Source organism: Rhizobium aethiopicum, assembly GCF_014197535.1.
In the GTDB taxonomy this organism is placed as follows: Bacteria; Pseudomonadota; Alphaproteobacteria; order Rhizobiales; family Rhizobiaceae; genus Rhizobium; species Rhizobium aethiopicum_A.
Genome location: NZ_JACIFV010000021.1, coordinates 57334 through 109391, shown reverse-complemented (window position 1 = coordinate 109391; position 52058 = coordinate 57334). Strand labels below are relative to the sequence as shown.

The 52058-nt window shown below is 60.2% G+C and carries 42 protein-coding genes and 2 pseudogenes (1 of these 44 running past the window's edge); 21 read left to right on the top strand and 23 right to left on the bottom strand.

The window, feature by feature from the left end:
- The 3 genes from GGD53_RS23730 to GGD53_RS23720 all read right to left on the bottom strand — a co-directional run.
- A partial coding sequence (locus tag GGD53_RS23730) for an aldehyde dehydrogenase family protein (RefSeq protein WP_184459219.1) occupies nucleotides 1–314 on the bottom strand: 314 nt, incomplete at its 3' end.
- A 156-nt stretch (nucleotides 315–470) separates the two neighbouring features.
- Complete coding sequence (locus tag GGD53_RS23725; RefSeq protein ID WP_184459218.1) at nucleotides 471–1448, bottom strand: threonine/serine dehydratase; 978 nt, start codon at nucleotides 1446–1448, stop codon at nucleotides 471–473.
- Nucleotides 1445–2440 (bottom strand): ornithine cyclodeaminase family protein, encoded by a 996-nt coding sequence (locus GGD53_RS23720; protein ID WP_184459217.1) that lies wholly within the window; start codon nucleotides 2438–2440, stop codon nucleotides 1445–1447. Before GGD53_RS23720 ends, GGD53_RS23725 begins: the two co-directional genes overlap by 4 nt.
- Before the next feature lie 545 nt (nucleotides 2441–2985).
- On the opposite strand from GGD53_RS23720, the gene GGD53_RS23715 reads away from it, so the two are divergent.
- Both GGD53_RS23715 and GGD53_RS23710 read left to right on the top strand, forming a co-directional pair.
- Nucleotides 2986–3654, top strand: a complete 669-nt coding sequence (locus GGD53_RS23715) for a haloacid dehalogenase type II (RefSeq protein WP_184459216.1) — start codon at nucleotides 2986–2988, stop codon at nucleotides 3652–3654.
- Nucleotides 3655–3940: 286 nt separating this feature from the next.
- A pseudogene (locus GGD53_RS23710) lies at nucleotides 3941–4238 on the top strand (FAD-dependent oxidoreductase); the annotation flags it as partial.
- A 25-nt stretch (nucleotides 4239–4263) separates the two neighbouring features.
- Here the strand turns inward: GGD53_RS23710 and GGD53_RS23705 are convergent.
- The 6 genes from GGD53_RS23705 to GGD53_RS23680 form a co-directional block, all read right to left on the bottom strand.
- Nucleotides 4264–5586 (bottom strand): NAD(P)/FAD-dependent oxidoreductase, encoded by a 1323-nt coding sequence (locus tag GGD53_RS23705; protein ID WP_184459215.1) that lies wholly within the window; start codon nucleotides 5584–5586, stop codon nucleotides 4264–4266.
- A 19-nt stretch (nucleotides 5587–5605) separates the two neighbouring features.
- Nucleotides 5606–6031: a RidA family protein gene (locus GGD53_RS23700; RefSeq protein ID WP_184459214.1), complete on the bottom strand. Its 426-nt coding sequence runs from the start codon at nucleotides 6029–6031 to the stop codon at nucleotides 5606–5608.
- Nucleotides 6031–7209 (bottom strand): DSD1 family PLP-dependent enzyme, encoded by a 1179-nt coding sequence (locus GGD53_RS23695; RefSeq protein ID WP_184459213.1) that lies wholly within the window; start codon nucleotides 7207–7209, stop codon nucleotides 6031–6033. Before GGD53_RS23695 ends, GGD53_RS23700 begins: the two co-directional genes overlap by 1 nt.
- 78 nt (nucleotides 7210–7287) lie before the next feature.
- Entirely contained in the window at nucleotides 7288–8013 is a 726-nt protein-coding gene (locus GGD53_RS23690) for a 4-hydroxythreonine-4-phosphate dehydrogenase (protein WP_184459212.1), read from the bottom strand.
- 11 nt (nucleotides 8014–8024) lie between these two features.
- Nucleotides 8025–8999, bottom strand: coding sequence for a 4-hydroxythreonine-4-phosphate dehydrogenase PdxA (gene pdxA / locus GGD53_RS23685; RefSeq protein ID WP_184459211.1), 975 nt, complete (start codon nucleotides 8997–8999; stop codon nucleotides 8025–8027).
- Complete coding sequence (locus GGD53_RS23680) at nucleotides 8996–10201, bottom strand: four-carbon acid sugar kinase family protein (RefSeq protein WP_348647448.1); 1206 nt, start codon at nucleotides 10199–10201, stop codon at nucleotides 8996–8998. The genes pdxA and GGD53_RS23680 overlap by 4 nt, the downstream gene beginning before the upstream one ends.
- 113 nt (nucleotides 10202–10314) lie before the next feature.
- Here GGD53_RS23680 and GGD53_RS23675 point away from each other — a divergent pair, with 113 nt between their 5' ends.
- Complete coding sequence (locus tag GGD53_RS23675; protein ID WP_184459209.1) at nucleotides 10315–11181, top strand: LysR substrate-binding domain-containing protein; 867 nt, start codon at nucleotides 10315–10317, stop codon at nucleotides 11179–11181.
- Between the two features lie 89 nt (nucleotides 11182–11270).
- Here GGD53_RS23675 and GGD53_RS23670 read toward each other — a convergent pair whose 3' ends face one another.
- Complete coding sequence (locus GGD53_RS23670) at nucleotides 11271–11939, bottom strand: FadR/GntR family transcriptional regulator (RefSeq protein WP_184459208.1); 669 nt, start codon at nucleotides 11937–11939, stop codon at nucleotides 11271–11273.
- Between the two features lie 216 nt (nucleotides 11940–12155).
- On the opposite strand from GGD53_RS23670, the gene GGD53_RS23665 reads away from it, so the two are divergent.
- From GGD53_RS23665 to acs, 6 genes are all read left to right on the top strand, one after another.
- Complete coding sequence (locus GGD53_RS23665; protein ID WP_184459223.1) at nucleotides 12156–13826, top strand: ABC transporter ATP-binding protein; 1671 nt, start codon at nucleotides 12156–12158, stop codon at nucleotides 13824–13826.
- 31 nt (nucleotides 13827–13857) lie between these two features.
- Nucleotides 13858–15528, top strand: coding sequence for a peptide ABC transporter substrate-binding protein (locus GGD53_RS23660; RefSeq protein ID WP_184459222.1), 1671 nt, complete (start codon nucleotides 13858–13860; stop codon nucleotides 15526–15528).
- Nucleotides 15529–15600: 72 nt separating this feature from the next.
- Nucleotides 15601–16551 carry an ABC transporter permease gene (locus tag GGD53_RS23655; protein ID WP_184459207.1) on the top strand — a complete coding sequence of 317 codons (951 nt, stop codon included), beginning with the start codon at nucleotides 15601–15603 and terminating at the stop codon, nucleotides 16549–16551.
- 32 nt (nucleotides 16552–16583) lie between these two features.
- Nucleotides 16584–17462 carry an ABC transporter permease gene (locus GGD53_RS23650; RefSeq protein WP_184459206.1) on the top strand — a complete coding sequence of 293 codons (879 nt, stop codon included), beginning with the start codon at nucleotides 16584–16586 and terminating at the stop codon, nucleotides 17460–17462.
- Nucleotides 17463–17651: 189 nt separating this feature from the next.
- Complete coding sequence (locus GGD53_RS23645; RefSeq protein WP_184459205.1) at nucleotides 17652–18986, top strand: NAD(P)/FAD-dependent oxidoreductase; 1335 nt, start codon at nucleotides 17652–17654, stop codon at nucleotides 18984–18986.
- Between the two features lie 118 nt (nucleotides 18987–19104).
- The gene (gene acs, locus GGD53_RS23640) at nucleotides 19105–21060 is read left to right on the top strand and encodes an acetate--CoA ligase (protein WP_184459204.1); all 1956 of its coding nucleotides are present in this window, start codon (nucleotides 19105–19107) and stop codon (nucleotides 21058–21060) included.
- 350 nt (nucleotides 21061–21410) lie between these two features.
- Here acs and GGD53_RS23635 read toward each other — a convergent pair whose 3' ends face one another.
- Nucleotides 21411–22286, bottom strand: a complete 876-nt coding sequence (locus GGD53_RS23635; protein WP_184459203.1) for a GNAT family N-acetyltransferase — start codon at nucleotides 22284–22286, stop codon at nucleotides 21411–21413.
- Between the two features lie 755 nt (nucleotides 22287–23041).
- On the opposite strand from GGD53_RS23635, the gene GGD53_RS23630 reads away from it, so the two are divergent.
- Complete coding sequence (locus GGD53_RS23630) at nucleotides 23042–24319, top strand: NAD(P)/FAD-dependent oxidoreductase (protein ID WP_184459202.1); 1278 nt, start codon at nucleotides 23042–23044, stop codon at nucleotides 24317–24319.
- Nucleotides 24320–24952: 633 nt separating this feature from the next.
- Complete coding sequence (locus tag GGD53_RS23625; RefSeq protein ID WP_184459201.1) at nucleotides 24953–27979, top strand: alpha-mannosidase; 3027 nt, start codon at nucleotides 24953–24955, stop codon at nucleotides 27977–27979.
- A gap of 238 nt (nucleotides 27980–28217) precedes the next feature.
- On the opposite strand, the gene GGD53_RS23620 is transcribed toward GGD53_RS23625, so the two are convergent.
- From GGD53_RS23620 to GGD53_RS23600, 5 genes are all read right to left on the bottom strand, one after another.
- Nucleotides 28218–29132 (bottom strand): SMP-30/gluconolactonase/LRE family protein, encoded by a 915-nt coding sequence (locus GGD53_RS23620; protein WP_184459200.1) that lies wholly within the window; start codon nucleotides 29130–29132, stop codon nucleotides 28218–28220.
- A gap of 14 nt (nucleotides 29133–29146) precedes the next feature.
- Nucleotides 29147–30097, bottom strand: coding sequence for an ABC transporter permease (locus tag GGD53_RS23615; RefSeq protein ID WP_184459199.1), 951 nt, complete (start codon nucleotides 30095–30097; stop codon nucleotides 29147–29149).
- Nucleotides 30094–31044 (bottom strand): ABC transporter permease, encoded by a 951-nt coding sequence (locus tag GGD53_RS23610; protein WP_184459198.1) that lies wholly within the window; start codon nucleotides 31042–31044, stop codon nucleotides 30094–30096. Before GGD53_RS23610 ends, GGD53_RS23615 begins: the two co-directional genes overlap by 4 nt.
- Nucleotides 31041–32492 carry a sugar ABC transporter ATP-binding protein gene (locus GGD53_RS23605; protein WP_184459197.1) on the bottom strand — a complete coding sequence of 484 codons (1452 nt, stop codon included), beginning with the start codon at nucleotides 32490–32492 and terminating at the stop codon, nucleotides 31041–31043. The genes GGD53_RS23610 and GGD53_RS23605 overlap by 4 nt, the downstream gene beginning before the upstream one ends.
- A gap of 73 nt (nucleotides 32493–32565) precedes the next feature.
- A complete protein-coding gene (locus tag GGD53_RS23600; RefSeq protein WP_184459196.1) occupies nucleotides 32566–33582 on the bottom strand; it encodes an ABC transporter substrate-binding protein in 1017 nt (338 codons plus the stop codon).
- 279 nt (nucleotides 33583–33861) lie between these two features.
- Between GGD53_RS23600 and GGD53_RS23595 the strand changes: the two genes are divergently transcribed.
- The 3 genes from GGD53_RS23595 (at nucleotide 33862) to GGD53_RS23585 (ending at nucleotide 36957) form a co-directional block, all read left to right on the top strand.
- Nucleotides 33862–35100 carry a GAF domain-containing sensor histidine kinase gene (locus tag GGD53_RS23595; protein WP_184459195.1) on the top strand — a complete coding sequence of 413 codons (1239 nt, stop codon included), beginning with the start codon at nucleotides 33862–33864 and terminating at the stop codon, nucleotides 35098–35100.
- Nucleotides 35101–35113: 13 nt separating this feature from the next.
- Entirely contained in the window at nucleotides 35114–35836 is a 723-nt protein-coding gene (locus GGD53_RS23590; RefSeq protein WP_184459194.1) for a response regulator transcription factor, read from the top strand.
- A 287-nt stretch (nucleotides 35837–36123) separates the two neighbouring features.
- Nucleotides 36124–36957: a DUF6030 family protein gene (locus tag GGD53_RS23585; RefSeq protein WP_246717868.1), complete on the top strand. Its 834-nt coding sequence runs from the start codon at nucleotides 36124–36126 to the stop codon at nucleotides 36955–36957.
- A 30-nt stretch (nucleotides 36958–36987) separates the two neighbouring features.
- On the opposite strand, the gene GGD53_RS23580 is transcribed toward GGD53_RS23585, so the two are convergent.
- Nucleotides 36988–37911 carry a LysR family transcriptional regulator gene (locus GGD53_RS23580; RefSeq protein WP_184459193.1) on the bottom strand — a complete coding sequence of 308 codons (924 nt, stop codon included), beginning with the start codon at nucleotides 37909–37911 and terminating at the stop codon, nucleotides 36988–36990.
- Nucleotides 37912–38040: 129 nt separating this feature from the next.
- Between GGD53_RS23580 and GGD53_RS23575 the strand changes: the two genes are divergently transcribed.
- The gene (locus tag GGD53_RS23575) at nucleotides 38041–38874 is read left to right on the top strand and encodes an alpha/beta hydrolase (RefSeq protein ID WP_184459192.1); all 834 of its coding nucleotides are present in this window, start codon (nucleotides 38041–38043) and stop codon (nucleotides 38872–38874) included.
- An 8-nt stretch (nucleotides 38875–38882) separates the two neighbouring features.
- Here GGD53_RS23575 and GGD53_RS23570 read toward each other — a convergent pair whose 3' ends face one another.
- Nucleotides 38883–39512 (bottom strand): TetR/AcrR family transcriptional regulator, encoded by a 630-nt coding sequence (locus GGD53_RS23570; protein WP_246717865.1) that lies wholly within the window; start codon nucleotides 39510–39512, stop codon nucleotides 38883–38885.
- Nucleotides 39513–39682: 170 nt separating this feature from the next.
- Between GGD53_RS23570 and GGD53_RS23565 the strand changes: the two genes are divergently transcribed.
- Together GGD53_RS23565 and GGD53_RS23560 are read left to right on the top strand one after the other, a co-directional pair.
- Nucleotides 39683–42148 carry a beta-glucosidase gene (locus tag GGD53_RS23565; RefSeq protein ID WP_184459190.1) on the top strand — a complete coding sequence of 822 codons (2466 nt, stop codon included), beginning with the start codon at nucleotides 39683–39685 and terminating at the stop codon, nucleotides 42146–42148.
- A gap of 236 nt (nucleotides 42149–42384) precedes the next feature.
- On the top strand, nucleotides 42385–42855 hold the full coding sequence (locus GGD53_RS23560; protein WP_184459189.1) for an Hsp20 family protein: 471 nt from the start codon (nucleotides 42385–42387) through the stop codon (nucleotides 42853–42855).
- Nucleotides 42856–43357: 502 nt separating this feature from the next.
- Here the strand turns inward: GGD53_RS23560 and GGD53_RS23555 are convergent.
- Complete coding sequence (locus tag GGD53_RS23555; protein ID WP_184459188.1) at nucleotides 43358–44608, bottom strand: ATP-binding protein; 1251 nt, start codon at nucleotides 44606–44608, stop codon at nucleotides 43358–43360.
- A gap of 204 nt (nucleotides 44609–44812) precedes the next feature.
- Here GGD53_RS23555 and GGD53_RS32425 point away from each other — a divergent pair.
- Nucleotides 44813–44933, top strand: a pseudogene (locus GGD53_RS32425) (IS3 family transposase); the annotation flags it as partial.
- A gap of 46 nt (nucleotides 44934–44979) precedes the next feature.
- Here GGD53_RS32425 and GGD53_RS23545 read toward each other — a convergent pair.
- On the bottom strand, nucleotides 44980–45516 hold the full coding sequence (locus tag GGD53_RS23545) for an OmpA family protein (RefSeq protein ID WP_184459187.1): 537 nt from the start codon (nucleotides 45514–45516) through the stop codon (nucleotides 44980–44982).
- A gap of 14 nt (nucleotides 45517–45530) precedes the next feature.
- Nucleotides 45531–46205 (bottom strand): L,D-transpeptidase, encoded by a 675-nt coding sequence (locus GGD53_RS23540; RefSeq protein WP_184459186.1) that lies wholly within the window; start codon nucleotides 46203–46205, stop codon nucleotides 45531–45533.
- A gap of 384 nt (nucleotides 46206–46589) precedes the next feature.
- Between GGD53_RS23540 and GGD53_RS23535 the strand changes: the two genes are divergently transcribed.
- Both GGD53_RS23535 and fhuF read left to right on the top strand, forming a co-directional pair.
- Nucleotides 46590–48761 carry a TonB-dependent siderophore receptor gene (locus GGD53_RS23535; RefSeq protein ID WP_184459185.1) on the top strand — a complete coding sequence of 724 codons (2172 nt, stop codon included), beginning with the start codon at nucleotides 46590–46592 and terminating at the stop codon, nucleotides 48759–48761.
- 2 nt (nucleotides 48762–48763) lie between these two features.
- Nucleotides 48764–49549, top strand: a complete 786-nt coding sequence (fhuF, locus tag GGD53_RS23530; protein WP_184459184.1) for a siderophore-iron reductase FhuF — start codon at nucleotides 48764–48766, stop codon at nucleotides 49547–49549.
- 1 nt (nucleotide 49550) lies between these two features.
- Here the strand turns inward: fhuF and GGD53_RS23525 are convergent, their stop codons facing one another.
- Nucleotides 49551–50453: an AraC family transcriptional regulator gene (locus GGD53_RS23525; RefSeq protein ID WP_184459183.1), complete on the bottom strand. Its 903-nt coding sequence runs from the start codon at nucleotides 50451–50453 to the stop codon at nucleotides 49551–49553.
- 95 nt (nucleotides 50454–50548) lie between these two features.
- Between GGD53_RS23525 and GGD53_RS23520 the strand changes: the two genes are divergently transcribed.
- Nucleotides 50549–51298, top strand: a complete 750-nt coding sequence (locus GGD53_RS23520; protein WP_184459182.1) for an SDR family oxidoreductase — start codon at nucleotides 50549–50551, stop codon at nucleotides 51296–51298.
- A 14-nt stretch (nucleotides 51299–51312) separates the two neighbouring features.
- On the opposite strand, the gene fhuB is transcribed toward GGD53_RS23520, so the two are convergent.
- Nucleotides 51313–52058, bottom strand: the 3' end of a protein-coding gene (gene fhuB, locus GGD53_RS23515; RefSeq protein ID WP_184459181.1) for a Fe(3+)-hydroxamate ABC transporter permease FhuB. The gene runs 1219 nt beyond the window's last position; 746 of the gene's 1965 nt are visible here — the last part of the coding sequence; its start codon lies beyond the right edge, outside the window; the stop codon is at nucleotides 51313–51315.

Below are 52058 nucleotides of genomic sequence, written 5' to 3'. Positions count from 1 at the left end.
CCGGCCTGCTCGGCCCGGGCCATGGCGAGCGGCGCGCCCATTTCCCGCGAGATGACGTCGCCGAGCTCGTCATTGCGGCGCTTCAGGATCGTTACAATTCGCCTGAGCAGTTCGACGCGCTCTTCCTTGGATGTGTGCGAGAAGGAGGCAAAGGCTCGCCGTGCGGCCGCGACTGCCTTTTCAGCGTCGGCGGCACTGCCGAGGGCGATCGTGCCCATCAGCTCTTCGGTCGAGGGATCGATGACCTCAAGTGTTTTCGAAACCGAGGGCTCGATCCAATCACCGTCGATATAGAAGCTGTGGGCGTGTTTCATTGGTGGCTCCCTTGAATGGCTCTTGATCTATCCTCTTTGCCGCTTGAAATTCCGATCCGTCCCGCGGTCGGACTATTTGCATCTGTGGGAGAGGATATGAGAATCGCAGACGTCGAACGGCGATCGGGATGGTGTACTGACCGAAGCTGAGGCCGATCACGGCGCCAGATTGTAAATCTCGGCAAGGTCGCTTAGATCCCAATTACCGCCGGACAGGACCGCACACACCTTCTCATCTGGCTTGACGTCTATGCCGCCGGCCAGCAGTGCTCCTATTCCGATGGAGGCGGCTGGTTCCGCGATCAATTTCGCATCCTTGGCAAGGGCGCGCATTCCGGCAATGATGTGTTCGTCTTCAACAAGAACAATCTCGTCGACATATTTTTCAATAATCGGGTACGGATTTTGACCCGGAACGCTTAACCTCAGACCATCCGCGATCGTGTTCTTTAACGGAAGCGATGTGCGCTCCTTGTTTTTCCGGCTGTAGAAATATTTCGGCGTCAAGGCAGGCTCTGCCGCGATAACACGTACCGATGGCTTGGTTTCCTTAATCGCAGTGGCGATGCCCGAGATCAGCCCTCCACCGCCCAGGGGTACGATGACCGTGTCCACATCTTCTAAGTCCTCGAGGATCTCACACCCGATCGTTCCCTGACCAGCCATCACGACGGGGTCCTCGAAGCCGTGAATGACCGCATAATTGTGTCCTTCCGCGATCTCGTAGACTTTTCTCCATCTAGCAGCATTATCACCATCAAAAAGAATGACTTCGGCGCCAAGGGCTTCTGTATTGGCGATCTTGATTTTTGGCGTGGTGACCGGCAGCACCAATATCACTTTAACGCCGAGCATCTTGGCTGCGTAAGCAAGCGCCTGCGCGTGGTTCCCCGACGAGGTTGCAATAATGCCGTTAGCGATCTCTTCTCTCGATAGCGAAAGAGCCTTGTTCAGGGCGCCGCGGATTTTGAATGCGCCGGTAATCTGGAGTGTTTCCGGTTTGAGGTAGAGCTGACAACCGGCCGCCTTCTCGATTTTGTCGGCACGCAATAGCGGCGTGCGCCTGACGTGCGGCTTTAGCCGCTGCTGAGCTTCGCGGATGTCCTGAATGGTGGGATAGTTGCGCATGGTCATTCCTCAAAAAACGGGAAGAAAGTGCCGACATAGTTGGCAATGGCGTTGCGATAAATTTTGCTGGCGGTCGTATTGTCTTGTATGGCCATGCCAGTGGAGTCGAAAATGGTGATTTCGTCATCACTTTCGCGTCCCGGCTTCCTCCCCAACAATACCTCGCCGATTTCGCCGTGGATGTCGTCCTTGGCAATGATGTTTTTATTCAGCGGGTGCCAGGTCTCGCCCTTTTCAGTGCATTGTGAAAGCGAGTCGACGATTATTTTGGCGTTTCGGAAAAGCTCCGGATCCAGTTCCTGTTTACCGCGCTGATCCGTGCCAATCGCAACGACGTGCGTACCGGGTTTTACCCATTCCGCTTCCACAAGCGACCCTTTCCCTCGGGTCGTTGTGATCAGGATGTCGGCCCGCTCGACCGCCTCCTTCTTCGAGCTTGCGACGATAACGGGAATGCCGAATTCGCGCTCGATATCCGCTTTGTATTTGGAACTTGTCTCGTAGGTGCTGTCCCAGGCGTGGATCTCTTCGATCTTCATGATCTCGTTGATCGCCCGAATTTGCATTCTTGCCTGATTGCCTGTGCCAATCGACGTGATCGTGCGCGCGTTCTTTCTTGCCAGTGCCTTGACGGAGACGGCTCCCGCCGCCCCGGTTCTGAGGCCGGTGATCAAGCTTCCATCCATGATACAAATCAACGCACAGCTCCTGGCATCAAACAGCAGGATGGTTCCCATGCTATTCGGCACGCCATGTTCTGCCGGATTGTTGGTGAACCCTCCGGAATGCGCTTTCATGGAGATGATTTCAGCGGCTTTATGATAGCCAAGCTTGAAGTCGATCTCGCCACGCAACGAGGGCAGATGAATCCCGATATAGTCGGGCTGTTCCACCTGATCGCTGCTGAAGGCCCTGTAAGCCTCTTCGACCGCGCCGATGACCTCGGTAATGCTGATGAGCCGTCCTACTTCACGCTTCTTGAGCAACAACGTTTTCATGCGTGACTCTCTCAATCAATTCATCGGATGCGTCGGGGCATTGCGACCCGACCTGCGCTGATCATATCAGGCCCAATGTGAGCCTATTGACCGTATTCGCAGGACCTCAGGCAGATTGTTTTATATCGCACGGCGATTTTGGCAGAGAGTACCGGCAGGCGTCTCTTGGAGCTCGAGGCGAGTGCTGGAAGTATCCCGTCACAATGTAATATCGGCGAGTGATTGGGAGCTGACCCCGTCGATCGCTGCCGGCTACGTTGCCGAATGACAAGGTTCCCCGGGATTAAACCCGTTCCGCTATGCGAAATCTTTGCGACTCAAGCCCCATACTTCACAGGGGCGCTTCCGTTTCCGCATGAGGAGTTGACCAGTATCTGTCTGCCTCGTCCGCGGATCACCGTGACCCAGCGCTCACAAGGGCAAATGATGGTTCCCTCCAGCATTTTGTGCTGATGTTCTGCGGTTTCCGGGCCAATTCAGATGCGAGCGCCGGGCTATGATTGATCATAACTTGAACAACTCCCCGCAAAGCAAGGACGACGCGCATGACCACTTTCCGCCCGAAATACATCACCTTCGACTGCCATGGTACGCTCATCAACTTCCAGATGGCGGAGGCCGCACGTGATCTCTACGGCGACAGAATGAGCGAGCAGAAAATGCTGCAATTCATCGCCGACTTTTCTGCGTACCGCCTCGATGAAGTCATGGCCGACTGGAAGCCTTATGCGGACGTGGTCCATAACGCCCTGGCAAGGACCTGCAAACGCAACGGCATCGAGTTCAAGGACGAAGACGCGCAGATGGTTTACGAACGCGTTCCCACTTGGGGGCCGCATCCAGACGTTCCGGCGGGGCTTGCCAAAGTGGCCAAGGAAATTCCACTGGTCATTCTGTCAAATGCGATGAACTCGCAGATCATGTCCAATGTCGAGAAGCTCGGCGCGCCTTTCCACGCCTTCTACACGGCCGAACAGGCCGGCGCCTACAAGCCGCACTTCCGGGCGTTCGAATATATGCTCGATATGCTTGGTTGCGGTCCCGAGGACATACTGCATTGCTCCTCCTCGTTCCGTTACGATCTGATGTCCGCTCATGACCTCGGGATCAAGAACAAGGTTTGGGTCAATCGCGGTCACGAGCCGGCCAATCCCTATTACGGCTATACAGAGATTGCCGGGATTTCGGGTCTGCCCGGCGTCGTCGGGCTCTGAAGAATCCTGAATACGTCTGAATATCTCTCTTCCATCTCGGTTTACCGGAGAGAGGCCGAGAAACGTTACGGTTCAGCCGGGTCGGCGGAGCGATAACGGATCACATCGCGGGGCGAGGTGATTTTAAAAGTCCGACCCTAAATAACCATCCTGAGGCGGAAAGGGCCAGCGCCAGCGGCAAACGCCCGACCTTTATGGGGGCGGGCACAGTGGTCCTGGATTCCATCCCGACAATTGCTTTTCGGAAGCATGCTGCCCGACTTCAAACATTGCGGGGCTCTTAGACGCAGACATCACAGAGATCTTTCCGCGACTCGCCAGTGTCGATCGAGTTTTGCGGCCTCGTCGACATAACAAAGGACCGGTTCCGCGCAGGCTTTCATCATGGCGTCTGGTACGCCATGGGTTACTGCGGCCATGGGGCCAAGCTTTCGACCCATCTCGGAATGCTGGCCGCCGATGCGATCCTCGGCCGCAATCCGATGAAGGGGCTCGACTGGCCGTCCGTCCCGGAGGCACTTCGGAACCCCTGGTTCCTGCCGCTGGTCGGCATGTATTACAAGGTGCTGGACAGCGTCGGCTAGGAACTACACTGGCCTTCTGCCATGATCACAGCCCGCCGACCTCGACTCTGGAGCCGTCAAAGAAGCGCGACAGCCGGAACGGCGTGGGATCGACGCAAGGCCTATCGTTCGCAACCAGGTCGGCTGCCAGACGGCCGATGCCCGGGCCAATGCCGAAGCCATGGCCGGAACCGCCAGCGGCCAAATAAAGGCCTTTCACATGATCAGACGCCGAGATGACCGGTACCGCGTCCGGTGTGCAATCCACGTAGGCGCCCCAACTGTCGGCTATTTCGGTACCTGCAAGCGCCGGGAACTGCTGGGTGACCCCCTTCAGGATGGCTGCGATCGTTCGACGGCTTGGTCTTGGATCGAGAACACGGATCCGCTCGAAAGGCGAAAGCGTCTCCCCGTTCCAGCTTGCCAAGGCTTCGGGCCCATGAAACATGGATCTGCCGACGCCGATCTGAACCGCCTTCAGTCGCTTCAGAAACATCGGCATGAACCAGCGCGCATAGCGCAGGCCTTGCGGCGTGATATCCAAGGTCGCCCTGCCGCTGACAGCAAGTGTGTAACTGCCATCCAACCTGCGGGTCAGCGAGCACTCCGGTGTATAGATCGCCTCGCCGAGATTGGTTGTGGGGTGTGTACGAACTGCGGTCTGGCGCACGCTTGCCTGAGGGAACTGCACGCCGTACTGGCGACAGAACAGGGAGGCCCACGCCCCGCCGGCGTTGAGAACGGCCTGCGATCTGATGATCCCCTTTTCGGTAATGACGCCCGCAACTGCGCCATTGACGATATCAAGACCTCGCGCAGCGCATTCCTGGTGGATCGTCGCTCCGAACTTGCGGGCACCATTCGCGATCGTCGGCGCCGCAATGGCCGGCTCGCCCTTGCCATCATCGACCGAATGAACGCCGCCGAGCCAACGGCGACCTTGCGCGGGAACTCTGTCATGCGCCTCCCGAGCAGTCAGCATCTTCGTATTGACGTTGAATTGCCGGGCAAGTGCAAGCCATTGTTCCCATTCCGCCAGCTGCTGCGGGTTGTCTGTCGCATAGAACAGGCCGCATTGGCGGAAGCCGACGTCTTCGTCGATTTTCGCAGCAAATTGGTCCCACGCCTGCATGGAAACCCCCGAGAGCGGCAGTTCACGCTCATCGCGGTTCTGCCGCCGGCACCAGCCCCAGTTTCGGCTTGACTGCTCACCCCCGACATATCCCTTTTCAATCAAAGCAACGGAGAGCCCCCGCTCTGCGAGAAAAAATGCCGCCGATGCGCCGATAATGCCGCCGCCGATGACGACGACGTCGGCCTTCGCGGGAAGCTCTTGATCGCTCTGTATGCGTTTGAGGACTGGTGACATCGTGGCTGACCTGAATTGATTAGTCGGAGCTGTTTTCTGCCTGCCGCGCCGGAGCGTCTCGCGCGATAATGGCGATCGCGTCGATCTCGACGAGATAGCCGTAGTGCAGTTCGGGCACCGGAACCACAGTGCGCGCCGGGCGCGCCTCTCCCAGCCGCGCTGCATAAACCTGGTTGAAGCGCGGCCAGTTGCTGACGCCAACGATGTAGGCCGTCACCCTGACGAGATTGTCCGGGCTGCCGCCTGCGGCTTCGAGAACCGCCAGCATATTCTCGATGGCCTGCCCCGCCTGCGTCTCGAACCCATCGTCGGGAAGCGGCGCCCCATCCGGCCGAATCGGGAGCTGCCCTGATATATATAGATGCTCGCCCGCCAGTTTGGCCTGGACATAATGACCCGCAGGGCGGGGCGCGAGGTCGGTATAGATGGTCACGACGTCCGACATCACCAGCCTCCGAAGCGCGGCCAGCAGGTCTCAACTGCATGCGAGCCACCGCGGACAACATGATAGACTGAGTGCTGTGCTGCGGTTGCGCAAGCATGGTTCGGCAGGATTCGCACCCTGTCTCCGACCGCCAGGTCAGGCAGGCGAGCGTCCGACCCGGGTCGCACGGCTATAATTCCATGCTCCTGATTTGCATCGGCAACAATGATGTCGAGATAGGCGTTGCCCTCGAGGTCGCAGACGAGGCCATATCCCTGATCGACGGCCTGCTTGCCGGTGCCACGGTCCCGCGACAGCGACATCCATCCGCCATCGGTGATGATCCAACCCTTCTCGCGCTGATGGCCGATAACCGTCGCCAGAACGCTGAGCGCGATGTCGTCGACTTGGCAAATGCCGATGCCTGCCATTACCAGATCGAAGAACACGAACACGCCGGCGCGGACTTCGGTCACTCCAGTAAGGTCCTTCGCGTGGTGGGCCGTTGGCGTCGAACCGACACTGACGACGGGGCACGGCAGACCCGCATCGCGCAGAAGACGCCCGGCATCAACAACGGCCAAGCGCTCCGCTTCCGCATAACGCTTCTGCTCCGCGACGCCCCCACCCTTATAGCTATCCCCCGCATGGGTCAGAACGCCACGCAGCTCAGCCCCTGCCGCCAGGATCTTCCCAATCTCCAGCAACTGAGCGTGATCGGCGGGCACCACACCCGAGCGATGGCCATCGCAGTCGATCTCGATCATGGCTGGGATCCGCATTCCGGCGTCTCGGGACGCCGCGGCAACCGCCTGCGCCTGCTCGAGGGTATCCAGTACGACCACCAGATCGACGCCCTCGGAGCGCAGTTCAACGACACGTGCAAGCTTTGCCGGCGCGATGCCGACCGCATAGATCATGTCGCGAACACCATCGGCCGCGAATTTCTCGGCTTCCTTCAGCGTGGAAACCGTCGCCGGTCCCTCGGGCGCACTCATGACCCGCCGGGCCACGTCGATAGACTTCGCGGTTTTCAGATGCGGTCGAAGCGACACGCCCATGCCATCGAGCCGGTTCCTGAGCCGTGTGATATTACGGTCCATCCGGTCCGCGTCCAGAATCAGACAGGGCGTTTCCAGCGTGTCAAGAGTGGTTGTGGCCGCCAAGCGCGTGGAGGGGTCGAACATCGTTAGATACATCAATCTGATCTCCAAATTCGAGATTCACCTTGTCGCTAAACCATAAAGATAGCAATTAATGGTCGGTGAAGGTTCGATTTAGCTGGCGGTTAACGGTGACAGCGTAATATCACCGGCGTCAGCCTGAATTCGCGTGAGCACGTCGATCTCCTTCTCGACCTCCAACCGCAGATCGGAACTGCCTGAGAACGCCCCATTGAAAGCCGCAGTGCCGATGGTAAACCCTGCGGCGCCAGATCGTACGACGGCCGCCATCCTATCAGGGCTGTCGATCGATCCGGCAACGACTACAGGCTTCTCAACGGCCTCGCACACCCGCGTCATCAACGCTTCGACATCGCCATTGAAGCGATAGGCGAGCAGATCGAGACCGCTCACACCGTCGATCGCAGCCATTTGCCGGGCACTTTCCAAAATTGTTTCGATCGTCCCATCGAGCTTGCTCGGATGACCAACGATCTTGCCGGGGAAGGGATAGTACTGGATGTTCCTCCCAGCGATAATTGGCAGAACGACATCCGGTCGGGTTCCGCCCATCAAGATATCGACGCCGAGATCGACCGCAGCCTGCGCGGACTGGCGCTCGCTCTCCTCGTCGAGGCTAACAACTTCAAGATAGAGCGTCGCACCCGCCTTCTTGATCGCCGAAGCAAGGCCCACGAGTTCATCGAACGGGAGGCCAATGTCCTTGAACCCCACATGCGTGATGCCTGCGGCAAGCACATCCTCGAGGCGCTCGGCGGCGTCGGCAACGGTCCGATCCTGGTTGGTCAGCATGAAAATGAAGTTGGGAGTCTGGGACATCGAAAGCGCTCCTAAATTGCGTTGAGAAGCAGGGCCTGATCGAAGGCATAGCGAAGAGAGGAATGGTCGGCCGTGCCGTGGCCCGCGATGTCGAATGCGGTGCCGTGATCGACACTGGTACGAATGAAGGGCAAGCCGATGGTGACGTTGACGCCGTTGTCGATGCCGAAATACTTGACCGGAATGAGCCCCTGATCGTGGTATTGTGCAACAACGATGTCGAACTCGCCCTTGCGGGCCCGCATGAAAATCGTGTCTCCGGGCCACGGGCCGGAAGCGTTTATTCCACATTCCTGAGCGCGCCTGATCGCCGGCGCGATGATGTCGAGATCTTCGCGTCCGAACATGCCGTTTTCACCGGCATGGGGATTGAGGCCGGCGACCGCAACGCGAGGCGAGGCGATGCCATAAGCCAGGCCAGCCTTGTGCGCCAATTCGATCGTTCTGAGCACAGAGTCACGCGTCACCAGCTCGATTGCGTCGCGCAATGACACGTGGATCGTCACGAGAACGACGCGCAACTCGGCGTTTGCCAGCATCATCGCGAACTTGTCGGTCCCGGACCGTTCAGCAAGGATTTCGGTGTGGCCGGGATAATTGAGCCCGCCCTTCTTCATTGCTTCCTTGTTGATCGGCGCGGTCACGATCGCCCCGATGTTTCCTGCCAGCGCTTCGTCGATCGCTCTCACGACATAGTCGTAGCTCGCGCGCCCGGCGCGAGCGTCCACCTGACCGATCGGCATATCGTCCGGCAGGTCCGAGACGTTGAGTACGGGTATGAGCGTCGTGTCTCGGATCGCCTCGTCGACCGACGCGATGGGCTGCACTTGGAGAGGAAGGGCCAAGGCCCGCACCGCGCGTTCCATCACCTTTGCGTCGCCGATCACCACTGCTTGCTCCGGCAGTCCGTCGGCGAAAACGCGCGCAATGATTTCCGGGCCGATTCCACAGGGATCGCCCATCGTTATGCCAACAGGTTTCTTCATTTCTTAACTCCAAGCCAGAGGCCCCGAAGCAACTCGGCTGATTTCAGCAGGATATTGGACGAGCCGAAGCCGCCCGCCTTTGTGATGATGTGAATAGGGTGGGGGCCGGTTGCGCGGCCCACCGGGATGCCGGGCTCGACCTCGCCGAGAAGATTGAGAGAACTGATCTCAAGTTCGTTCAGCACGGATTCGGCAGTGTCACCGCCAGTCAGGAAGAGTCCGGTCACCGGATGATGCTCCATAATCGCGCGGACAGCCTTGCCAAGAGCGATGGCGATGGATCGAGGATCGGCGGAAGTGCCACGGTCCGACGTGGTTAAAATGACGTCACCGCTCGTTCCGGATTGTCTGTATAGGGCAACGGCGTTTTCGGCCGCGAGGTCGGCAGAGGCAGACGCCACCTCGGCGTCGATGATGATCTGCCGGACGTTGCCAGTGCTCACCAGCCGTGAGCATTGCTCGCGGCTCAGGGGGTTGACGCTGCCAATGACGAAGAGATTGAGCGCCGCCGCGGGGGGCAACAGTGTGGTGTCATCGGCGCGACCCACAAAGTCTGCGAGTGCGATTGCGAGTCCTGGAGAACCGCACCAAAGGATGGATCTCGGATCCGCCGCCGATTTCACCAGCCGGGCCAGATCTTCCTGCGTTGTTGCATCGGCGATCAACAATTTCCGGTGATCTGCGTTCAGTTCGCCGGACTTCATTGCACGAATTTCCGCAAGCGGAAGGTGACGGATTTCGGCCTCGGGGATATCGTGAAACAGAGCCCGAAGATGGGAGTCCGCTATCGGGTGGTGCGGGTCTTTTGCAAACTCGGTTTCCTCCAACGGCACGCCATGGAGAAGCTGGCGTCCTCCTTCAGTAGTTCTTCCACCGGCGGGGAAAGCCGGAGCGACGATTGCGGTGGTCCGACCAGACGCCGCGAGCGCGGCCGTTATCTCAGCTCCAACGTGGCCGCGAATGGTGGAATCAACGGTGTTGTAAAGGAGTTCCGCGGATGCCAGGCTTTTTGCCGCCTGTGTCGCCCGATTGACAGCGTCCTTCACGGATGCGGCCCGACTTGCCTTATTAATCGAGATGATCGCTACATCTTCCGGCGACGATCGCCGGTAGTTGCTGAAGACAAGGCATCTGTGCCCCATGCTCACAAATGGTGCGGCGCCATCCGTTGCGCTCGTCAAGTCATCGGCCAGGATTCCCACCTTCAAAATCGCTATCCTATCGGTTTTTGTGTGGCGACGAGGATATTAGGGCTATTGCGTTTGCCGAAAAAACGATCAATTCTGACGGAAACCAGTCACTTTATCTCACAGATATGGCCGCACGATTCCCATCCTTATCCGCGCTTAGAGTGTTTGAAGCAGCTGCACGGCATTTGAATTTCGGGCGCGCCGGCGATGAATTGTTCGTCACGCACAGCGCCGTCAGCAAGCAGATCCGCTTGCTTGAGGAAGACTTGGGGGTGGCCCTCTTTGAACGAAGAAACAGGGCCGTTTTTCTAACCGCCCCAGGACGGCGTCTGCTTGGCACCATGAGCGAGGTGTTGCGCCAGATCGGTGAGTGTTGCGATGAAATCAAAGGCGGGGGCTCGGCGCCGCTGGTGCTCTCATGTGAGCCGACTTTCACGCAGCGCTGGCTGATCCGGCGCCTTCCGCAATTTAATGCACTTCATCCGGAGATTGAGGTTCATGTATTGGCAGCCGGCGGCCCTGTAAGCTTCGACAGGAGCCATATCGATCTGGCGCTCCGGAGAAGCGATTTCAGCTGGCCGCCGGAACTTTTCATGGAAACCGTGGTCGAAGAACGTGTCGGCCCCGTTTGCGCGCCAGGTCTTTTGGCGTCCGGCGGCAATGATATCCTCTCCTTGCCTCGCATTCATTCGGCTACCCGTCGAGATGCGTGGACGCGGTACATCTCCGACAATCAGATCGCAGATCCAAATCCACCCGGTAGCCAGGTCTTCGAACATTTCTATTTGAGTATCGAGGCGGCAATCGCGGGGCTGGGTGCTGCGATCGGCCCGGAGCCGCTGGTCGCCGACGCTGTGGAAAACGGGCAACTGGTGGCTCCCCAAGGATTCTCCAGCAACGGCTACAGCTACATCCTGTTGAGCCGCCTTCCTTTCGAAGGCGATGCCAGGAAACGGAGCTTCCTGTCCTGGCTTCGTCGACAGTTTGCTTAGACCGCCGGCTGAATCGGCGACATCAGGATCGCGGCGGAGACAATAAACACGCGGCAACGCGCGTCAAAATCAGTTTTCACACCAAATTCTCAGATACTCGGACCGAGTATGTTCGTTCTGGCTTCAATGATGTGATCATACATGTTTCGCTCCGCCTCTCTGCTATCACGATCCTTTATTGCATCGAGAATCGCCTGATGGCTGACGATATAGGCCGTCATGCGCTCAGAGGTCAGCGACTGTTCCTTCATTTTTCCCCAGAGGTTCCCGGCGCGCACCGCGTGAATACCTTCATAGAGCGATGCCAGAAGGCCGTTACGCGCGGCCTGGACGATAATGCGATGAAAGACGGCGTCCCATTTCTCAAATTCGCTCAAAGATTCCGATGCGTTGCCTCGCGCGATTGATTTCTGCATTTCTTCGACTTCCTGTCTGGTCGCGCGTAACGCTGCCAACGCTGCTATCTTGGGCTCTATGATCAGCCTCGCCTCGAAGACTTCCGCCGGATAGGTCCGCAATGTGTCTACGTCACTGCTTGCCGGCCGACGGAGAGCGCTGGAACTTACGCCGCTGCCGGCGATAAAGGTGCCTCTACCGACATGCCTGATGAGGCGACCTTCCTTCTCCAGCGAACTGAGCATCCTTCTGAGGGCGGTACGCGGCAGCCCCAGTTTCAGAGCCAGGTCCCGCTCGGGAGGCAGTCGATCTCCAGGCTCCAGGCCTTCCGCCTCAATGAAATCCTTCAACACCACGCTCATGTGCCCTCCGATAAAAATTTCTCGAAACCAATTTGATCTATATTGACACCAATGGCAAGACCAATCTTATATTAATCGCAGAACCAACGCCGATTGGTAGCGAATGGCGCTGAGGCCTAGAAACGGGCTGCGCACCGCTCGAGAGGTTACGAGCAATACGCTTAAAACAGCGGCCAAACCTCAATGAAGAAGCTGCGCAACAAGGGAGTTATGTCGATGGCCAATATGACCGAGGCTGTTAGAGCAGACGACGCAGCGCTTTCGGTGCGCGCCCTGACAGTCGACCTGCCGAAAGGCATGGAAAGGACTCATGCCGTCGAAAATGTATCCTTCGACCTCAAGCGTGGCCAGATCCTTTGCATCATCGGTGAGTCTGGATCGGGCAAATCGGTAACCGCAAACACAATCATGGGTCTCTTGCCCAAGATTATTCCGGTCTCTTCGGGTGCGATCAATCTCGACGGAACGACCATAGTCGGGGCGCCGGCAAAAAAGCTGCGCCAGCTGCGCGGCCGCGTCGTGTCCATGATCTTTCAGGATCCGCTTTCGGCGCTCAACCCGCTGATGACGGTCGGCGAGCAAGTTACTGAAGTGATGGCCGCGCATGGAGTGGGTACCAAGGTCTCGCGCCGTGATCGCGCCCTCGAATTGCTGACGGAAGTCGGCCTTCCCGATCCGGCACTGATGTACCATCAGTATCCGTTCAGGCTTTCCGGTGGTCAGCGCCAGCGCGTCATGATCGCCATGGCGCTGGCCCTTGAGCCGACCGTGCTGATCGCAGACGAACCCACGACAGCCCTTGACGTAACCACGCAGGCGCAGATCCTGAAGCTCATCCGCGACATTCAGCGCCGCAAGGGTATGAGCGTCATGTTCATCACCCACGACTTCGGCGTCGTCGCAGAAATTGCCGACAGCGTCGTGGTTATGGAGAAAGGGCGGATTGTTGAGCAGGGCACCGCCGACCAGGTTCTCAAATCACCCAGCCACCCCTACACCCAGCGCTTGATCGCAGCCGTTCCGCGCCTCACGGGCGAGGACAGGAAGCTCAAGGTGCAAACGAGCGACGAGACAATCCTGACCGTCAATGGCTTGTGCAAGACTTATCGCAGCGGCAGTGCGCTGTTCGGAAGCCAGCGTGTCGTGCCTGCAGTGCAGGACGCCTCATTCACCTTGGCTGCTGGCCGCACCCTTGGCATTGTCGGCGAAAGCGGCTCCGGAAAGTCGTCGTTGGGCCGACTCCTGATCAAGCTTCAGGACAGCGACAGCGGTCAGATCCTGTTTGAGGGCAAGGACATCGTCAAGCTCTCTGAATCCGAGTTCCGGCCGCTGCGGCCCCGGATTCAGATGATCTTTCAGGATCCCTTTGCCTCGCTCAATCCACGCTCCACCATCGGTCAGATATTGACCGTCGGGCCCGTCGCACATGGTATGCCCTACGCGCACGCGCGCGAAGAGGCGCGGGCGTTGCTATCCCACGTCGGTCTCGATGCAGGCGCCTTCGGCCGCTACCCGCACGAATTCTCGGGTGGTCAGCGCCAGCGCATCGGCATCGCACGGGCCTTGATGTTCAAGCCCAAGCTGCTGATTGCCGACGAAGCAGTCTCCGCGCTCGACGTGTCGATCCAGGCCCAGATCCTCAAACTGCTTGACCAAATCCAGCGCGAAACCGGCGTATCGATGGTCTTCATCACCCATGATCTTCGTGTCGCCAGCCAGATCTGCGACGAAATTGCCGTGATGCAGAAGGGCCGGGTCGTCGAGCGTGGCCCCCCGTCTCAGATTTTCCTGAAACCGCAATCCGACTACACGCGTGAACTTGTGGCCGCAATCCCGGGAGAACGAGGCAGAGATAATTGCGAAAGTGCAATCGGCTCACCGCAGTAGGTTCCTAATGAGCAAAAAGAGAGGGAATGAAATGACAAAAGAGTCTACGACCAAAACAAATATTTCTCGGCGCGACGCACTGCGCCTGATGGCAGCCGGCGGCATTGCATGCTTTGCTGCCCCCAACCTGATCGGCAAGCCTGACATTGCCTGGGCAGCGGACAAGAAACCTGCGGGTCGCGTCGTGGTCGGGCTTTCGCAGGAACCGACCGTGTTCAATCCGCTCATGGCACATATCGAAACGGACGATGCGGTCCACTTCTCGCTCTTCGACGCGCTCTTTCGCATGGATCCGCAAGGCGTGCTTCAGCCCAATCTTGCGCTAGAAGTGCCCACGCAGAAGAACGGCGGCATCTCGGCGGATGGCCTGAACTGGCGCGTTCGCCTGCGTGATGATGTCCGCTGGCATGACGGCAAGCCCTTTACGGCTGAGGATGTGAAGTTCACCCTTGAACTGATCACCAATCCGAAATTCCGCGCCTGGCGCACAGGCGGCCATTCGCTGGTACGTGATCTCACGGTGGTTTCGCCAACTGAAATCACCTGGCGGATGGAGCAGGTCTTCGCTCCTTACCTGTCGTTTCTCACCGAGACCTTCATCGTGCCAAAGCACCTTCTCGAGAATGAGGCCGATCCGAACGCAGCAGCCTTCAACCAGGCACCCGTTGGCACCGGTGCCTTCAAATGGAGCCAGCGTGTGGCCGGCGACCATCTCGAACTGGCAGCAAACCCCGATTATTTTGGGGACGGCCCCTATGTCGAGCAGGTTGTATTCAAATACATTCCTGACCAGACGGTGCTCTATACCCAATTCAAGAGCGGCGACATCGACCTTACAGACCAGGCGTACATCACGCCCGACCACTACGACGAAGCCAGCAAATTGCCGGGCCGCGTGGTGAGCCTGGTGCCAGGTGCCTCCGTCGAGTCGTTCTATCTCAATCTCGAGCGGCCGCAGTTCAAGGAACTTGCGGTGCGTCAGGCACTCTATGCTGCGATGGACAGAGCGGCGATCATTGACGCGCTCTATTTCGGCGTGGTCACAACGACCGAAACCTTCATGCCAAAGGAATCGTTCTACTTCAATCCGAAGCTTCCGGCACAGAAATTCAATCTCGATGCCGCACGCAAGCTCCTCGACGACGCCGGTTGGGTACCGGGGTCGGACGGGATCCGTGAAAAGAACGGCGTGAAGCTCGCGTTCAACAATTCGACGACATCGGGCAACAATCTCCGTGAGCAGGTGCAGCAGTTCCTGCAGCAGACGTTCGCGGAAATTGGCGTGCAGATGACGATCTCGAATTTGCCGGCTGCCGTCATGTTCGGCGAATTCTGGCTGAAGTCACAGTTCGACACGGCCATCTCGGGCGTTACGCATCTGATCGCCGCGGACCCCGATGCAACCAATCGTCTTGCGAGCAGCGCGATTGCCGCGAAGGGTGGAAAGGGATCGAACGTCGGCCAGTATTCCAATCCGGAAGTGGATGCGCTGCTGAAGAAGGGCGCCCAGACCTTCGATCCGGAAGCGCGTCGTGAAATCTACTACCGTATCCAGGAAATCGTGCGTCAGGACCTTCCCTTCCTTCCTCTGTTTGCCGCCACCTATGTGGTTGGCAAAAAGGAAGGCCTTGAAGGCTGGGAACCGAATACGAACACGCGCACGGCATCCTGGCATGCTGCCGGCTGGCGCTGGAAGAGCTGAGTTAACCTCCCGCCGTCGCCGCCGCACGTTGCGGCGGCGACCTCTATTGGCGCTATCACAGGGAGAGCCTGAATGCGTAGCTTCCTACTTAACCGGTTCGCTCAGAGCCTCGTACTGCTCCTGATCGTTTCCGTCATCGGCTTCGTGGTCCTCAACCTGATTCCGGGCGGCCCCCTGGCACAATTCGGGCTTGATGCAAGCATGACGCAGGACGACCTGAACCGATTGGCGGAGCAGTTAGGCCTGAACCGTCCTCTGTGGATGCAGTATCTGGATTGGGGCTGGCGCCTGTTGAGAGGAGACTGGGGCCACTCATTCCGCGACGGAGCGCCGGTTCTCGAGGTGATTGGAAGACACCTCGTGGCAACGTTGCTGCTGATGGGGTCGTCCACGGTGATCGCGATCGCTATTGGTACCTGGATCGGTGTTCGCGGCGCCATAAAGCGATATTCGGTTTTCGACTACATGGCGACGGTCGGTGCGATGGTGGCCCTTTCGATCCCGACTTTCTGGTTCGGACTGATCGGGATCTACGTCTTCTCGCTCAGACTCGGCTGGCTTCCAGCCGGCAACATGTACACGATCGGGGACGAATCCGTTCTGAACTATCTCCACCATCTTATTCTGCCGAGCGTCGTGCTCGCGCTCGTGCATGTGGCCATCTGGAGCCGCTACATGCGAACGGCTACTCTCGATGTTATCAATCAGGAATTCATCAAGACGGCCCGCGCCAAAGGATTAAGTGAGCGTCGCATCCTGGTGAAACACGTCATCGGCAATGCCCTCCTACCGATGATCACACTCCTTGGGATGCAGCTTCCCAGCGTCCTGACGGGTGCTCTGGTCACCGAGACGGTATTTACCTGGCCGGGCATGGGGCGCCTGTTCCTCGACAGCCTCGGCTACAGTGACTACCCGGTGGTAATGGGATTGCTCATGTTCTCAGCGATCCTTGTCGTGGTGTGCAACCTCGCCGCCGACATCGTTGTCGCCATCATCGATCCCCGTATCCGTCTGAGTTAAGCGCCATGAACGCTCATCAGGAGTCAGCCATCATGACTGCCATTGCCGCAAATTCACCCCGGGAGCGCTGGTGGAACAGCCGAACTGCGCACCGTTTCATGAAGCACCATCTGGCCCTCATCGGGATGGTGATGATCGCCCTCCTGACGTTGGCATGCGTGTTGGGTCCCCATTTGTTGCCGTACGATTCCCTCTATATCGATTTGCGCGCCCGTTTCGCTCCGCCCCTGACAGGGCAGCATTATCTCGGCACGGACCCGCTGGGACGAGATCTGGCCGCCCGGTTGTTCATGGCGGGGCGGATTTCGCTCTTGGTGGGCTTCTCAGCGATGCTGTTGTCGACGCTGATCGGAACCCTTGTCGGCGTGGTGGCGGGATACAGGGGAGGCTTGGTGGGCACCGTGCTGATGCGCGCCGTCGATGGCTTCCTTTCCTTCCCATCCATCTTCCTCGTGCTCGCTCTGGCCGCTGCGCTGAAGCCAAACCCGATCATGATTACCGTCGTCATCGCTGCCACAAGCTGGATGGAAGTTGCCCGCATCGTCGAGGCTGAGGTCCGCTCCCTGCGCGAGCGTGAATTCGTGCTGGCCGGCCGCATGTTGGGACTGAGCGCAACCCACATCATGTTCCGCGAAATCCTTCCCAATGCCATGGGTCCAATTATAGTCGCCGCTACCCTGACCGTCGCCCGGGCGATCCTGATGGAGGCTTACATCAGCTTCCTCGGCTATGGAATTCAGCCGCCGCTGCCCAGTTGGGGTAATATGCTGAACGGCGCACAGCAATATTTGGGGACGGCACCTTGGCTGGCGATCATTCCCGGTGCGGCCATAACGATCGCTGTCACAAGCTTCAATTTCATCGGCGACGGGCTGCGCGATGCGTTCGATGTTCGCGGTGATCACAGCTGAGACACAGCATCTCGCCCGCGCCCAAAAGAGACATCCCCGCCACACGCGCATGTGATGTCGGCGGAGCACATCAGACGTCATCGCCGCGCCGAGCGTCGGGATGTTCCGTGGCCATGACGACAGATTGTTGAGCTTTTTATCATTCCGGTCCGGAGATGACTGGAGCACGATGTCAGAGGAATAGTGACTATGCCGGTCCAGGTTCAGAAAGTAAGCGACAGCGCCAATTTTCCAACTGAGGTCGATGTTGTCGTCATCGGCGCGGGGATCGTGGGTACCTGCACGGCTTATGAGCTCGCCCGCAAAGGGGTATCCGTTGCCCTGCTTGAAAAAGGCATTGTCGGAGGCGAGCAGTCGAGCCGCAACTGGGGATGGGTTCGCCAGCAAAACCGCGATCTCTATGAGCTTGCGCTAGCCATGTACAGTCTGCAGCGCTGGGAGGAACTGAGCACTGAGACGGGTCGCGATCTCGGCTTCCGCCGAACGGGGATTCTTTACTGCACCAAAAACGAAGCCGATGTCGCCCGCTGGGAGAAGTGGGGCCAGGCTGCGCGACTTCAAGGATTTCACAGCCAGATCCTCAGTGCTTCCGAGGCCAATGAGCGGGCGTCGGGCGGTACGTCCTCATGGATTGGCGGCGTTTGGTCTCCGACGGATGGGCGAGCGGAGCCCAGCCTTGCCGTACCGGCCATCGCTGAGGCCGCGAAGGAAAACGGCGTATTGCTCCATCAAAACTGCGCCGTTCGAGGCCTCGACATTAGCAACGGCCGGGTAACAGGCGTGTGGACAGAGCGGGGACTTGTGAAAGCCGGTACCGTTGTTTGCGCCGGCGGAGCATGGGCTTCTCGGTTTTCTCATCGATATGGCATTGAGCTTCCCGTCGCAAACATCTCCGGGACTGCAATTAAGACGACTCCCGCGCCCGAGATTATTCAAGCAGGATGTCTCTCGGCGTCAAACTTCGTGTTGCGGCGCCGGACAGACGGCGCCTACACGATCGCCGTGCCGGGACGAGGCACGCTCGATATCACGCCGCGGGGGATGCGATACGCGTACAAATTCTACCAGATGTACCGCAGCAAGATCGGCAAGAAGTTGAAGTACCGTCTGAACAGCAGCTTCTGGAATGGGCCCGATGCTATCAGCAGCTGGGAGAACGATGAAGTCTCGCCATTCGAAAAGAACCGCATTCTTGATCCTGCGCCCGACCGGAACCTCGTGAAGCTCGCATTGAAGAACCTTGAACGCGAATACCCGGCGCTCAAGGGAATCGGGGTCGAGCGCGCGTGGGGAGGACTCATCGATACTTCGCCAGATCTCGTCCCTGTCATTTCGAGAGTGGAGCAACTGCCTGGTTACGTGATTGCCGCGGGGTTCAGCGGACACGGATTTGCCATCGGACCGGGGGCAGGCCGGCTGGTCAGCGAGATCGTCATGAACGAGACCCCGATCACTGACATCTCACCCTACAGGCTGAGCCGCTTCAGCGACGGCTCGGCAATCAGACGGCCGGAAATGATGTAACGGTCGACGTACGGCCGCGGACCGACAAATGGGGTTGGATATCAACCAGACAGAACCGGCTTCAAGATTCTCGTCGAGCGGGATCAATTTCCAGGAGCCAATCACAGGGAGCTAATCAGTGGTCCTCGATCGCTACACCGTGCCGCGTCTCATTCGCGAACAAGCATTCATAGACCGGGAAAAATATCTGAAATGGTACGAGGAAAGCATTGAAAATCCAGACAAGTTCTGGGGCAAGCACGGCAAGCGGATCGACTGGTTCAAACCTTATACCAAGGTCAAGAACACCTCCTTCACCGGCAAGGTCTCGATCAAATGGTTCGAAGACGGCCAGACGAACGTCTCCTACAATTGTATCGACCGCCATCTGAAGACGAATGGCGACCAGGTGGCGATCATCTGGGAAGGCGACAACCCTTACGTCGACAAGAAGGTCACCTATAACGAGCTCTACGAGCATGTCTGCCGGACAGCGAACGTGTTGAAGAAGCATGGTGTCAAGAAGGGCGATCGCGTCACCATCTACATGCCGATGATCCCCGAAGCGGCCTATGCGATGCTCGCCTGCGCCCGCATCGGCGCGGTGCATTCGGTCGTCTTCGGCGGTTTTTCGCCGGAGGCTCTGGCCGGGCGTATCGTCGACTGTGAATCGACCTTCGTCATCACCTGCGACGAGGGCGTGCGCGGCGGCAAGCCGGTACCGCTGAAGGACAATACCGATACGGCGATCCATATCGCCGCTCGCCAGCACGTCACTGTCAGCAAGGTGCTGGTCGTGCGCCGCACCGGCGGCAAAACCGGCTGGGCGCCGGGCCGCGACCTCTGGTATCACCAGGAGATCGCTACGGTGAAGCCGGAATGCCCGCCGGTGAAGATGAAGGCGGAAGATCCGCTGTTCATCCTCTACACCTCAGGTTCGACCGGCAAGCCGAAGGGCGTGCTGCACACGACCGGCGGTTATCTGGTCTATGCATCGATGACGCATGAATATGTCTTCGACTATCATCACGGCGACGTCTACTGGTGCACGGCCGATGTCGGCTGGGTCACCGGCCATTCCTATATCGTCTATGGGCCGCTGGCGAACTGTGCGACGACGCTGATGTTCGAGGGCGTGCCGAATTTCCCGGATCAGGGCCGTTTCTGGGAAGTGATCGACAAGCACAAGGTCAACATCTTCTATACGGCGCCGACGGCAATCCGCTCGCTGATGGGGGCCGGCGACGAATTCGTCACGCGCTCTTCGCGCTCTTCGCTGCGGCTGCTCGGCACGGTCGGCGAGCCGATCAATCCGGAAGCCTGGGAATGGTATTACAATGTCGTCGGCGACAAGCGCTGCCCGGTCATCGATACCTGGTGGCAGACGGAAACCGGCGGCCACATGATCACGCCGCTGCCGGGCGCCACTGACCTGAAGCCCGGTTCGGCGACCACGCCGTTCTTCGGCGTCAAGCCTGAGCTGGTCGACAATGAGGGCAAGGTGCTGGAAGGCCCGGCCGACGGCAATCTCTGCATCGCCGACAGCTGGCCGGGCCAGATGCGCACCGTCTATGGCGATCACGACCGTTTCATCCAGACCTATTTCTCCACCTACAAGGGCAAGTATTTCACCGGCGACGGCTGCCGACGCGACGAAGACGGCTATTACTGGATCACCGGCCGTGTCGACGACGTGCTCAACGTCTCCGGCCACCGGCTGGGAACGGCGGAGGTTGAGTCCGCCCTCGTCTCGCACAATCTGGTCTCGGAAGCCACGGTCGTCGGCTATCCGCACTCAATCAAGGGCCAGGGCATCTATTGCTATGTCACGCTGATGGCCGGTCACGATGGTTCGGACACGCTTCGCCAGGAACTGGTGAAACATGTGCGCGCCGAAATCGGCCCGATCGCCGCGCCCGACAAGATCCAGTTCGCGCCCGGCCTGCCGAAGACCCGCTCCGGCAAGATCATGCGCCGCATCCTGCGCAAGATCGCCGAGGACGATTTCGGTGCCCTCGGCGACACTTCGACGCTTGCCGATCCAGCCGTCGTCGATGATCTGATCGCCAACCGGCAGAACAGGGCGACCGCTTGACAAGAGCGGCTACCTTCCCGACGCGACGTTCATTCCCCTTACGGGTTAGTGAGAGACTGTCGACCGACGCGTCTGGGAGGTTTGGTCTCAGCCCGTTTATTGTAAATTGGAAGCGCCCCGAAAATGCAGCTGGACACCAGCTCTCACGTTGGCTGATTCTGCAGGGGAGGGGAAATTGCCGAAATTCTGAACTCAATCGCGATTGATCAACCAAAGCGATGAGTGTTGACTGTCCACTGCAGCAGCCGGTGGGCCGCATTGCGATCTGCATATTGGTGCTGCTAAACCGCGAGGCGCCCGTTGTGCTCGAACTAGAATAGAGCTTTGGTATTTCGACGCGATCCTCTGGTCTAGCTCAAGGCATGGCCCGCAAGGCCATATACCGCCGGTTCGTTCGCCTTTCGGTTTAGGAACGGGCCGCCTTTGGACATTGTCGTAACGGTCTCGGAGATAGTCAGCCGGCTCTGTTGAAGAAAGTGGGCAAACGGTCCTTTTTCTCGCGTATCGACGCGGGCGAATTGGCCAGTGAGGTCTTTCAGATGCACGGCCGCGAGATGGATCGCGTCACGATCATTGCTTGCGATGACAGGGCCGACTACATGACCGCGCCCGAATTCGCGGCACATCGAATAGCCTACCATTGCACCGTCACGCCGGAGCACACAAATAGATGCGCCTTCTGAAAGGAGTGTAATCAGTCGACTCCTATCCGTTCCGAAGGCGAACGTGTCCAAGGCGAAGATCCCTTCAATCTTATCAGGCGGCAGTTCACTTAATTCACCGTCCAAAGGTGGCAGTGCGGGAAGCGCCGCAGCGACGTCTCCCTGATGCTGGTAGACCGTTGCTTCCGCTGTGAAACCGAGTGACACATAGAGCTTATGGGCGGCGATAGTCGAGTTCAGCGCCAGCCTGCGCTCGCCGCACTGCTCGAACACTTGCTGCATTAACCAGCGGCCGGTTCCCTGCGCCTGTGTGCGGGGTGATGTGATCACCACACCGATGGTGGCTAAATCGTCTCCGTGGGGAAACCACATTGCACTTCCGAAGACGCGTCCAATTCCATCGACGGCAGCGATACCGCTGCCGGCGCGGCGCAGGAACTCCCAATCCTTGAAGCGGTGCGGCCAGCCGACACCCGTCGACAGGGCATGAAGCAAGCTTACGTCAACACTATTGATATCCTGCGCGATTAATTCAAACGATTTCAGGCGCACCGACTTTTGCATTTTCGCTTATTCCGCTCCCTTCTCCCCATCGTCTACGTCAGCACAACGCGGCACCGCGGCGTCTTCCGATCCTTGGATCAGCCTGCCATCCTACTACAATTTTTACATGCGGAGAGCGGCAGGTTCGGCTTACTCTTAGCGATTTTTCGAAATTTTCAGCCAAAACGGACGGCCGTTCAACAGGAACGACTTACCTCTCCCGTTGATGCCATCCAGATCAGTCCCAAGGTATATTGTGATCCCACAGGAACCGCTTAGGCCGCAAGCGTGGCTTTCGAAGCAGCCCGTGCCGGGGCAGAACGGACTGTCAATGGTAACTTGGGGCCTGGGCAAAAGACCCGTGGAGACGAGAAGTCCGCGGCCCTGAAGCGATGACGAGCACCATTGAGGAGTACGCCAAAGTTCGGCGATTTCAATTCGACGTCATTCAGATCGACGAAGAGACAAGGAACCCCACCGATGACACAGCGTCGTGATGAATCGGCGTCTCACCCAAGATCCGCGTGAGTGACCGCTGGCGATGAGCGACGGCGGCGCGCCACTGGAAAATCGCTTCTATGACTACGAGCGCGACGCTGAACGCCGAAATAATCCTGAAGCGCTGCGGAGCTTTAGCGTAAACAGAATATGCTGTCGTTTGCGGCTTACAATACAGGCGATCATTGCGAAACGCGTTCACTTGTGCCGCACTCCTCCGGCACAAGCAGGTATATGCTCGATGCATCCCAATCGGACGAGCATAAGGGCTTGCTGCGATGAAATTTGCTTCCTATTGGCATGATACTTCCAGTCCATTTGCAGGAGGCATCGCGGGTCCGGTTTGTGGGGATTTCGAGGTTGCGGTGATCGGTGCCGGCTTCACGGGCCTGAACGCTACGCGCAAACTGGCGCAATCCGGCATGAAGGTTGCTCTGCTGGAAGCCGAGCACGTCGGGTATGGTGCGTCCGGGCGCAATGGCGGGCACCTGAACAGCGGCCATTTCGCAAGCTTCGGCGCCGCGAGGCAGCATCTCGGAGAAGACCGGGCGCGCCGCTTGTGGCGCGCCTATGATGACTCGATCGACATGATCGAACGCATCATCGAGGAAGAAAGGATCGCGTGTGACTTTCGCAGGGGCGGCAAGCTCAAGCTTGCTTCGAAGCCCTCTCACGTCGCTAAGCTGCAGGCGATGTCCGAAGAAATCCGTCGCGAGGTTGATCCATCAGCCGAATGGCTGACGCGCGAGGACCTCCGCAAGGAGGTGATATCGGATGTCTTCCATGGCGGGATTCTCTATCCGAAATCCGCCATGATGCACATGGGACGCTACGCCAACGGCGTGGCGGAAGCGGCCTGCCGCCATGGTGCGGCGATCTGGGAGCGGAACCCAGTCACCGCCCGAGAGCGCGTGGCGAACGGTTGGCGGTTGACCACACCGACCGGCTCACTCACCGCCCGCCAGGTCATCCTGGCGACCGACGCCTATACGCCAGGCGCCTTTAACTATTTCCGCCGAAGGCTCATGCCGGTCGCTTCCTTCATCATTGCGACACGCCCGCTCACCCCACAGGAGATCGCTGCCACAGTTCCGGGCAACCGCAACTTCACCAACTCTCTCAACATCTCCAACTATTTCCGCCTCACGCCCGACAACCGCATGCTGTTCGGAGGGAGGGCGAGATTTTCGGCCGTGTCCAACCAGAAAACCGACGTCAGCTCCGGCCAGCTTCTGCGCCAACAGTTGATCGGCATGTTTCCGCAGCTTGCAGACGTCGAGATCGACTATTGCTGGGGCGGCCTCGTCGGGTGCACCCAAGACCGTTATCCCCGGGCGGGCAGTGCCGACGGCGTGTTTTACAGCATGGGTTATTCTGGTCATGGAGCCCAGTTGTCAACTTACATGGGTAGTGTGTTGGCGGATTTAACCATGGGCCGTAAAGACGGCAACCCGCTAGAGGGTTTCGATTGGCCCGCCGTTCCGTTCCATACCGGAAATCCGTGGTTTCTGCCTATCGTGGGCACCTACTACCGCGCAAAGGACCTGCTGTTTTGATCGATCTTCGCGATTCTATCATCGCCCTGAAAACGACTACTGTCTGGGATCGTGTCGTGGCCGGCGATCACTCCACTCGAGAGCCAATTACCACAGTGATCGCTTCAAGTTTGTCGAGGATGGCTTGAGCTTCTTTGTAGGTTGAAGGAATCATCAATGGCGCCGCGGCATCCGTTTGCGGGTACCTGAGGTGAATGCGTAAACTTGATCTCTCAGTGTTTCACCAGCAGGGCAGCATACCCTCCGCCATACCGAAGACACGCCACGGCCCATCGGTCTTCTCATTCTTCTCAGCATTACGAAATGAGGTAGCTACTCGACAGCACGACGACCGCGGCCGGCGCAGTTATCCTGCGTTATGGATCGGCCAAGGCGTGACCTTCACGGGCCGCAGCAATGCAGCGGCCATCCGGTGCCGTGGCTGGAAGGATTTGCGAGAAGTAGACCGGTCAGGATTGGCGATCTCGAACAGAAGATCTTTTGCGGCTTGACGCCAAATCAAAGTTACTTAATCTAAGCATCGGCAGGACCCGCTGGGAGGAGGGCCAGCATTCGCGATCCCTATCGCATCATCTTCATCTCCCAAAGCCATGATTCCCGATCGCGCGCCGCCGATTTTCAACAGGATAAGCCATGCCGCTCACCATTGCCCAACGCCTCGATAGTCTGAAGGTCCGTATCGCCGAGCTCGCGCATTGGCGGGACCGGTATAGCAGCCCGATCGATGGCTGGACCTTCGAGGGAGAGCCGATCGCCCATCACCAGGACTGGCCGCATCGTGAAGGCGTGGTGCATTTTGCTGCGAGCGCTGAAGCGCCGGCGAACTGGCCGCTCGAAGATATTCGCTTGCAGCTCGATCTCGGCGGCGAGAGCCTGATCACGCTCAGCTATCCCGATGGCCAGAGCGAAACATTCGGCCTCGATCCCTATCACCAGGAGTTCCCGGTAAAAGGCCGCCGCTTCTCGATTGCGACGGAAAGCGTCGCACGCTTTCCTTTCGGCGAGCCGAACCGGGCGCCGCGGCTCAACAAAGCCCGTCTGATCTGGCTCGACGGTCCCGTTCACCGCCTGCATCTTCTCCTGAAGCAGATCGCCGAGGCGATTGGCGCGCTCGGCGAGCATGAGGTCGTGCCGCATCTGGTCAGCGCCGCGGAGCAGGCCTTGCGCAGCCTCGACTGGCCGTCTGATACGGCGCCCTACATCTCCCGCACGTCGGGCGCCGTCATGCAGCAGAAGATCTGGGAACTGCCGGAGCTTGTTTCCGATCCGGCTGGTCTCTCCGACGAGCAGAGCGCTTCGGCCGCCGCTGCCTTCGAGGTCCTGACGGTGCGGTTGAAGGAGCTGCAGAAGCGCTTTCCCCCGAATGGGGAACTGGTGCTGACCGGCCACGCTCATATCGATCTCGCCTGGCTCTGGCCCTATCGCGAGACGCGGCGGAAAATGCGGCGCACCTTCAACACAGCGCTCTCTCTGATGGAGCGCTCCGCCGAATTCCGCTTCAACCAGTCGACCGCCCATTATTACGCGCAGATGGAAGAGGAAGATCCGGAGCTTCTCGATCGCATCAAGGAGAAGGTCGCGGAAGGAAAGTGGGAAACCGTCGGCGGCATGTGGGTCGAGCCCGACACCAACATGCCCACAGGCGAAAGCCTCGTCCGCCAAGTTCTCTACGGCCAGCGTTATTTCGAAAAGACCTTCGGCACGCGCCATACGGTGTGCTGGCTGCCGGATTGCTTCGGCTTCTCCGGCGCTCTGCCGCAGATCCTGAGACAGGGCGGCATCGACAGCTTCTTCACGATCAAGGTCAACTGGAGCGAGACCAACCATATCCCCTCCGATCTCTTCTGGTGGAAGGGCCTCGATGGCAGCCAGGTGCTGACCCACACCTTCGACAATCCGATGCAGGGATATAACGGCTTCGTGCAGGCCGACTGCTATGTGCCGACATGGAAGAATTTCCGCGGCAAGGTACAGCACGATACCTCGCTTCTCGCCGTCGGCTACGGCGACGGCGGCGGTGGCGTGACGCCTGAAATGGTGGAGCGCGAAGTGCAGCTGCGCGATTTCCCGGCGATCCCGCAGGCACGCTGGGGCACCGTCAAAAGCTTCTACGAGCGGGCGCACAAAACCGCTGGGGAGAAGAAGCTTCCCGTCTGGGACGGCGAGATCTATCTCGAACTGCACCGCGCGACGCTGACGACCCAAAGCGGCGTCAAGCGCAAGCACCGCCAGGCCGAACGCGCGCTGATCACCGCCGAGACTCTCGCTTCGCTGGCCCATCTTCTCGGCGCCGAAAAGCCGAAAAGCCTCGAGGCGGACTGGCGCGTGGTGCTGAAGAACGAGTTCCACGACATCCTGCCGGGTTCGAGCATCCGCGAAGTCTATCAGGATGCGGAGCAGGAGCTCGGCGGCGTCATCGACCATGCCAAGGCCGAGCAGGCCAAGGCTTTGCAGGCGCTTTCTGCCAATTTGCCGAAGGGCGGGGTCGCTGACGCCCTGATCGTCGTCAATCCGTCGCTTGCGCCACGGCCGGTGAGTGCAATACTTGCCGACGGCACGGTGCTTTCGGCCGCCGATATCGTCGCTCCCTTGTCGGTCGCCGTCTTCGACAGGCAGGCGCTGAAGCCGGCGGGTGGGCTGAAGGCCGGCGCCGATCGCCTCGAGAACGATCATCTCTCGGTGGTCATCGGCAAGGATGGGGCGGTTGCCAGCCTCATCCACAAGGCGAGCGGCCGCGAAGTGGTCGATGGCTCCGCCAACCAGCTCTGGGTCTATCCGGCCGACAAGCCGCGCAACTGGGATGCCTGGGATGTCGACGCCGACTATGCCGAAAAGGGCATCCGGCTCGAAGCGCCCGAAAGCATCAGCCTCGTCGAAAGCGACCCGCACCGCGCGGCGATCCGCGTCGTCCACCGCTACCGGCATTCGAGCGTCACGCAGACCTATGTCTTGACGGCCAATTCCAAGCGGCTCGACATCGAAACGACCATCGACTGGCACGACCGCCGCACCCTGCTGCGCACCCTGAACCCGGTCGACGTCAAGGCCCGCAAGGCGACCTTCGAATGCGCCTTCGGCATCGTCGAGCGGGCGACACACACGAATACCTCCTGGGAGCAGGCGATGTTCGAGGCCGCCGCCCATCGCTTCGTCGATCTCAGCGAGCCCGGCTTCGGCGTGGCGCTGCTCAACAATGCCAAATACGGCCACAGCGCCCGCGGCAATGTGATCGGCATGAGCCTGGTGCGCGGTCCGATCTATCCCGATCCGCTGGCCGATGAAGGCGAACAGAGCTTCACCTATGCGCTGATGCCGCATGAGGGCGCCTGGCACGAAGGCGGCGTGCTCAATGAGGCGCTCGACCTCAACCAGCCGCTGGTGACGGCGGAGGCCAAAGGCCTTTCCGCCGGCAGTTTCGCGCCAATTGATGTCGCGGGCACGCCTGTTGCCTTCTCCGGCCTGAAGTCGGCGGAGGAGGGCGAGGGTCTCATCCTGCGCCTCTACGAACCGGCCGGCCGCCGCGGCCGCCTCTCCCTCGGCCTGCCTTCCGGATGGAGGGCATCGCAGCCGCTCAATATTCTCGAAGAGCCAATGGAGCGCAAAGGCCCCGCCGACATCATGCCGTTTGAGATTCGGACCTGGAGGCTTGAAAAGGCCTAACGCCTGAATTGGGTGACGCATCGCCGCTTCGAAGCGGCGGGGCGTTCGCCGGCCAGGCCGCACACTCCGCATAACCGGTCAGCAAACGGAAAGACCTATTCGATCTCCGTCGGAAGGCGGCATTCAAATCTTTCCAATGCGCAGCATCTCCAATTCGGCGGACAGCAACATTGTCCGACGATGTGAGGGGTAGCTTTCAACGGCCCGGCTTCGCTCCGATGAACGCGCCTATCACCGCTCACGGTCTTTGGGCGCCGGTTGCGGCAACGTAGACGGAATAAAGCGAGCGGGTTGCGGCTATGAAGAGACGGTTGCGTCCGGGGCCGCCGAAGGTCAGGTTGGCTACGGTTTGGGGCACGCGGATCTTGCCGATCAACTTCCCTGCCGGATCGAAGCAGTGCACGCCATCACCGGCGCTCGACCAAAGATTCCCATTGACGTCGGTCCGGATGCCGTCCGGAATGCCGTTGTCGATGTGGCAGAAGACGCGGCCGTTTTCGAGCCTGCTGCCGTCTACCACGTCGAAGGCGCGGATCTGACGTGGCAGGCTTTCGTCGTGGCTTGCTGCCGAATCCGCGACGTAGAGGATCGTCTCGTCAGACGAGAAAGCAAGGCCGTTCGGCTGGATGAAATCCGTGACGACGGCAGTTAGCTCGCCGGTGGCCGGATCAAGCCGGTAGACGTTGCGCGTCGCCTGCTCGGGCTCGGCCTGATAGCCTTCATAATTCGACATGATGCCGTAGGTTGGATCGGTGAACCAGATCGTGCCGTCCGATTTCACCACCACGTCGTTCGGCGAATTGAGCCGCGCGCCTTCGAAACGGTCGGCGAGCACGGTGATCGAGCCGTCGATCTCGGTGCGCGTGACGCGGCGCCCGCCATGTTCGCAGGAGATGAGTCGGCCCTGGCCGTCGCGCGTGTGGCCGTTGGTGAAGTTGGATGGCTGCCGGTAGACGGACACGCCGCCCTCGGGCGTCCATCGCAACATGCGCTGGTTTGGAATGTCGCTCCACAGAAGCTGGTTGGCATCGTTGAACCAGACAGGACCCTCCGCCCAGCGGCAGCCTGAATAGAGTTCGTCGAGGCCAGCGCTGGTGACGATCAACTGCCGGAAGCGCGGGTCATGGATTTCGTAGATGCTGGCCTCGGCCATGGTGATCTTCCTGATTATCGCATGCCGGCCCGGCGACCGCCGGCGAGCATGATCACGCTGATGATGATGAGGCCGGTCATGATGAGGCGGATGCCCGCGCCGAGCCCATAGGTGTTGAGCATGGAGACGACCAGGAACATGAAGAGCGACGCGCCCCAGATGCCTGGCACGTTGGAATCGCCGCCGGCAACCGCTGTGCCGCCGATCACGACGACGGCGATCGAGGTCAGCAGATATTCCGAGCCCATATTGAGTGCTGCGCCGCCGGAGAAGCAGGCGAGCAGATAGCCCGCGACGGATGCAAGCACGGCGCAGAAAAGGTAGGTGACGAAGCGCGTGCCGTCGACGGGAATGCCGGCCATGCGTGAGGCGGGCATGCTCTGGCCGATCGCCGAGATCCAGCGCCCGTAGACTGTCTTATGGAGCATGAACCAGGCGAGAAGCGAGATGAGGAGCGCGACGATTGCCACGTTCGGCACGCCGAGCGTATTCGAGGTAGTGAATTCCGCAAGCATGCTCGGCGGCTTGATGCGCAAGCCGCGGTTCGTCCAAATCGCAGCGGACTGCACGATGAAGCTCACGGAAAGCGTCGCGATGATCGGCGGAATGCGCAGCGCCTTGATCAGGGCATAGTTGCCGAGGCCGACGACGAGGCCGATGAGGATGGCGACAAGAAGCCCGGGCAGGATCAAGCCGTTTTCGACATTCATCAGCTTCAGCGCCACCGTGCCGGCAAGTGTCATGGTGGCGGGAACCGACAGATCGATATTGCCGGGACCGAGCGTGATGACGAACATCTGGCCGATGCCGACGATGACCGAGAAGGCGGCGAAGGTGAGGGCCGCCTGCGACAGGCCGAGCGTACTGGCGCCGAGCGTCACCATGATCGTCAGGAACCAGATGACGAAGGCGGCAAGCCATGACCAGATCCAGGGTTTGCCGAAAAGGCTGACGAGGGCGGTCATCGGCGGCGTTTCTCCCGTTTCTCCAGGCGGTTCAGCATCAGGCGAAGCGCGAGCACGATGATCAGGATCGCGCCCTGGGCTCCGATCTGCCAGTCCGGCGAGATGCGCAGGAAGGACAGGAACGAGCCGGCAAGCGTCAGCGTCAGCGCGCCGATGACGGCGCCGACAGGGGAGACGCGGCCGCCGATGAACTCACCGCCGCCGAGGATCACGCCGGCAATCGACAGCAGCGTATAACGCAGCGCGATATTGGCATCGGCAGACGTCGTTAGGCCGACGAGAGCGATGCCGGCTAGCACGGCGAAGAAGCCCGCCAGACCGTAGGCGGTGGCGCGAGCGGCGACGATCGACCAGCCGGCCCGCTCGACCGAACGCTGGTTGCCGCCGATGCCGCGGATCAGCACGCCGAGCGAGGAGCGCATGACGAGAAGATGGGCACCAGCGGCGATGATGATGCTGGCGACGATCGCCATCGGCGCCAGCGGCGGCTTGACGGTCATCAGCGAGCGCACCCAATCCGGCGCCTGCCCGCCCGGCGCCGGCAGCAATAGCACGGCAAGGCCACCCCAGACGAAGCTCATGCCGAGAGTGACGACGATGGACGGCAGGTCGCGCAGGTAGATGATGACGCCGAGGCCCGCATAGGCCGCGATCGCTCCCGCAAGGATCAGCATGCCTGTCGCCGGGTCATCGCGCAGAAAGGTCGCGCTCACGCAGGCGACGAAGCTGACGAAAGTGCCCATCGACAGATCGAGATCGTTCACCGCCATGACAAGCATCTGGGCGATCGTCGCAAGCGCGATCGGTACAGCCAGGTTGAACAGCAGGTTGAGGCCGACGTAGCTCATGGCGCGCGGCTGCAGCCAGAAGACGGCAGCGAGCAGCAGGGTCAGCGACAAAGCGGGAATGGCAAGACGCATGGCGTCGGACGAGAGCCGGGCCGTCATGCGGCGACCCCTTCGAAGGAGGCGGCGATGATGTTCGTCTCGTTGACGGCATCGCCGGTGAGTTCGGCGGTGATGCGACCTTCGCGGAAGACGTAGACGCGGTCGCAGAGGCGCACCTCGTCCATTTCGGTCGAATACCAGATGAAGGTGCGGCCGTGCGCCGCCTCCTCGCGAATAATCGCGTAGACCTCCTGCTTGGTGCCGACGTCGACGCCGCGCATCGGATCGTCCATCAAGACGACAGGCGCGCGCGTCGCGAGGGCGCGGGCGAACAGCACTTTCTGCTGGTTGCCGCCGGAAAGTGACAGGATGCGGTTGCCCATGTCGGGCGTGCGGATCTCGATCCGCCGTTTCCAGTCGGCGCCTTTCGTTTCCTCCTTATCAGTGAGAATGAAGCCGCGCCGCGACAGGTCACCGAGCGAGGCGACGGAAAAGTTGCGCAGGATGCTCCAGAGTTCGAAGACGCCGTTGAGGCGGCGGTCGCCGGCGACGAAGGTGACGAGCGGATCGCGCTCGGGCAGCCAGGTGCCGGACTTGGCGGCGTGCAGGGCAAGCAGCAGCTCGGTCTGCCCGTGGCCGGCAAGCCCCGCCAATCCGATGATCTCGCCCTTACGGGCCGAAAAGGGACGGCCCGCCGTCTGATGCGACAGAATGAGCGGAGCGGTGGATTGCTCGTGCGCGGGACGCTGGTTCGTCTCCTCCTTCGCAACGGTGCCCATGGCTTCGACCAGGCCATGATGATCGAAGCCGTTTGCCGGACGTTCGGTAACGACGCGGCCGTCCTTCATGACGACGATGCGGTCGGAGGTTTCGAGAATCTCGTGCAGGATATGCGAGATGAAGATGACGGAGCCGCCGGTTGCGACGAAGCGGCGGACATGGTCGAGCATCTGGCGGGCGAGGCTCGCATCGAGCGAGGAGGTCGGTTCATCGAGGATCACCAGCCGCGGCGGGGTGCCGGCGTCGGAAAAGGCCATCGCGATCTCGACCATCTGTCGCTCGGCGATCGAAAGGTCTCCCACTGCCCGGCCGCTGTCGATGCCGTGGCAGGGGAAGACCGCATCGAGGCTCTTTTCGATGATTTCTGCGGCGCGCCTGCGCCAGCCGAAGCCGCCGAGATCGCGGTGCATGATGCGCGTGTTCTCGACGATGGAGAGGTTAGGGCAGAGCGAAAGCTCCTGGAAAACGCAGCGCACGCCGCGGGCTCGTGCCGCGTTGATGCCGTAACGCTCCAGCCGCTCGCCATTGCTGGACACACTTCCTTCATGGGGGGTGAGGCCGCCATTAATGACGCTGACGATGGTGGACTTGCCGGCTCCATTGTGCCCGACCAGCCCGACGCACTCGCCCGACATGACGCGGAGCGTGACGCCGTCAAGCGCCCTGACCGCGCCGAAACTCACCTTGGCGCCATCGACGGCGATCACCGCCTTCAAAACCTCATCCATGCTGCCCGCCACATCTGCTCGGAAGGACTGCCGCGCGGCCATTTTTCGGCGCGCGCGGCAATCGCCGGGAGAGTTACTTTGCCGACTCGATGACCTTGATCGCGTCTGCCTGCGTGTATTCCACATTGGCGACGCCGCCGGCCTGGGTATTGGCGAGGTTCGTTTCGAGATTGTCCTGGTCGATGCGCAGGAACGGCACGACGAGATCCTTCTTGACCTGCTTGCCGTCGAGGATCTGCTGGGCGACCCAGAAGGCGAGGGTGGAGACGCCAGGCGCGATGGACACCGACATCGTCTCGTAGCCCTTGGCGTCTTTCTGTTCCTTCCACCACTTCAGCTCGTCTTCGCGGTTGCCCATGATGATGATCGGCATCTTCCGGTCGGTCGCGGCGATCGCTTGTGCGGCCCCATAACCGTCGCCGCCCTGCGTCACAACGCCGACGATGTCGGGCAGGCTCGGCAGGATGCCGGCGACGGCCTTCTGCGCCACGTCCTGCGCCCAGTCTCCGTGAACGGAGCCGACGATTTTGAACTGCGGGAACTGCTTGACGCCGTCATGGATGCCGGCCGAGATCTCGTCGTCGACGAAGACGCCGGCAAGGCCGCGGATCTCGAGCAGGTTGCCGCCAGCCGGCAGCTTCTTCGACAGATACTCGACCTCGCTGCGGCCCATTTCTTTGAAATTGACAGCGATGCGCCAGGCGCAGGGTTCGGTCACGATACCGTCGAAGGAGACGACGGTAATACCGGCATCACAGGCTTCCTTGACCGCGCCATTCAGCGCCGTCGGCGAGGCGGCGTTCAGCACGATCGCGTCATAGCCCTGCAGAATCATGTTCTGGATCTGCGCCGCCTGTTCCGTCGCCTGGTTCTCGGCGGTGGTGAAAGGATCGGCGGCGGCAACGACGCCAGCCTTCACGGCCTCGCTCGTCACCTTGCCCCAGCTCGTCAGCATGGCCTGGCGCCAGGAGTTTCCGGCGTAGTTGTTGGACAGGGCGATCTTCTTCGCCGACGTGTCGGCAAAGGCGGTAACGGGCATGGCGGCGCAAGCAATAGCGGCCGATGCCATAAGCATCTTACGGATTGTCATGTCTTCCTCCCTCATGATCGCGCCGGTCGGCGGATCGCTTCACTCCTGCCGGCTCAAGCGGGCCTCGAGTGAAAATTGTTCTTGCACTGAGCTTCCTCCTCTCAGTAAGGGCAGGATGCGGGAGATCGGCCGGCCTGTACAGGGGCAAGGCGGCAACTCGTTTGCGGGTTTTGCGCAACAAGCTGCGGGTTTACGCAAGACGGCGGCCTATTTGCGGGCGCTTACTGGGAAGCGATCACGCCGGGTTGAGGAGCCTGTCGTGACGGGGAGGAACTGACAATGCTGCATCTCGCACCGGCAGCCCTGTTCGACCATTATCTCGGCATTTCGCGGCTGCTCGCGGGCCAGCTCGACTTTCGCTCGGCCATCCGGTCGGTTGCTGCCGAGGTCGCCCACATCATCCCGCACGACCATCTCGACGTCTGCGTGCTGCTCGAAGGCGGCAACTATCACACGGCCTATGAGACGGGCATCGAGACCGCCTGGGGCGAAATTGCCGGCGCGCCCGTCGTCAACAGCCCCATCCGGTCGCTCCTGCGGGGTGAGGTCGATTTTCTGCTCTCGGACGACGCCATTAAAGATCCGCGCTTCCACTTCGAGGGGGCGTTCAAGCGGCCGATCGTCGAACAATCGCTGAGGAGCCGGCTGCATGTGCCGATGAAGGTGCAGGGCACGATCATCGCAGCACTTTCCTGTTCGTCGCACAAGGCGGGCGTCTATACGATGGAAGACGTCGAGCGCGCCCGCATCATCGCCGATCTGCTGACGCCCTATTTCTTTGCGCTGCAGGCGGCCGAGCAGGCGCAACGCTCGGCGATCGTCGAGGCCGAAGCCCGCGCCCGCGAGGAGGGGTTGCGTCAGGGCGCCTTGAAGTTGACCGAAGCCCTGGAGCAAGAGCGCCAGCGGATCGGCATGGACCTTCACGATCAGACGCTTGCCGACCTGACGCGGCTCGCCCGGCGGATCGACCGGTTGTCGCGCAACGGCGAGGTGACGCCTGATGCGCTCGAACCCGTTTCGCGATCGCTGCAGCATTGCATGCAGGATCTGCGGCAGATCATCGAGCAGGCAAAACCCTCCGTGCTCCAGCTCTTCGGCCTCGCCCAGGCGATCGAGCATCACCTCGACCGATCGACCCGCGACACCGGATCGGGCATCGAATGGGGCCTTGCCGACGAGACGAACGGCGCGCTGGAAAGGCTGGAACCGACCGTCAGCGTCGCCTTGTTCCGCATCGCGCAGGAGGCGATCAACAATGCGGTGCGCCACGCCGCCCCGCTGGCGATCATGGTGCGGCTCGAAGCCGACGACGAACAGCTTTCGATCGAAATCTCCGACGACGGGACCGGCCTTGCCAAAACGCGGGGACGGATCGGCGGCGGCATCGACAATATGAAGACCCGGGCGCGGCTGATCTCGGCGCGCTTCACGACCGGCCCCGGCCATAATAACCGCGGGACCGCGGTGCGCGTCGTGCTGCCGCTGGCACCGAACGGCCCGGCGGGCGAGCCAGACTGAGGAGAAAGACACGATGAAGGTTCTGATCGTCGAGGACGACCCGCTGCACCGGTCCTATCTGCACGAGGCTGTTAACGCCGCCCTGCCGGAATGCGACACGGTGATCGAGGCGGAGAACGGAACCGCCGGCGAGAAACTCGCCCGCGACCACAAGTCGGCGCATATCGTCATGGACCTGCAGATGGCGAACCGCAACGGCATCGAGGCGGCGCGGACGATCTGGAAGGAGCGGCCGGAGACCCGCATCCTGTTCTGGTCGAATTATTCGGACGAGGCTTACGTGCGCGGCGTCTCCCGCATCGTGCCGGATGGCGCCGCCTATGGCTATGTGCTGAAATCCGCCTCTGACGAGCGGTTGAAGCTCGCGTTGCGCTCGATCTTCATCGAGAGCCAGTGTGTCATCGACCGCGAGGTGCGTGGTCTGCAGCAGAAGAGCCTCGGCCAGACCAACGGCTTCACCGATTCCGAATACGAGATCCTCGTCGACATAGCCCTCGGTCTAACCGACCGGGCCATCGCCAAACGCCGGAGCCTGTCGCTGCGCAGCGTGCAGAACCGCCTGCAGCAGCTCTACGACAAGCTCGACGTCTATCAGACAGCAGGCGACGACCACGAGGACGGCCGCTTCAACCTTCGCGCCCGCGCCGTCACGATTGCTTTCCTGCGTAAACTTCTGAATTACAGCGCTCTGGAACGCGCTGAGGCGGAGTTGCAGGAATGGCTTGACGAAAAATAATTTCCTGAAGAGATCGGCGACATAGGCGAGCTTTTCTTTTGGGGCGGAGCCGTTTCAGGGCTCCTGCTTGACGCTGGATACACTCGACATCAAAATCGCGGTTTCGAAGGTGAACCGGCTGTAGCGCTTTCACATCGTTGCTCGCCTCAAAGGATTGGCCACGGGGATTGACCGGGCGCCGACCGACACCGCTGGTCGCAAGCTTGCGAGGCAACGCAGTGAATAAATTGTTCTCAGCAGCCGGTTCTTCTAGCGACAGCCCATCCCAGCGCTGGAAGTTCCCGTTCCTGAGCAACCGTCGCGCGTTACGTCGGCCAGCGCTGTTGCTACTCGCCCTGCTTGCCGCAACGATCGCAGTTTCTTACCTTGACATCCGTCAATCCAAAGCTCCGACCGAGGACTTTGAAAAGCGAGCGCTCAACGAGGGTGCCCCTTCCTCACGCCTAATCGTCCGCCCTGATCCGGCTGCGTCGTCTCCTCGTCCGACGATATCGATATCGCGGTATCTGATCGAGCTGCCGAAGCTCGAATTGGCAAGTCAGTTTCTGCGGATGTGGCTGGTCTCAGGCGCCAATATTTGCGGCGCGCTTCGAGAGGCGGGCATCGAGGTCAGCGAATGGAAAGCCGCATCGACGCGCAATCGCGATTATGAATGTTATTTCCAGCGCATCTACGAAAGGGACGAGGTGCGGCCGCTCAGTTCGACCTTCCTCAGGGTTCGTGGAAATGAAATGGGCGATATCGTTGAGATCCGCGCCAAGATCGTCGGGCCGAAGATGGATCCCGAGGGGCACCTCGCCCCTGATGTCCTGCGCATTTTCGAGATCATTGTGAAGCATGCGTGCTGGCGTGATTTTGAAGATACGCTTGCGTCGATCCGAAGCCTTCGCCATGTCGAAACCGAACGGTTCGGCTCTTATCTCAGCTTCACGCGCGAACCCGGCAGCGAAAACAGCTTTAATTTTGCCCTTGGCCTCAAGGCGGCTCCAGGTTCGCAGGCAAGAACCAGGGCGTATTTTTCGGCAGACCGCTGGCTGGAGACGGCAGATTCACGCATCCCGCAAACGTTATCATCATCGACCGCACCGGCAGGTCCAAGATCAAGCTGGAACTGTGGCTGAGCATCAAAGCCTCCAGCCTTATGAGCAAGATCAGCGCGACAGGCTGGCCGCCGGCCGAAAAGCGTCGGGTCTGGCGGCGCAGTTCTCGAAGACGAAATCCACGAAAGCGCGGACCTTCCGCGAAAGCTGGCGGTTCGACGGCCAGACGAGCGAGAGCGAGCCGAAGGGCACCATGAAGGAGGTGAGGACGGGGATCAGGCTTCCCGCTCGCATGTGCGATGCCGCGACATAGACGGGCAGGTGGGCGAGGCCCAAACCATCCTGTGCTGCCCGCAGCCCTGCATCCGTGTTGTTGAATGTCAGGCTTTTCGGCAGAAGCAGCCGCTCGTACGGCGCGCTGAATGCCCAGGGCGCGACGCGGCCGCTGGATGGATATTTGAAGTGAATGCAGACATGCCTGAAGAGATCGCCCGGCATCTCAGGCCGTCCATGGCGCTCGAAATAATCGGGACTGCCGCACACGACGAAATGCTGATCGCCGAGAGGGCGGGCGATCAGCCGCGCATCGGCAAGCTCGCCGCTGCGCACCACGACATCCAGACCCTCCGTAATCAGGTCTACGACCCTGTCTTCGAAATCCACATCCAGTTCGATTTCCGGGAAGCGCTCGGCAAAGGCCGGCAGCATTGGCATCAGCAGATGGTGCCCGACGATATGCGGGACGCTGACGCGCAGGCGCCCCCTCGGGCTTTCCCGGCTTTTCGACAGGGTTGCCTCCACGTCCTGCATATCGTCGATGATGCGCTTGTAGCGCTCGTAAAGGACCACCCCTTCTTCGGTCAGGCTGATGCTGCGGGTCGTGCGGTTGAAGAGCCGCACCCCGAGCCGGCTTTCCAGACGCGCCACCGCTTTTCCGATCGCGGACGGCGAAACGCCGGCAACGCGCGCGGCTCCGACATAACTCTGCTGTTCGGCCGCATGAACGAAGGCGAAGACGCTCGTGAGACTATCCATGGCAAGATCCGATTGGAGACATTTTGTCCTTTATGTAAGTCCACGTACGGCGATTGATCAACATTGCGCAACAAATATCCTTTGTCTCGGAAGCCGGATCGGATGGGTCGGGATGAAGGAGTGGATGGTATGCGGGACTATGCAAGAGAATTGCCGGAGCACATGGGCAGATATGTCGGAGAGAACGACCTGTTTCTGAAAATCTTTCCTGGGAACTGTCGCCCGGATGAGGCCGGGCGACCGCCTCTGCTTTTTGTCCATGGCGCCTTCACCGGCAGTTGGATGTGGAGCAAGTACATTCCGCACTTCATGGCGGCGGGGTGGGACTCCTACTGCATCAATCTGCGAGGTCACTACAAAAGCCGGTCGGTGGATTTCACGACGGTCGAATTCGAGCACTATCTGGAAGACATTCGTGAGGCGATTTCCGCGATCGCCAGGGAATGTGCCGCCGCTCCTATTGTGATCGGATTCAGCATGGGTGGAATCCTCAGCCAGAAGCTGGCCGAAAACGTCGGGATTGCCGGGCTGGTGCTGATCGATTCCAGCATCTCCAGGCAGGTGCATGACGAGGTGCCATATCAGGATCTTGCGCCCGAGATACCCGGCCTCGTCGTTCCCGCGCCGGTGCGCGACGAGCAATCCAGCGCCGATGAAACACCCGAGGATATCGCCTTTCAGCGGAAGTACCTCTCCATGGAATCCGGCAGAGCCTTCGGCGCCTTTTCCTTTCATTTCGGTGCAGAGGGGATTTCCATCGACGGCGGCAAGATCGCCTGCCCCAGCCTTGTCATCTCGGCCGTCAGTGATGAAACCGGCGACCGGCGAGGCCGAGCAACGGCCCGGCATATCGGCGGCGAGTATCTCGGTCTCTGGGGCACAACGCATACGGGCTTGCTGGTCGGGCAACGATACCACGAAGCTGTCAGCCGCATCATGATCTGGCTGACGCGCTTCGATTAGGAGCGAGTTCAGTCCTCCAGGCCGAGACTCGCCAGCAGGCGGGCGACATAGGCTTCCAGACCGCCGACCATATCGAAGCGATCGGGATCGCGCAGCCAGAGCATCTGCAGGCCGTCCATCACGGCGATCAGTTCTGCGGCCGTCGCCTTGCTGTCTATCCTCTTGTCGATCGCGCCATCGGCGATCGCCCGCTCGAAGGTGGCAGCGATATCCTTCTGCATCTCCGTGGCGCGATCCAGAAACCACGCCTTGGCGGGGTGGTCCTTCATCAGGCTTTCGGCATTTAAGATTGCGAAGGCCCTGACAACCTCGATCATTCCGGCGTTGCGGCGGAAGATTTCGACCATGCCTTTCAGCAGGCCGCTAAGATCGGAGCGATAGTGTCCGACGAAATCGGCGCTATCGAGATCGCGCTTGGCGAGGATCGCGAGCAGCAAATCGACCTTGGTCGGAAAATGGTGCAACAGGCCGGGCAGCGACAGGCCGACATCCTGAGCGATATCGCCGATCGCGGCATTCTGATAGCCGTCTTCGGCAAAGCGCCGCATCGCCGCCGCCAGGATCTCTGCGCGGCGCTCTTCTCCCTTGCGCGAACGGCGCCGTCGCTTCTCGTCCTGTTCCACCTTCTGCTCTGCCATCGTTTCTCCCATCGGCCTCTTTTAAATACAATGCGCCGATCCGCAATGCTCCGGCCGATATCTCCTCTGCTTCCTTCTTATATCAGGTCCGTCAGCTTGACATCTTAAAAATACCGAGTAATCGGTAGGTTTAACAGGCGCGATGCTCGCGGTCTTTTTGGGAGGTTTGCATGATCGATTCCATTCTCGACAGGATGACGCTCGAAGAGCAGGTCTCCTTGCTATCGGGCGCCGATTTCTGGACGACCGTGCCCGTCGAGCGGCTTGGCGTGCCGAAGATCAAGGTGACGGACGGACCGAACGGCGCTCGCGGCGCGGGCTCGCTGGTCGCCGGCGTCAAGGCGACCTGCTTTCCTGTCGCCATTGCGCTCGGCGCCAGCTGGAATCCCGATCTCGTCAAGCAGATGGGGGTTGCTCTTGCGCGCCAGGCCCAGAGCAAGGGAGCAGCTGTGTTGCTCGCACCCACAGTGAATATCCACCGCTCCGGCCTCAACGGGCGTAATTTCGAATGTTATTCCGAAGATCCGATGCTGACATCGGAACTCGCCGTCGCCTATATCGAGGGCGTGCAGGGCGAGGGGATCGCGGCGACCATAAAACACTTCGTGGGCAATGAATCCGAGATCGAGCGGCAGACCATGTCGTCCGATATCGACGAGCGGACACTGCGCGAAATCTATCTCCCGCCCTTCGAGCACGCGGTGCGTCGCGCCGGGGTCATGGCGGTCATGTCCTCCTATAACCGCCTCAACGGCACCTACACGAGCGAGCATCACTGGTTGCTGAACAAGGTGCTGCGCGAGGAATGGGGCTTCGACGGCATCGTCATGTCTGACTGGTTCGGTTCGCATTCGACGGCCGAGACGATCAACGCCGGCCTCGATCTCGAAATGCCAGGCCCGGCGCGCGATCGCGGCGAGAAATTGGTTGCGGCCGTGCACGAGGGCAAGGTGGAAGCAGCGACCGTGCGTGCGGCAGCACGGCGCATGTTGCTGCTGCTCGAGCGGGTCGGGGCATTTGAGAGCAAACCCGATCTTACGGAGCGGGCGGTTGACTTGCCGGAAGACCGGGCGTTGATCCGCCGTCTCGGCGCCGAAGGCGCGGTCCTCCTCAAGAATGACAGCATCCTGCCACTCGCCAAGACCTCGCTCGACCGGATCGCCGTCATCGGACCAAATGCGGCGAGCGCCCGCGTCATGGGCGGAGGCAGCGCGCAGATCGCCGCGCATTACACGGTGAGCCCGCTCGAAGGCATTCGCGCCGCCCTTTCCAATGCCAACAGCATCAGCCATGCCGTCGGCTGCCGCCACAACCGGTTGATCGACGTGTTCAAGGGGAAGATCACCGTCGAATATTTCAAGGGACGCGGCTGCAAGGGCGATCCGCTTCATGTCGAGACCGTCGACAAGGGCGAATTCTTCTGGTTCGAGCTGCCGTCGGACGAACTCGACCCCGCCGATTTCTCGGCCCGCATGGTGATGCAATATGCGCCGGAGGAGAGTGGCGAACATGTCTTCGGCATGACCAATGCAGGGCTGGCGCGACTCTTCGTCGACGGCCGATTGACCGTCGACGGCCATGAGGGCTGGACGCGCGGCGAGAATTATTTCGGCACCGCCAATGACGAACAGCGCGGCGGGGTGACGCTCGAAGCCGGCCGATCCTATGAAATCACCGTCGAATATGAGCCGTCCACTGCGAGCGAGGAGGGCATCAACCTCATCGCCGTCCGTTTCGGCGTCGAAAAGCCGCTCGGCGATGCCGATATCGAGGCCGCCGTCGAAACCGCCCGCAATGCCGATGTGGCGCTGCTCTTCGTCGGCCGCGACGGCGAGTGGGATACGGAAGGACTTGATCTGCCCGACATGCGGCTGCCGGGCCGGCAGGAGGAACTGATCGAGAAGGTCGCTGCCGCCAACGCCAACACCGTCGTCGTGCTGCAGACCGGCGGTCCCGTTGAGATGCCCTGGCTCGGCAAGGTCCGCGCCGTGCTGCAGATGTGGTATCCCGGACAGGAACTCGGCAATGCCATTGCCGACGTGTTGTTCGGCGACGCCGAGCCGGGCGGCCGCCTGCCGCAGACCTTCCCGAAGGCGCTTGCCGACAATTCCGCCATCACAGACGATTCTGCCGTTTATCCCGGCAAGGACGGGCATGTGCACTATGCCGAAGGCGTCTTCGTCGGCTACCGCCATCACGATATCAGCGCCGTCGAACCGCTCTTCCCCTTCGGCTTCGGCCTTAGCTATACCCGCTTCCGTTGGGGCGAGCCGCGACTCTCGGCAGGAGAAATGAATCCCGAAGGCATAACCGTCAGCATTGACGTCACCAATACAGGCGACCGGCCAGGCTCGGAGTTGGTCCAACTCTATATACGCTCACCGTTAGCCAAAGTGGAACGGCCGGACAAGGAACTGCGCGCCTTCGCAAAGCTCTCGCTGCAACCCGGCGAAACAGGCACGGCCGTCATGAAAATCGTGCCACGCGATCTGGCCTATTTCGATATCGAGGCCGGCGCCTTCCGCGCCGAACCGGGTGGTTATAAGCTGGTCCTGGCGACGAATGCCGCGGACGCAAGATCCGTGATCGACCTGCCGTCGCCAGCCGGCTATGTGCTGCCGCCGTCGAGCGCATGATTCCGATGTCGAGCGGCCAGGCGCCTATCGATTTAGTTGAATGAAAACAGCGCTCAAGAGGCTTTCCGGCCTGCCGAATAAAGCAGGCTGAAAATTTTTAGATTCTCCTCTTGAATCGAAAATCGTGCGAAACCAGATCATTTTCGTCGGCTGCGCAAAAGCGGGCCGATGATCAGAGCGGAGACGCAGGTTTCCGACGCGTCTCCATCCCATGTTGCTTTACGGAGGATATGGCTATGAGAAACGAACTTGACTTCGCCCCCCTTTATCGGTCCAGCATCGGCTTCGACCGTGTCTTCAATCTCCTGAACAATGCGCAGCGCCTGCAGGCGATTGATGCCTGGCCGCCCTATGACATCGTCAAGACGGGCGAAGACGATTATCGCATCGAGATGGCAGTGGCAGGCTTCGCCGAAGGCGATCTTGACATCACGCAGGAGCGGAATGTCCTTCTGGTGAAGGGGCAAAAGACCGAAGCGAAGGACGGCGAATATCTGCATCGCGGCATCGCCGGGCGCGCATTTGAACGCCGCTTCGAACTCGCCGATCACGTCAGGGTCGAGAATGCCTCGCTGACGAATGGTATTCTCTCGATTGCGCTGAAGCGTGAAGTGCCCGAAGCCATGAAACCGCGCAAGATCGCCATCGGGGACGGCTCCTTTCAGCAGGCGCCTCTTCAGATCGAATCCGAGCGTCAGGTGGCTTAAGGAGAGCTTCTCGATGACGTCCCAGATAAAACCATTTATCGTACAGATCAGGAAACGTCGCAGAAGCAGCGCGAAATACGCGGCGAAGCCTCTATTTTCAAAGTCGTCAGGCAAGCTCCGCGACGAAGCCGCGGTTTCTGAGGCGCGATCCTGAACAGGGCTTCCATGTCAACCGGGGCCGGCGCCATGTGGCCGGCCCTTGTGTACGAATGATGCGGACCGAGTTTGCTCTTCCTCGAACTCTCACCCGCGACGAGATCGTTGCGTTTCGCGCCCGCTCTATCCACCAGCATTCGCCACTCACGGTCCGTCTCCGCAGTGACTTGTGAAGACCTTCGGAAGCCCCGTGCTTCGACGAAATTGCCCGACATGCATCGGACACCCAGCGACTACTAACCAATTTCGTGTTCCTCGCAAAGGCCAGGAATCATGGCTCCGAAGTGCCGTTACATACTACAGTTGATGAACTGCCCCTGATCCCCCGGCGCTGTTCGATCGCAGCTCACATTGTCCATAGAAGTGATAGCGGGGCGGCTTGTAGCTTTTCTCCGAATGGGGTCACTCGGTCGTGGTCGTGTAAGACGAGCCCTCGCACGAAACGATCGCCGACCGCCTCTTGTAACTGGCGCAACCCGCGAAAATCGTCAGACTTCACCGTTGCCGAGGCCTTTACTTCTATCCCAACAACCCGGCCGCGCCGATCCTCTATGATGACATCGATTTCATCTTGGTCTCTCGTTCGGTAGTGGGAGAAGGACACGCGCCGGTCTGACCATGACGCCAGCTTCAGCAGTTCTGAAACCACGAAGCTTTCAAGCAGAGCGCCAAAGCGACCTTTGTTGTCGCGTAACGTATCCGCTTCATCCTCTCGCAAAGTGGCAAGCAGGCCCGTGTCCAGAAAGTGAAGCTTTGGTGTCTTGATGAGCCGGCTCAAGCGGTTGTTGGACCACGGGACAAGTGTCCTGATCAGAAAGAGGCGCTCAAGGATAGCAACATATTTCTGTGCGGTGATGCTCGACAATCCGAGCGCCGCACCGAAACTGCTGTGATTGACCAATTGTCCGGCGTGCTCCGCCAGGACCTCGAGCAGCCGCGGAAGCCGGTCCAACTGATCGATGTTGGCGATATCACGCACGTCGCGATCGAGGATCAATTTCACATAATCTTCCAGCCAAGCAGTCCGTCGGCCGGCCGTCGGCCGACGCAAGGCTTCGGGATAGCCGCCCCGTAGCACCGTCAACAACAGATCGTCACCAATGACGGTGTCCTCCCCGGCGGAAGGCTCCTCGCCGGCGAACAGCCTATCCAGCAGACGACCCGGGGTGGATCGGATTTCAGATTGGGCAAATGGCAATAATGGGACGACGGCCATTCGGCCGGCGAGCGAATCTGCAATCGCCGGAACGGTGGCCAGATTGGCTGAACCCGTGAGCAAGAAACGCCCGGGCTCGTCATCGCGATCGACGCTTTCCTTGATCGCAAGTATCAGTTCGGGCGCCCGTTGCACCTCGTCGATCACGGCCCGTTTGATGCCTCGGATAAAGCCGATCGGATCAGTCCTTGCTGCATTCAGCGTACCGACATCGTCGAGGGTGATAAACGGGCGATCGGAGCCAGAGATCTGTCGCGCAAGGGTCGTCTTTCCGGCTTGTCGCGGACCGGCAATGAGCACGACTCGTGTGTCAGCCAGCGCGGTTTCGACGATCGGTCGGGCTTTGCGTTCAATCAGCTTTTTCGGCGGCGAATCTGTCATCTGCTATCATTAACCGAGTTCTCGGCTAAGTTAAAGTCTATTCCCGGCGGCTTTTAATTGCTGTCACGGCTATTTTAAAGCGGAGCCGGTCTCATTCCAATCGCACGACCGTCAAATTACAGGTGTTTCCGGCGCGGATGAAGATCGAGATACGCCGGGTGTTCAATGAGAACTTCCAGGTCTCTGGCATGCGCAAGGTCTGGCGGCAGTTTGGCAAGCCGGACCGCCCATGCGGGTTTCGTCCTCGATGCCTCGGACTACGCGCTTCATGCGGCCCGTCCTTCGCGGCCTCATCCACCATTCCGACGGGCGCGTGCAATACATGTACTAATCAGCCTTTGTTCGGCCCCTCCCGGAAAGTTCATCTGCGATCAGACGGCATCCGGCTGGGTGCGCAGATTGGTGACGACGCGCCGGTTCTGCACCTTGCAGGAGCGCTCTGTGCAGTCGCGGACTTCGCGGTCGTTGCCGTAGCCCTTTGCCCACATGCGCTTGGGGTCTACGCCCTTCGAGGTCAGATAGGCCATCGCCGCATCGGCGCGTTTCTGCGAGAGCGTCTGCATTTTGGAAGCGGAGCCGGAATCATCGGCAAATCCCTGCAGCTTGAGCAGCCAGGTCGGATTCCTGTTGAGCCAGGCGGCCTGGTTGTCCAAGGTGGCCATGGCGACGGAATCGAGCGCGGCGGAGTCCTGCTTGAAATAGATGCGTCGGCCGACATTGAGAATGAAATCCTCTTCGCTGCCCAGCGCGACGTTCTCGAAACCGGGGGCGGGGTCGTTGGTCTGGCCGGTCATTGGCGCCGCCGTCGGTTCTTCCAGGGAGGCGACCTCGGTGGTGGAGCAGGCGGCGAGCGCCAAGAGCATGGCTGCGCCAGCGAGGCGCTTGATGTATCCGATCATCGCAGACATAGGGGTGATATTCCTCATTCGACCGGAGTTGTTTCGCTAACCTGAGTGGCGCCCTCAGCCTGGTCGGCAATATGCGGCAGAACCTGTACAGCAGTGCCAATGGGGCAGCGCTGATAAAGATCGATGGCGTCTTCATTGAACATGCGGATACAGCCGCTGGAGGCGTCCTTGCCGATGCTCCATGGCTCCAGCGTGCCGTGGAACCGATAGCCAGTATCGACGCCGTCGCGATGCAGATACATGGCGCGGGGGCCAAGCGGGTTCTTCGGTGAGCCACCCGAGACGAATTGCGGCAGTTCGGGATGGCGCTTGCGCATCTCCGGCGGCGGCGTCCAGCGCGGCCAGAGCGATTTAGCGTCGATGGTGGCGCGACCGAACCATTTGAAGCCCTCGCGGCCGACCCCGACGCCATAGCGGATGGCGGTCTTGTTCTCCATGATCACGTAAAGAAAATGGTGCCTGGTATCGACGACAACGGTGCCGATCGGCTCGCTGCTGAAATATTTAACGACCTGGCGATGCCAGCGCTTGTCGATTTTGGCGAAATTGGTGCTGCGAAACGTCACGCCGTTGTCGACGGCTGTGCCGTCGAAATAAGAAGCTGCCGCGGCGCCTGCCGGTTTGCCGACGGCGCCGGTCCCCCACAACGCCAATCCACCGATCATAATACTCCTGCGGGTCCACACCATCGGCTAAATCCCCCCTGAAAGCCAACAAGCGAAGTGGCAGTAAACCAGATTTTTTATTTGTCTCAATAGGAAACTCCTCTCTCTATCAGGATCGCTAGAGAATCTAGGGTCGCCTGATGCTGTATTGCTTCGCTCGTTACTCCGGGCGGGAGAATGTTATGCCGACTGAGTACGGATCCGGAAATGGACAGGAGGCGCGGCCGGAGCCTGCATCGCAGATGTTTCGTGTAAGCATTTCCAACTCGATGCTGCGTGCAACCTCTTCGCGAATGGCCGTCACCGCCAGATCATCGAATAAAAGATGACAAAAATAATCACCTTATGTTGACAAGCTCTATTTCGCTCCATAGGTTCCGCCCGCATCCGTGACGTAGGGACCAAGCAATGGCGCATGTTTTTTTGAATGTTTCTAATAACGTATCGCGAATTTATAGAGATAGCCTTTTTGCGACGACCGCGATCGTCCTGATCGGCATTGCAGCATCGCCGGCTGCTGCCCAGAGCCCCTCCGCAGGTGACACCGCGACGACACTGGAGCCGATCGTCATTCAAAGTGCAGCCTCTGATAGCAAGACCGACCGGGCGTCGGTCACCGCCAAGAACAGCGCCGGCGCGACCAAGATCAGCACGCCGCTTGTCGAGACGCCGCGTTCGATTTCCGTCACCACCGAGAAGGAAATCGAGCAGCGCGGCGCGCAGTCGGTCATCGAGGCGGTGCGTTATACGGCCGGCGTGACGACCGGACCGAACGGCTTCGATCCGCGTTTCGACCAGATCTACATTCGCGGCTACAACGCCACGACGGTCGGCGACTATCGTGACGGATTGCGCCAGCCCTACATCAATTATGGGATGTTCCGCACCGATCCCTATCAGCTGCAGCGCGTCGAGGTGATCAAGGGACCGGTTTCCGTTCTCTACGGTTCCGGTTCGCCGGGCGGCCTCGTCAACAAGATATCGAAGCTTCCGACCGATGAGCCGATCCGCGAAGTCGGCATTACCTACGGCACCAAGGACCGGGTGCAGGGGATGTTCGATTTTGGTGGGCCGATCAGCGAGGGCAATGACGATTTTCTCTATCGCATCGTCGGCGTCGCCCGCCGCGGCGATACCAATTTCGATATTGCCGACGACCGCTATTTGTTCGCGCCGTCCTTCACCTGGAAACCTGACGAGGGCACATCCTTCACGGTTTACGGGCTGGCGCAGTCGGACGAGACCGACTCCAACGTCGGCGCGATCACAACGGTGGACGGCAGGATTCTCGATCTCAGGGCGAGCGATCCCGACTATGACTATCAAAAGGTCAAGCAGCAGCAAGTCGGTTATCAATTCGAGCATGAATTCGATAATGGCCTGACCTTCCGGCAGAACCTGCGTTATTCGCATCTTGATCTGGAGGCCCGTTACCTCGGCGTTACCAGCTGGACCGGGACCGTCGCGCATCGTGGGACCAACGCGATCCGTGACGAAATGAACGTTTTCCAGGTCGACAACCAGCTTGAGGCGAAGTTCGATACGGGCCCGCTTGCGCATACGATGCTGTTCGGGCTCGACTACACCAATCTCCAGTCGAGCTTTGGCTACGGCGCCGGAGCCGCAGATCCGGCATTCGACTTCGATATCGCCAATCCGACCTATGGCGTTTCGGGCGCTACGCCGGACCATAATGTATTGGCGTCCGATGCGGATATGCGGCAGGTCGGCATTTACGTCATGGACCAGATCGAGGTCGGAAACTGGCGCTTCAACCTCGGCGGTCGGCAGACCTGGGTGAACCAGACGCGAGATTCGACCTTGCCCACGGTCACCTCGGAGGATGTCGACAAGAACGCCTTCTCCGTACAGGCCGGCGCGCTTTACCTTTTCGACAACGGCATCGCGCCGTTCGTTTCCTACGCGACCTCCTTCGATCCGGTCACCAACCGATCGGCAACCAACACAATTCTTCCGCCGACGAAGGGCGAGCAATACGAAGTCGGTGTGAAGTACCAACCTCCCGGCTCCGATATCCTGCTCTCCGCCGTCGCCTATCACATCGTCGAGCAGAATAAGCCGAGGCTCGCCGACCCGCTGACCTTTGCCTACGACTCCCAGGGCGAGGTGACCGGAAAGGGTATTGAGCTCGAAGCCCGCGCGGCAATCGCCGACGGTCTCGATATCATTGCGGCGTACACCTACAACGACTCCGAAGTGACCGGGGGCAACAACGTCGGAAATACTCCGGCCATCACCCCGACCCATGTTGCGAGCCTGTGGGCGAACTACACTTTCCAGGAAAGCAATCCCTTCAACGGTCTGTCGGTTGGCGCCGGCGTGCGCTACATCAGCGAGACCTGGACGGATGTCGCCAATACCTCGAAGAATCCCGCGACTTTCTATGTCGATGCATCCGCCTCCTATGATTTTGGCGCGGTCGACAAGAAATATGAGGGCCTGACAGCCGCCTTCAACATCCGCAACATCGCCGATGAGCGCGAGACAGTTTGCGAAGAGGGTTTTTGCTATCTCGGCCAAGGCCGCAACATGACCGGCACCCTGAAGTATCGGTGGTAGGCATGGCGGTGAAGATGAACGGGGCGTCAGAACGTCCTTCGATCGCCGATCATTCTATCGCCCGCCAGGCCATTGACCTCGATGGCCTGGTCGGCGATGGCCCGTTCTCCTATTGCCGCGGCAAGCTGCTCAGTGCTCACTCACAGCCGGGCCTGTTCGTTCCCTGCAGCGATCTCGGTGAGCGCGACGTCTTTGACGAGATCATCGCCCGCTATGGCCAGAAGTTCCCCGGCAGTGATCGCCGCGCGATCGTGTCCATGTGGACGCTCTATTATTTCAGCATGCTGACGATCGCGCCGAGCGTCCATATGTTCGTCAACCGCATCGCGCTGCCGATGGAGATCGGCCGGCTTTCGCTCGTCTGCAACGAACTGACAGGCGAACCGGAAGCATTCGTAATGTCGGGCAGTCCCGAGCCGACCACCGATCCGGCCGGTGAGCTTCACCGGCTGATGCTCGGCCACGCCGAGCCCGTCATCGCCGCGATCGCCGCCAATGCCGGTGTCGCGCCGAAGCTTCTCTGGAACAATGTCGCGACCTATCTCTCTTGGATTCTGAAAGAGATCGCTTATCGCCAGGGGCCCGCACTCGTCGAAGGCGGCATGGCGCTGCTCGAAGAGCCGAACTGGCCGGGCGGCGCGCGCAATCCGATGTTCGGCATGATCCGCATTGCGCGTCAGCAATGCGGACTCGAATTCGCCCGCCGCAAAGTCTGCTGCCTGCGCTACAATCTGCCCGGCGTCGGCGGTTGCGGCGAAGCCTGCCCGTTGCCGGACGGGCGGCATTGAATCAGACGGTTCTTGCCTGCTCGGCATATCGAGACGGCGGCAATCCGACAAAGCGGGTAAATGCCGTGCTAAACGCACTTGCGGAGCCATAGCCGACGCGCTCGGCGATTTCCTGAATTCCGATCTCGTCGTGCCTCAGCAGATTTTTGGCCAGCGCCATGCGCCACGATATCAGATATTCCATCGGCGCCAGGCCCACAGCACGGCGGAAGCGATTGAAAAACGCAGACCGCGATAGCGCCGCCTCGCCGGCAAGCTGCTCCACCGTCCATTCCCGGGCGGGGTTTTCATGCAGCCGACGAATGGCGAGCGAGAGGCGTGCATCGCTCAAGCCCCGCAGGATTCCGAGCGGCGCTTTGTCCCCCGCATTCGAGCGCAGCGCCTCGACAAGCAGCACTTCCAACAATCGAGCCAGGATCATGTTCTTTCCCGGCCGCTCGGCGCGGGCTTCGTCCGTGACGAGCTGAACGATCGCCGAAAGTCTGCTGTCGCCGCGGATATGGATGATCCGCGGCAGCAGAGAGACCAGCAAGGCCGCATCGGGCGAGCCGAAGGCGAAATGGCCGACAAGCAATCGTGCACTCGGGACGCTTTCGGGGTCGCCGTGCCGGGTTTCGTCGGCGAGCATCGTGACGGTGAGAGGATCGATGCCGGGCGATAATCCGTCGTCGAGGCTCGACATCGTGAAGGAATGGGCCGCCGGGATCAGGATGAAGTCGCCTTCGCGCAGAATGATCTGAACGTCCTCGGTGCTCAGCCGCGAAGAACCCTCCACGACGACGCAGTAGAAAGGCTGGCCTGTCTCCTGGCGCTTAACGCGCCACGTCCCTGCTCCGCTGACGAATTTTGAATGGCGCGCAACTGGCTGAAGCAGCGTGACCATATCCGCCAAAGGGTCGCTCATCGATACTCCTGATAATGAAACAAGGACTACGCATGATATTCAGTAGCGGTATCGCCGTCTACATCTATAGCCGTCAGCATAGATAGGAGACAGATATGAAGACCGTTCTCGTTACAGGATGCTCATCAGGCTTTGGATTGGAAATTGCCAGGTTCTTTCTCGCGCAGGGCTGGAAGGTGATCGCCACCATGCGCACGCCGCGCCAAGACCTTCTGCCGCCTTCGGACAATCTTGCGATCGTTGCTTTGGATGTCACCAGTCCTGGAAGCATCCGCGCTGCGGTTGACGCCGCAGGTCCTGTCGATGTGCTGGTAAACAATGCCGGCATCGGCTGGCTCAACGCGGTTGAGGGAACGCCGATGGAGATCGCTCGCGATATTTTTGAGACGAACACGCTTGGAACGATCGCGATGACGCAGGCGGTTCTGCCGCAGATGCGGGAGCGCCAGGAAGGGGTCGTCGTCAACGTTACGTCAACCGTGACGCTCAAGCCGCTTCCGCTCCTCTCGGTCTATACGGCCAGCAAAGCCGCGGTGAACGCTTTTACCGAATCTGCCGCGCTCGAGCTCGAGCCCTTCAATGTGCGTGTGAGAATCGTTCTCCCGGGGCGGGCGCCGGAGACGCGGTTCGGCGATACGGCGCGCTCACGGATTCAACAACAGGGCGGTTTCCCGGAAGCCTATTCGTCGGTCGTCGCTGACGTGTTCGCGTCCTGGGAGCAGCAGTCGGAAACTGCCTTGACACAGGTCGTCGACGTGGCCGAGGCGGTATGGCGTGCGGCGACCGACCCTTCCTCTCCGTTGCGCATCCCGGCAGGAGCAGATGCCGTGGCATTGGCGGGATAGGAGGCGGCGGCTTCTTAAGGCCGCCGGCGCAGAACGATCAGCAGCATCGGGGCTCCGACCAGAGCCGAGATCAAGCCGGCTGGCACCTGATAGGGGAAGGCGACCATGCGGCCGGCCCAGTCGGCGATGACGAGCAGGGCCGCGCCGATGAGGGCGGCGGCGAGGAGCTGGGTGGAGGGGCGGCGAAGGCCGAGGCCTTGGGCGAGGTGCGGCGCCATCAGGCCGATGAAGCTCAAGGGGCCGACGACCAGTGTCGCGGCCGCCGTCATGATCGCAGAGAGCCCGAACAGCGCCGCGCGGGTGGGGACGATCCTGAGGCCGAGTTCGCTCGCTGCCTCCGGCCCGAGTTGCAGCAGCGCAAGCCACCGGCTGGCGAGAAAGGCCGCGATGAGGCACGCAAGCGCAATCGAGAGGGCGCTTGCGGCAACGGCATTGTCGACGAGATAGGTCGAGCCCGCCATCCAGCGGATGAGCGCGAGGCCACGGGGATCGCCGCTTGCGGCAAGGACGCCGATCCCGGCATCGAGCATCGCGCCGAAGGCGATGCCGGCGAGCAGCACGCGGTTCGGGCCGAAGCCGGAACGGACGCTCAACAGGAAGATCAGCAGCAGCACGGCAAGCGCTCCGCCGCCGGCAAAGGCAAGCTGGACGGTGAGTCCCGGCGCCGCAAAGGCGAACATGGCAGCCGCGACACCGAGCGTTGCTCCGGCCGATACGCCGAGCACCTCGGGGCTTGCCATTTCGTTTCCGGTCAGTCGCT

What these genes read in the sequence shown, in the direction of transcription:
- GGD53_RS23715 (WP_184459216.1), top strand. Translation starts at nt 2,986, where the DNA reads ATGACCACTTTCCGCCCGAAATACATCACCTTCGACTGCCATGGTACG.
- GGD53_RS23625 (WP_184459201.1), top strand. Translation starts at nt 24,953, where the DNA reads ATGCCGCTCACCATTGCCCAACGCCTCGATAGTCTGAAGGTCCGTATC.
- GGD53_RS23700 (WP_184459214.1), bottom strand. Translation starts at nt 6,031, where the DNA reads ATGTCGGACGTCGTGACCATCTATACCGACCTCGCGCCCCGCCCTGCG.
- GGD53_RS23705 (WP_184459215.1), bottom strand. Translation starts at nt 5,586, where the DNA reads ATGTCACCAGTCCTCAAACGCATACAGAGCGATCAAGAGCTTCCCGCG.
- GGD53_RS23620 (WP_184459200.1), bottom strand. Translation starts at nt 29,132, where the DNA reads ATGGCCGAGGCCAGCATCTACGAAATCCATGACCCGCGCTTCCGGCAG.
- GGD53_RS23660 (WP_184459222.1), top strand. Translation starts at nt 13,858, where the DNA reads ATGACAAAAGAGTCTACGACCAAAACAAATATTTCTCGGCGCGACGCA.
- GGD53_RS23600 (WP_184459196.1), bottom strand. Translation starts at nt 33,582, where the DNA reads ATGACAATCCGTAAGATGCTTATGGCATCGGCCGCTATTGCTTGCGCC.
- GGD53_RS23675 (WP_184459209.1), top strand. Translation starts at nt 10,315, where the DNA reads ATGGCCGCACGATTCCCATCCTTATCCGCGCTTAGAGTGTTTGAAGCA.
- GGD53_RS23535 (WP_184459185.1), top strand. Translation starts at nt 46,590, where the DNA reads ATGGCGCATGTTTTTTTGAATGTTTCTAATAACGTATCGCGAATTTAT.
- GGD53_RS23545 (WP_184459187.1), bottom strand. Translation starts at nt 45,516, where the DNA reads ATGTCTGCGATGATCGGATACATCAAGCGCCTCGCTGGCGCAGCCATG.
- GGD53_RS23560 (WP_184459189.1), top strand. Translation starts at nt 42,385, where the DNA reads ATGAGAAACGAACTTGACTTCGCCCCCCTTTATCGGTCCAGCATCGGC.
- GGD53_RS23540 (WP_184459186.1), bottom strand. Translation starts at nt 46,205, where the DNA reads ATGGTGTGGACCCGCAGGAGTATTATGATCGGTGGATTGGCGTTGTGG.
- GGD53_RS23650 (WP_184459206.1), top strand. Translation starts at nt 16,584, where the DNA reads ATGACTGCCATTGCCGCAAATTCACCCCGGGAGCGCTGGTGGAACAGC.
- GGD53_RS23720 (WP_184459217.1), bottom strand. Translation starts at nt 2,440, where the DNA reads ATGAAAACGTTGTTGCTCAAGAAGCGTGAAGTAGGACGGCTCATCAGC.
- GGD53_RS23615 (WP_184459199.1), bottom strand. Translation starts at nt 30,097, where the DNA reads ATGACCGCCCTCGTCAGCCTTTTCGGCAAACCCTGGATCTGGTCATGG.
- GGD53_RS23665 (WP_184459223.1), top strand. Translation starts at nt 12,156, where the DNA reads ATGGCCAATATGACCGAGGCTGTTAGAGCAGACGACGCAGCGCTTTCG.
- fhuF (WP_184459184.1), top strand. Translation starts at nt 48,764, where the DNA reads ATGGCGGTGAAGATGAACGGGGCGTCAGAACGTCCTTCGATCGCCGAT.
- pdxA (WP_184459211.1), bottom strand. Translation starts at nt 8,999, where the DNA reads ATGAAGAAACCTGTTGGCATAACGATGGGCGATCCCTGTGGAATCGGC.
- GGD53_RS23520 (WP_184459182.1), top strand. Translation starts at nt 50,549, where the DNA reads ATGAAGACCGTTCTCGTTACAGGATGCTCATCAGGCTTTGGATTGGAA.
- GGD53_RS23610 (WP_184459198.1), bottom strand. Translation starts at nt 31,044, where the DNA reads ATGACGGCCCGGCTCTCGTCCGACGCCATGCGTCTTGCCATTCCCGCT.
- GGD53_RS23570 (WP_246717865.1), bottom strand. Translation starts at nt 39,512, where the DNA reads ATGGCAGAGCAGAAGGTGGAACAGGACGAGAAGCGACGGCGCCGTTCG.
- GGD53_RS23725 (WP_184459218.1), bottom strand. Translation starts at nt 1,448, where the DNA reads ATGACCATGCGCAACTATCCCACCATTCAGGACATCCGCGAAGCTCAG.
- GGD53_RS23655 (WP_184459207.1), top strand. Translation starts at nt 15,601, where the DNA reads ATGCGTAGCTTCCTACTTAACCGGTTCGCTCAGAGCCTCGTACTGCTC.
- GGD53_RS23645 (WP_184459205.1), top strand. Translation starts at nt 17,652, where the DNA reads ATGCCGGTCCAGGTTCAGAAAGTAAGCGACAGCGCCAATTTTCCAACT.
- GGD53_RS23670 (WP_184459208.1), bottom strand. Translation starts at nt 11,939, where the DNA reads ATGAGCGTGGTGTTGAAGGATTTCATTGAGGCGGAAGGCCTGGAGCCT.
- GGD53_RS23555 (WP_184459188.1), bottom strand. Translation starts at nt 44,608, where the DNA reads ATGACAGATTCGCCGCCGAAAAAGCTGATTGAACGCAAAGCCCGACCG.
- GGD53_RS23595 (WP_184459195.1), top strand. Translation starts at nt 33,862, where the DNA reads ATGCTGCATCTCGCACCGGCAGCCCTGTTCGACCATTATCTCGGCATT.
- GGD53_RS23580 (WP_184459193.1), bottom strand. Translation starts at nt 37,911, where the DNA reads ATGGATAGTCTCACGAGCGTCTTCGCCTTCGTTCATGCGGCCGAACAG.
- GGD53_RS23525 (WP_184459183.1), bottom strand. Translation starts at nt 50,453, where the DNA reads ATGAGCGACCCTTTGGCGGATATGGTCACGCTGCTTCAGCCAGTTGCG.
- GGD53_RS23635 (WP_184459203.1), bottom strand. Translation starts at nt 22,286, where the DNA reads ATGCAAAAGTCGGTGCGCCTGAAATCGTTTGAATTAATCGCGCAGGAT.
- GGD53_RS23575 (WP_184459192.1), top strand. Translation starts at nt 38,041, where the DNA reads ATGCGGGACTATGCAAGAGAATTGCCGGAGCACATGGGCAGATATGTC.
- GGD53_RS23690 (WP_184459212.1), bottom strand. Translation starts at nt 8,013, where the DNA reads ATGTCCCAGACTCCCAACTTCATTTTCATGCTGACCAACCAGGATCGG.
- GGD53_RS23630 (WP_184459202.1), top strand. Translation starts at nt 23,042, where the DNA reads ATGAAATTTGCTTCCTATTGGCATGATACTTCCAGTCCATTTGCAGGA.
- GGD53_RS23590 (WP_184459194.1), top strand. Translation starts at nt 35,114, where the DNA reads ATGAAGGTTCTGATCGTCGAGGACGACCCGCTGCACCGGTCCTATCTG.
- GGD53_RS23565 (WP_184459190.1), top strand. Translation starts at nt 39,683, where the DNA reads ATGATCGATTCCATTCTCGACAGGATGACGCTCGAAGAGCAGGTCTCC.
- GGD53_RS23695 (WP_184459213.1), bottom strand. Translation starts at nt 7,209, where the DNA reads ATGTATCTAACGATGTTCGACCCCTCCACGCGCTTGGCGGCCACAACC.
- GGD53_RS23605 (WP_184459197.1), bottom strand. Translation starts at nt 32,492, where the DNA reads ATGGATGAGGTTTTGAAGGCGGTGATCGCCGTCGATGGCGCCAAGGTG.